This window comes from Alsobacter sp. (genome assembly GCF_059501845.1).
On sequence record NZ_JCACDK010000008.1, the window covers coordinates 54563 to 98135 of the forward strand.

Here is a 43573-nt window from a genome sequence, read left to right on the forward strand (position 1 = left end):
GTCTGTGCCGCCGCGCACGCCGCCATGCATCACGGGATGGGAGCGTGGCATTGACATTCATGTCCGCTGCCCGACGTGCTGGGCTGTGCTCCCCAACACCTGACCGGCCATGAACGCATCTCCCCCACTTGCCGCGACAGCCCCGCTCGACCACAGCGAGGTCAGGCTGATCATCGTCGGCGTCCTGGTGGCGATGTTCCTCGCCGCCCTCGATCAGACGATCGTGGCCACGGCGCTCGCCACTATCGGGCGCGATCTCGGCAATTTCGACCTGCTGCCCTGGGTCGTCACGGCCTATCTCGTCACCTCGACGGCAGTGACGCCGCTCTACGGCAAGTTCAGCGACATCCATGGCCGGCGCCCGACGCTGCTCGTCGGCATCTGCGTGTTCGTCATCGGTTCCGCGGCCTGTGCGCTGGCGCCCAACATGCTGGCGCTCATCCTCGGCCGCGCTCTGCAGGGGCTGGGCGGCGGCGGCCTCATCTCGCTGGCGCAGACGATCATCGCCGACGTGGTCTCGCCGCGAGAGCGCGGGCGCTACCAGGTCTACATCGCCAGCGTGTTCATCAGTTCGAGCCTGGCAGGCCCGGTGCTCGGCGGCTTCTTTGCCCAGCACCTGCACTGGTCCCTCATTTTCTGGATCAATCTGCCGCTTGGCGCGCTGGCCTTCGTGATGACCGACCGGCTCCTGCGCCGGCTTCCGCGGCACGAACGCAAGCACGCCATCGACGTCCTCGGCGCGGTCCTTCTCGTCGCCGCCACCTGCGTCCTCATGCTGGGGCTGAACTGGGGCGGAACGCGCTATCCGTGGGTCTCGGCGCCGATCGCGGGGCTGTTCGCGGGTTCGGCCGTGCTCTGGGCTCTGTTCGCGCTGCGGCTGGGCCGTGCCCCCGAGCCGCTGATCCCGCTCTCGCTCTTCCGCAACGGGGTCGTGCGCAACGGGACGCTGTCGGCCTGCTTCGGCATGGGCGTCTTCATCGGCATGAGCATCTACGTGCCCGTGTACCTCGAGACCGTGCGAGGCCTCTCGGCCGCCGATTCAGGCCTGGCGCTCGTTCCCCTGATGGTCGGCACCGTGGTCGGCGCGACATTGTCGGGCAGGCTGATGGCTCGCGTGACGCACTACCGGAGGCTGCCGACGGCCGGGCTCTGTCTCGCCATCGTCGCGACGCTGGCCCTGACCTTGGAGGCGAGGACGCTTCCCTTGCCGGCGCTCGAAGTGCTCTTCACGATGTTCAGCATCGGTCTGGGTTCGCTGTTGCCGGTCACGACGGTCGCGATTCAGAACGCTGTCTCGCCGAACCAGCTCGGCACGGCGACGGCCGGTATGAACTTCTTCCGCAGCCTCGGCGGAGCACTGGTGGTCGCGGTGTTCGGCGCAATCCTGCTCGGCGGCGGAGCCGGGGCGGCAATGCACGAAGTGATCCCGGTGCAGGGCAGCGCGGCCGACATTGCCGGCGCGTTCCACCTCGTTTTCGGCACCGCGACAGTGTTTCTCCTCTTCTCCCTCCTGTTCCTGTTTCGCATGGAGGAACTCCCGCTCCGTGGCGCCGCGCCAAAAGAGGGGCACGCGGCGGCCGCAGGCGGGCACTGAGGACGCCGGTCATCACGACGTGGTGACTGGAGGCTCCAGCGTCGCCTTTGCCACATCCGTGCTCCGCTTCGGCCGTATGCTGCTCGCCCAGTGCACGGAGAGTGCGATGTCCCCCAGCGCCGAACGCCTGCTCACCGCCTGCGTCTTCGCCGCATTCGCGATGGCTGAACCAGCCGCCGCCGCCCAACGCTGGGAGGTGGATCCGCATCGGACCCGCATCGCCTTCGGCATCGACTCCATTGGATGGCCAAGGACGGAGGGAGAGTTCAAGCAGTTCTCCGGCCGAATCTCGATTGACTTCGACAAGCCGCAGCGCAGCAAAGCGGAATTCACCGTCGATACCGCCTCCTTGCAGGCCGGATCGGATGCGCTGTCGTCGCTGATCAAGAGCAGTGCCTTTCTCGACGCCGAGCGTCATCCCCGCATCACCTTCGCATCGACGTCGGTGGAGAAGCTCAACGACCGGACTGCCCGGGTGGAGGGAATGCTGACGCTGCTCGGCGTCAGCAAGCCGGTTGCAATCGACGTGACCGTCGACCGCGGCACCGGCAAGCGCCTCGGCTTCAAGGCGGCCTGGAGCATCATGCGCTCGCAGTTCGGCATGAGCGCAGGCACGCCGATCGTCGCCGACAAGGTCGACCTTCTGGTCACGACCGAGGCCGCGGAAAAGGACGGACAGTGATCGAGCCGGGTGGCGCACGGGGCGCAGTCGAGGGCTGGAGCACGCCGGCCCGCGCGCTGCATTGGCTCGTGGCCCTAGCCGTCCTCGTGCTGCTCGCTCTCGGCCTCACGATGGTCAACGCGCCGCTCGGCGCCGGGCAGAAGTTTGACCTCTACCAGTGGCACAAGTCGCTCGGCGTGCTGGTGCTGCCGCTGCTGCTGCTGCGCAGCGCGCACCGGCTCGCAACGGGCCGCCCGCCGCCGATTCCCGCCACGCGCCTGGCCGGAGCAGCGGCGGTGCTGGTGCACGCGTTGCTCCACGTGGTTCCGCTGGCCATGGTGGCGACTGGCTACCTGCTGGCCAGCGCCTCGGTGATCCCCATTCCGATCACGCTGCCCCTGGGCATCACCGTCCCGCTGGCCGGTTCACCCGATCTGGCGCGCGAGGACCTGCTGAAGAGCGTGCACCATCTGCTGGGATACGGGCTGGCGATTGTCGTCGCCATCCATGTGGCCGCCGCGCTCTGGCATGCTTTCGTGCTGCGCGACGGGGTGCTGCAGCGAATGGCACCAGTGATCAGGCCGCGGCCGCCAGCAGCCGCCTGAGGCGGCCCGGACGCCCGGGCCTGATGTCGTTTGCATCGCGCACGTTGTCGATGAAGGCCTTCACGCTGGCTGCGTGTGAGTACTCCCTGGCCTTGCGCACGCATGCGCCGGGATCGAGCGCCAGGGCGGCCCGTGCGGCGACGGCAAGATCCTGGGACAGTGCGGCACATCCGGCAGCTTCAAGGTCTGGAAGCAGGCCCGGAACGGGATAGGCGGCCACAGGGAGGCCGGAGGCGATGGCTTCCAGCAGCACAAGCCCGAAGGTCTCCGTCCGGCTGGGAAACACGAAGACGTCGGCGGCCGAATAAGCCCTGGCGAGTTCTTCGCCCTCCAGCAAGCCCAGGAACGTCGCGTCGGGGTATCGCATCTCCAGCGCGCGGCGGGCCGGCCCATCGCCGACGACGACCTTGCGGCCGGGCAGATCGAGCGACAGGAACGCGTCGAGGTTCTTCTCTACCGCGAGGCGGGCAACACAAAGAAAGACCGGCCCGGCGTCCTGCGTCTTCAGTTCCGGGCGCGGCCGGAACAGGGCGGTGTCGACGCCCCGCGACCAGCGCATCAGCCGGCGGAAGCCGGCGCCGGACAACTCCTTCTCGAGCGCCTCGGTGGCCACCATCGTGCCGGCACCGGCGTTGTGGAAGCGCCTGAGCAAGGCGTAGGTCCAGTCCTCGGGCACCGGCAGTCGCGCGGACAGGTATTGCGGGTAGCGGGTGTGGTAGCAGGTGGTGAAGGGCAGGCCGCGCAACAGGCAGTGCCGGCGCATCATCACGCCGAGAGTGCCCTCCGTCGCCACGTGGATCGCGTCGGGCGCCACGTTTGCCACGCGCCGGGCGATCGCGTCCGGACTGGCCAGGGACAGGCGGATCTCCGGGTAGGACGGCAGCGGCACCGTACGGAAGCCTTCCGGCGTGAGGAATGACACCTCAGCGCCAAAGGCCGGCGCCTCCCGGGCCAGCGTGTCGAGGGTGCGCACGACGCCGTTGACCTGCGGATGCCACGCGTCGGTCGCAACCAAAATGCGCATCAGGCGGCCGCTTGCACGAGAGAGCCGCGGGCCGGGGTGGGAGCCTGCGCGGCGCCGGGGTCGGTCCAGTGCACCAGTTCCATCCGTCCGTCGTGGTGTTCGAGCACGGCCGTGCAGTTCTCGATCCAGTCGCCCGTGTTGACGTAGCGGATCCCCTCGATGTCGCGCATGGCGGGCGCATGGATGTGACCGCAAATGACGCCGTCCACGCCGTGCTTTACCGCCTCGTTGGCGACCGCCTGCTCGAACGCGCCGATGAAGGCGACCGCGCTCTTCACCTTCTGCTTGCTCCAGTTCGAGAACGACCAATAGGGCAGGCCGAGGCGCCGGCGGACCTTGCCGATGACGATGTTGATGCCGATGGCGAGGTCGTAGGCCCAGTCGCCGAGATGGGCGAGCCACTTCACGTTGCGAACGACGACGTCGAACTTGTCACCATGCAGGACCAGCCAGCGCTTCCCGTCGGCGCTGACGTGGACCAGTTCCTCGACGATCTCGACGCCACCGAAATGGTGCCCGGCGAAATCGCGCAGGAACTCGTCGTGGTTGCCGGGCACATAGACCAACCGCGTGCCCTTGCGGACCCGTCGCAACAGCTTCTGGATGACGTCATTGTGGGGCTGGGGCCAGTACCACCCCTGCTTCAGGCGCCATCCATCGATGATGTCGCCGACGAGAACGATAGTCTGGGCGTCGACCTGCCGAAGGAAGTCGAGAAGAAAGTCGGCCCTGCACCCCTTGGTGCCGAGATGAACATCCGACAGGAACAGTGTTCGTACGGAGCGGACGCCGGTGTCGAGGTGTCGCGGAGCCGGCAAGAGCGCCTCCCGGGTTCAATTTCATCGGGGAAGAACCGGATTCACGTCTCAGTTTGATGACGGAGGACGAAAAGCCGCCTTGTCTGCACGGATGCGAACGCCATACTTCAGGGGCATGGTGAACACCGACGTTTCTTCAGACCTCGCCAGTGAGGTCAACGGCCTCATCGACCTCGTCGCGCGTGCACGGCGCATCGTGGCCTTCACCGGGGCAGGCATCTCGACGGAGTCCGGCGTGCCGGACTTCCGGTCGCCGGGCAGCCCGTGGATGCGGACGAAGCCGATCCCGTTCGACGAGTTCGTCGCCAGCGACGCGGTTCGCAGGACAGCGTGGGCGCACAAGTTCGAAATGGACGACAGCTGGCGGGGTGCGAGGCCCGGCCGCGGGCACATGGCGCTTCGCCGCCTTGCTGATGAGGGCCGCCTTGTTTCCGTCGTGACGCAGAACATCGACAATCTGCACCAGGATTCAGGGCTAAAGCCCTCTCTCATCGTCGAACTGCACGGCAACGCGACCTATGCGGGATGCCTGGCCTGCGGGCTGCGGCACGAGCTCGGCCCCGTGAGGGCACGGTTCGAAGCCAGTGGCGAAGCGCCTGCCTGCGAGGCCTGCGGCGGGATGGTGAAGTCGGCCACCATCTCGTTCGGCCAATCGATGCCGGAAGACGCAATGCGGCGGGCGCACGAAGCGGTTGAAGAGTGCGACCTCCTGCTCGCCATAGGATCGTCGCTGGTCGTGCAGCCGGCAGCCCGTTTTCCCGCGATCGCGAAGAGAAACGGAGCCCGGCTGGCAATCGTGAACCGCGATCCCACGCCGCTCGACGGCATCGCCGACATCGTCGTGAGGGGAGACATTGGCACCGTGATGCAACAGGTCGTGGACAACGTTCGCTTCGCCTCCTGATTGACGAAAAGTCACTGTCGCCCGCCGGGGCCGATGCTATTCTTTCGACAGAATCAGTTGGGTGAGCCATTCCAAGGCTGCGCCTGCAAAGTCTTCCCGGTCCTGTTTTCGCTCGGTGTTTCAATATGTCGGACGAATTTTCTCCCAAGGCGCAGCGAGACACGTTGGCCGAAGGCTCCGACAGCGCGGACCGTGCCCGCCTGCGCGACCACGAGGACGGAGATCTCGAACTCGTCGAGATTTCCGGCGTGATCAAATGGTTCGACGTCGCCAAGGGCTACGGTTTCATCGTCCCCGACAACGGCCTGCCGGATGTCCTCCTGCACGCGGCTTGCTTGCGCCGCGACGGATATTCAACGGCTTACGAGGGTGCTCGCATCGTCTGCGAGGCCCAGAAGCGGCCACGTGGGTTCCAGGCGTTCCGGGTGTTGTCGATGGACACGAGCACGGCTCCGCATCCGTCGCAACTTCCACCGGCGCGCACCCACGTCTCCGTCGTGCCCTCGAGTGGGCTGGAGCAGGCCCAGGTCAAGTGGTTCAACCGGCTTCGCGGATTTGGCTTCCTCTCCCGCGGGGAAGGTACGCCGGACATCTTCGTTCATATGGAGACCCTGCGCCGGTATGGCATTACGGAGCTGAAGCCCGGCCAGATGGTGATGGTTCGCTTCGGAGATGGTCCGAAAGGCCTGATGGCGGCGGAGGTTCGACCGGTCGAAGGCGGGCATATTCCCTCCTCGCACTGAGGTGCGCTCGTCCGTCCGGATGAATTGACGCCCGGCAGACTGGAGTGCAGTCTGGAGCATCCATGCTCCCGACCTCATGCCATGCTTCAGGGGAGCGCCTGAAGGTCCTCCGTACAATGCACTTTCTGCGCTTTGTCCTTCCCGCATTCTTGCTCTTTGTTGCCGCGGCGATGCCCGCTGCGTCCGAGGAAGCCCTGGAAAAGCTGGTCATCGAAACGGCTGCCGGGGCGAAGACCTTTTCCGTCGAGGTGATGCGAAACGACGAGGACCGCGCCCGGGGCCTCATGTTCCGCCGCTACCTTCCCGCAGATCGGGGGATGCTCTTCGACTTCGAGAGCGAGCAGCCCGCAGCCATGTGGATGAAGAACACCCTGATTCCACTCGACATGGTCTTCATCCGCAAGAACGGCACCATCGCCAGGATCGCCGAGAACACCGAGCCGGAGTCGACGCGGACCATTTCGTCGGGCGAGCCGATCTTGGCCGTCCTCGAACTCAACGGTGGAACGTCGTCCAAACTCGGCATCAAGGCCGGCGACAGGGTTCGCCACTCGCTGTTCAAGACGCAGTAGCAACAGGGCGGACCCCGCCGGCAAAACCCCCAGATTCGCCATTGACGAGCGGGGACTGAGCCGGCATAGAATAAGTCATCTTGAATGACAAAAGCCGGCGGCCATCGTGCGACAGCCGGCCCGGGGGAAACATGGGCGATCGGCAGAGCCGGCTCGCCTCGGGGCATGGGACAAACTCCGTCCTCGTCGGCGACTTCAACGAACGGGTGTTCCTGACCGCACTTCGGCGGTTCGGACCCGCGTCGAAGGCCGATCTCGCACGCCGCACCGGCCTTACCAGCAACGCCGCCGGCGTCATCGTTCGAAAGCTCGAGGAGAATGGGCTGGTCCGAATGACGGGCAAGCGCTTCGGCGGCCGCGGCCAGCCTGCGACCTTGCTGGAGCTGAATCCGTCCGGCGCTTACTCCATCGGCATCCGCATCGACCGCGGGATGATTTCTTCGGTCCTCGTCGACCTGCAGGGAAGCGTTCTCGATCGCGGATTCGTCGCGGAACTTCCCCCACCCGATACCGCGATGGAACTGCTCGCCGATCACGTCGCGGGATTCCGCCGCACGCTCGGCACAGAGGCAAGCACGCGCATCGCCGGGATCGGCGTTGCACTTCCCTACAATTTCGGCAGCTGGATCATGGAGCTGGAGCTGTCCGGCGACAGCCTCGCGCCCTGGGACGGCTTCGACGTCCAGACGGGGCTCACCCGCGTCACCGGGCTTCCCATTGTCATCGAGAACGATGGCAGCGCGGCCGCGGTCGGCGAACTGCTCTACGGACACGGGCGGGCTTTCGAGGACTTCATCTATTTCTTCATCGGCTCGGCGATCGGCGGCGGCGTGGTCCTGAACGGGGATTACCTGCGCGGCGCACATGCCAATGCCGGCGATGTCGCGGTGATGCCCGTCGGCCCCTCCGGACTGTCGTCCTCGCCCGACCGGCAGCGAAATCTCGTGCCACTGATCGGGCGCGCATCGCTGAGCGTGCTCGCCCGGCACTTGAGGTGGCGGGGTGGCTCGGCGGGCTGTTGCCTCGATCTCCCCGAGGCGATCGCGCACATGCCGGATGCCTTCAGCGAATGGGCCCAGGACGCCGCGGAGGCGCTTGCAATCCCGATCCTGACCTCTTCGGCGCTGCTCGACGTCAACACGGTCATCGTCGCCGGAGACCTGCCTCCGGACGTGCTGGGGCAGCTGGCCCGACGCATCGCTGAAAGCGTTTCCGCCGGCGTCACGGAATCACGCACGCCACCGGCGATCGTGGTCGGCGGGGTAGGGCGGGACGCCGGCGCCGTGGGCGCGGCGAGCCTTCCGTTCCACGTCAGCTACAGCCCGATGCGCGATCTCCTGACGGGCAACGCGCCCGAGAATTTCCGGGAGGTGCTGGCATGAGCCGCCCTTCCATGCCGCGTCGCTCCATCACCGGCGCGGGACGCTTTCTCCAGGCTTCAGCCTGTCGATTGACAGGGGGCCTGTTTCTCTGTTCGCTTCGCCGTGAGAACGGCATGTGGCGATCAACCGCCGGACCGTCTCGCCCCGAAGACACCGGCAGAACCGTGCCTCGGGGACAAAAGTGGGAGGAATTCTTGAACAAGACTATCGTCACTTCGCTGCTGGGCGCCGTCGCTATGGCCGCTCTCTTCTGCGCTCCTGCCCAGGCCGCCGGCATCGCCGCCTGCCTGATCACCAAGACCGACACCAACCCCTTCTTCGTCAAGATGCGCGAAGGCGCCAAGCAGAAGGCGTCGGAACTCGGCGTCGACCTCAAGACCTATGCCGGCAAGGATGACGGCGACAACGAAGGCCAGGTTGCGGCCGTCGAGACCTGCATCGCCGACGGCGCCAAGGGCATCCTGATCACCCCGTCCGACACCAAGGCGATCGTTCCGACGATCAAGAAGGCCCGCGACGCCGGCATCCTCGTGATCGCCCTCGACACGCCGCTCGAGCCGATCGAGGCTGCAGACTCGACCTTCGCCACCGACAACTTCCAGGCCGGCTTCCTGATCGGCGCCTACGCCAAGGCGAAGCTCGGCGACAAGGCCAAGGACGCCCGCATCGGCTTCCTCGACATCAACTCGAAGCAGGTCACCGTCGACGTGCTCCGCGACCAGGGCTTCATGAAGGGCTTCGGCATCGACGTGAAGAACCCGGCCGTCATCGGTGACGAGGACGACAAGCGCATCGTCGGCCACGACTACACGAACGGCAACCCGGAGGGCGGCCGCAAGGCCATGGAGAACCTTCTCCAGAAGGACCCCTCCATCAACGTGATCCACACCATCAACGAGCCGGCCGCTGCTGGCGCCTATGAGGCGCTGAAGGCCGTCGGCAAGGAGAAGGACGTGCTGATCATGTCGGTCGACGGCGGCTGCCCGGGCGTGAAGAACGTCGAGGCCGGCGTCATCGGCGGCACCTCCCAGCAGTACCCGCTGCTGATGGCGTCGAAGGGCGTCGAGGCGATCAAGACCTGGGCCGACAAGAAGGAAAAGCCCAAGAACACCGAGGGCAAGAACTTCTTCGACACGGGCGTCTCGCTCATCACCGACAAGCCGGTGGACGGCGTACCGTCGATCTCCGTGAAGGACGGCCTCGCCAAGTGCTGGGGCTGATCCCCTCGCAGGCGATGTAATCCCCCATTGCTCGTGAGAGGGCGGCCCCCTCGGGCCGCCCTTTTCACAGCAGGTATCAGAGGCCGATGGCACCCGGAGGGGCGTGATGGCTGCGCAGGAATACGAGACAGTCCTCGACAAGGCCGACGCGTTAGTCGCGTCGTTCGAGGGCCACGAGCGCTCTGCGCTTCAAAAATTACAGCACCTGCTGCATCAGAATCAGGCTGCGGTGCCCCTGATCGTTCTGGTGCTCTCGGTCCTGATCTTCGCCGTGCTTGTCGGGCAGAAGTTCTTTTCGCCCTTCGCGCTCTCGCTGATCCTGCAGCAGGTCGCGATCACCGGCATCATCGGCGCGGCGCAGACGCTGGTCATCCTCACCGCCGGAATCGACCTCTCGGTGGGCGCCATCATGGTGTTGAGCTCGGTCGTGATGGGCCAGTTCACGTTCCGCTACGGCGTGCCTGTGCCGCTCTCCATTCTGTGCGGCTTCATCGTCGGCGGGCTTTGCGGCTTCATCAATGGCTGGCTGATTGCCCGGATCAAGCTGCCGCCGTTCATCGTGACCCTGGGCACCTGGCAGGTCTACGGCGCCATCAAGTATATCTACTCTGCCAATGAGACGATCCGCAGCCAGGATATCGAGGCGCAGGCTCCGCTGCTGCAAGTGTTCGGTTCGAAGGTGAACATAGGCGGCGCGATCCTCACCGCGGGCGTGGCCTCGATGGTCATCCTCGTCGCGCTGCTCTGGTATGTCCTGAACTACACGGCGTGGGGCCGAAGGGTCTATGCCGTGGGCGACGATCCCGATGCCGCCGAGCTGTCGGGTGTGCCCGTCACCAAGATGCTGATCACGGTCTACACGATATCGGGCCTCATCTGCGCCTTCGCGGGATGGGTGCTGATCGGGCGCATCGGCTCGGTCTCACCGACGGCCGGCGAATTCGCCAACATCGAATCCATCACGGCGGTGGTGATCGGCGGCATCTCGCTGTTCGGAGGCCGCGGCTCCGTGCTCGGCATGGTCTTCGGAGCGCTGATCGTCGGCGTCTACTCGTTGGGCCTGCGCCTCTACGGCACCGATCCGCAGTGGACCTTCCTCCTCATCGGCGTCCTCATCATCGGCGCTGTCGCCATCGACCAGTGGATCAGAAAGGTGTCGCAATGAGCGCCTCTCCCAACACGATCCTCCAGGCCCGCAACCTGACAAAGAAGTACGGGCGCGTCGTCGCGCTCGACGGCGCCGACTTCGAACTGCACCAGGGCGAGATCCTCGCCGTGATCGGCGACAACGGCGCCGGCAAGTCGACCCTCATCAAGGCGCTGGCGGGGGCCGTGATCCCCGACAGCGGCGAGATCGAGCTCGACGGCAAGACGGTTCATTTCAAGTCGCCCATCGATGCCCGCCAGGCCGGGATCGAGACCGTCTATCAGAACCTTGCGCTCTCGCCGGCGCTGTCGATCGTCGACAACCTCTTCATCGGTCGCGAGATGCGCAAGCCGGGCATCATGGGCAACGTGTTCCGCCTCCTCGACCACAAGGGCATGCAGACCGTCGCGCGCAAGAAGCTGTCCGAACTCGGCCTGCTCACCATCCAGAACATCAACCAGGCGGTGGAAACGCTATCTGGTGGCCAGCGCCAGGGCGTGGCGGTGGCGCGTGCGGCGGCCTTCGGCTCGAAGGTGATCATCATGGACGAGCCGACGGCGGCGCTCGGCGTGAAGGAATCACGCAAGGTGCTGGAGCTCATCCTGGACGTCAGGAAGCGTGGCTTGTCGATCGTGCTCATCAGCCACAACATGCCGCACGTCTTCGAGGTGGCCGACAGGATCCATATTCACAGGCTGGGCCGGCGTGTCGCCGTGGTGAAGCCTTCCGAATGCACGATGTCGGACGCGGTCGCGATCATGACCGGCGCCGCCCCCGGCCGCTTCGGAGAGCAATCGCAGGCTGCCGCAGCCGGCTGATACACGTTAGAGATGATCGGCGCGCGCGGCAGGGTCGCCGCGCGCGCCGCCTTTTTGAGGCCCGCCAGCCCCCGCAGGAGCAAGAACATGAAGCGCATGGACGAGAAACTCAGCCGTATCCGCGCCGGCCAGTACCGGCGCACGGATTTCATCATCGCCGACGCCAAGGACGGCGACATGGGGCCGAGCATCACGTCCTGCGGGCCGAAGCGCGACAAGGACGGCAGCTACACCCGCTACAAGACCCGCGCGGAGTTCCTCGATTCCGTGCAGCAGGTGGTCGAGCAGGGCATCGTCGACATCATGCTGACATCGGTGTCCAACCTGGAGCAGCTGCACAAGCGCAAGGTTTTCGACAACAGCCCGGTGAAGCCGGCCATCCGCGCCAACGACACCACCGACGTGTGGGTGGTGCGCGGCGCGACCTATGCCAAGCAGCCGTCGCGGCCCTTCCGTTCGGCGAACCTGTCGCAGGTCATGTACGGCAAGCCTGCCCCGACGCCGGGCGCGCCGCTGGTCGGCACGGATCTCGGCCTGTACTCGATCACCTTCAACAATAATCTCGACGCCGACTACGCGTCCCTGAACGCCTTCACCGACTTCCGCAGGGATGCGCAGGCGAATGGGTTCACCTACTTCCTCGAGGTGTTCAACCCCAACGTCGAATGCGGCATCGCGCCGGAACTCGTGCCTCACTACCTGAATGATTGCCTCATGCGCTGCATCGCCGGCCTGACGGAAGCCGAGCGCCCGCGGTTCCTGAAGATCCCCTTCAACGGGCCGAAGGCTCTGGAAGAGCTCGCGTCGTATGACCCCGGCGTCATCGTCGGCGTGCTCGGCGGCGGTGCCGGCACCACGCGCGACTGCTTCGAGCTGCTCTACCAGTCCGAGAAGTACGGCGCCCGCGTCGCTCTCTTTGGCCGCAAGATCAACCTCGCGGAATCACCCCTCGCCATCGTCCGCCTGATGCGCGCCGTCGCCGACGGGGACGCGAGGCCGGAAGAGGCCGTGAAGGCCTATCACGGCGAGCTCCAGAAGGAGGGCATCAAGCCGTTCCGGTCCTTCGCCGAGGACAACGAGATCACCGAGGCCGTGCTGAAGCACGGCTGAAGTCTCGCAGCGCCGCGCGGGCTTTCCCCCGCGCGGCGTGCCCCGGCAGCAGAGGACAGGAAGCATGACGAGCGCGGCCCGCAGGGGCATCGTCACCGGTGGAACCTGGTGCGTCGACAACAACAAGCTCATCCAGGTCTGGCCGACGGAAGAGAGCTCGAACGAGATCTTCGAGCTCGACCCCAAGGGGGGAGGATCGGGCCATAACTTCGCGGCCGACATGCGGCTCCTCGACCCCGAAATGCCGGTCGATACGATCGGTGCCGTCGGGGACGACGACAATGGCCGGTTTCTGCTGGCCGAGTGTGACCGGCGCGGGATCGGCCGCAGCCAATTGTACGTCCTGAACGGTGTGACGCAATTCTCCGACGCCATGTGCATCCGGGAGACCGGCAAGCGTACCCACTTCTACTACCAGGGCGTGGGCACCCAGCTGACGCCCGACCACTTCGACTTCGGCCGTACCACCGCACGGATCCTGCATCTCGGCCTTCCCGGCGTACACGACACGATGGACCGGCCGTGGCATGACGAGCCCAATGGCTGGGTCGCGGCGCTGCGGAAGTCGCGGCAGGCCGGGCTCACCAACAATCTCGAGCTCGTCACCATCGACCGCGCCAAGCTCGCCGGCCTTGCACGACCATGCCTGCCGTGGCTGGACCTCCTCGTGGTCAACGACTTCGAGATCGGCGCGCTGGCAGGCGACATGACCGTCCGCGACGGCCAGACCGACGTGCCCGCCGTGCTCGCGGCGGCGCGCATGGTGCTGGAGCAGGGGACCATGCAGGTGCTCGCCGTGCACTTCCCGCGGGGTGCCGTTGCGCTGACGCGGGACGGCAACACGGTCGTGAAAGGGTCCACCCGCATCCCGCAGGAGATCGTGGTGGGCGCCAACGGCGCCGGCGATGCGTTCGCAGCCGGGTTCGTCTACGGCTTTCACGAGGGCTGGCCCCTGGAGCAGGCGCTTGCCCTGGCGCATGCCTCCGCAGCGACATCCATGCGCGCCATCTCGACCATCGACGGAGTCGAGGACTGGCGTACGTGCCTGCGCCTCGCGGACGGCTGGGGCTGGCGGGACGCACCCGCCTGAGCCCGCCGGGAGGATACGCAATGACCATGCATGTCGGCATCGACTGGGGCGGCACGAAGATCGAGGGCGTCGGGCTGCGGCCGGACGGCACCGAACTGGTGCGGCTTCGCGAGGACACGCCGCGTGGCGACTACGAGGCTTGCCTGAAGGCGGTGGCAACCGTCATCGCCCGCATCGAAGGCGAAGCGGGCGAGAAGGGCACGATCGGGATCGGCATACCGGGATCGCTGGACCCGAAGTCCGGTCTCGCCAAGGGTGCCAATTCCACCTGGATCCTCGGCAAACCCGTCGGTGATGACCTCCGCCGCGTGATCGGCCGGGAGATCCGCGTCGACAACGACGCCAACTGCCTGGCCGTCTCCGAAGCCATCGACGGGGCAGGAGCCGGGCACAACGTCGTCTTCGCGGTGATCCTGGGGACGGGGGCGGGAGCCGGCGTCGCCATCGGCGGCAGGGCCCATACGGGCCCGAACAACGGGGCGGGGGAGTGGGGGCACAATCCGCTTCCCATACCCGACGTCACCGAGATCCCGGGGACGCCCTGTTATTGCGGCAAGCACGGGTGCCTGGAGACCTGGGTGTCCGGCACCGGCTTCGGCAACGACTATGCCCGCCACGCACAGGACGCTCCCAAGCCCGTCGAGATCGTGCGGCGCATGCGGGCGGGCGACCGTCTCGCGCGGCTGGTCTGGGAACGCTACCTCGACCGGCTGGCGCGCGGACTGTCCCTCGTCGTCAATGCGCTCGACCCCGACGTCTTCGTCATGGGCGGCGGAATGTCGAATGTCGACGAGCTCTACAGCGAGTTGCCGCCCCGGCTCGCTGGCTACACCTTCTCGCCCGTCTTCTACACGCCCATCGTCAAGGCCCGCCACGGCGACGCCAGCGGCGTGCGCGGCGCGGCCTGGCTCTGGAGAAACGCGTGACCGGCACAATCGAGATCGACCGTCGCTTCGCCTTTCTTCCCGGCCTCATCGAGGAGGCGGGCGCGCTCGCCAATGACTACTTCAACCGCCTGCATACCCTGACGATCCGCTCCAAGGGCGCGCAGGACATGGTCTCGGAGGCGGACGAGGACACCGAGAAGCTGATCCGCAAAAGGCTCGGCGAGGCTTTTCCCGGCGACGGTTTCCTCGGAGAAGAAACCGGCCTGCTGGAGCCCGAGCCGGGCAGGGGGATCTGGGTTGTTGACCCCATCGACGGGACCCAGCCCTTCGTCAGCGGGCTGCGCAGCTGGTGCGTGTCCATCGGCTACGTGCATGGCGGCGAGATCGTCTTCGGTGCGGTCTACGACCCTGCCAACCGCGAGCTCTTCCTCGGGCGGCGGGGCGGGCAGGCGACGCTCAACGGCAGCTCGATCACGCCGCATCAGGGCAAGGCGCTGACGCAGGGGATCGTCAGCGTCGGCCATTCGCCGCGGGTCGCACCGGAGCGGGTGCTCGCGGTGTTGTCCGGCCTCCTGCACCAGGGTGGCATGTACCATCGCAACGGGTCCGGGGCGCTTTGCCTCTGCTACGTCGCATGCGGCAGGGTGCTCGGGTATGTCGAGTGCCACATCCACCCGTGGGATTGCATCGGTGCCATTGCCGTCGTGCGCGCGGCGGGCGGGATCACCAACGACTTCCTGGCCGATGATGGCCTGAGGAAGGGCAACATCATCGTCGCAGGTCCGCCGGCGGTCTATGATGCCTTGCGTGCGTTGCTGCCTGCCTGAGGCAGCAGGCCGGACGATTGGACAAATCCTCCTTCGCGGGCGTTAGCCGAAGCCGTGGCATGCTGTACGTGTGATCCGGGCCGATTCTGATGGGCCCGGCCAGCGAGGGAGCGCTGCCGATGAGCACCTCTGCGAGTCCGACAAGAGCGGCGGCTGCCATCCTCATGGCGCTTTCTGCAGCAGGAGCGATCGCCGCGGAGGTGGAGCCGGACGCACAGACCCGTCAGACGATGCAGGCCTGGGAGTCCGCCGATCAGGCTTGCCGCACGACGCTTGCCCAGGCTGCGTGCCAGACCCGGGCCGACACCTGGAACTGGTTGTTCCAGCGCGGTTGGCGGCGGAATGCCAAGGGGGAGTTCTTTCAGCTCCAGGGCGTTCAGGAACCTTTGCCGGGTCTGTCGGGATCTCAGATCAAACGGTAGGTCGGGCCGGAAGTGGCGAAGCTCCCGGCGTATCAGGCGCCGCAGCGATGGCCAGTCACGCGACTTTCCGGCCTCTGCCGCGCGAGGTTCAGCGCCCACACTGCCCTTGACCGGATCGCAACCAATCCCTACGAAACACGGGCAATGTTCGACCGTTCGGGGTATAGCGCAGCCTGGTAGCGCGGAAGTTTTGGGTGTTTCCGGTCATCCGTCACACCTTCCTAATCTTGCTGGTCTTTTTGGTCGTCACCTCCCCATCTACGTGAGTTTCTACGGGACTCGCTGTCGCGGCGAACTCGTCGACCAGATCGCGCAGATCCTCGTCGAGGACGTGGGCGTAGCGGCTGGTCGTAACCACGTCGGAGTGCCGGAGCAGCTTTGAGGTCGCCTTCAGGTTCCCGGTCTTCCGCAGGAACCGCGTGGCGAACGTGTGCCGTGTGTCGTGGAACCGGAAGTCGGTGATCTGCGCCTTCTCGACGGCCCGGCCGAAGGCGGTGTCGAGCCCGCTGTAGGCCATCGGCCTCCAGGCCCGGTCCGGCGTCTCCTCGGTCGGCTCGGGTCGCCAGCTGAAGACCCGCGACGGGTGGCGGTTCTGGAGCCGCCAGAGGCGGTCCCTGACGTCGGGCGGGATCGGGACCGGCGCCAGCTTGTTGCCCTTGCCGAGCACCAGCATCGTCCGCGCGCCCCAATCGATGGCATTCCATTCCAAGTTGACGAGCTCAGAGGCTCGCAGGCCCATGCGCAGGGCCGTGAAGACGATGTCGTGGTAGCGCTCATTGAGCGCGACGAAGAGCCGGCGCTCCTCGTCAATCGACATCGACCGAATCCGCTCCTGCGTCTCCTTCAGGAGGTGGGTGCGCCACTTGATCTTGCGGACATCCTGGGCCCAGACATCCCGCGCCCGGTTGAGCACCTTGCGCAGCGGCTCGGTCACCGAGCGGTTCACCGTCGACGGCGAGACCCGCTTCGGCTCCTTCCGCGGCCGCCGTCTTCGCTTGTGCTTTGATACCGTCTCGGCGGCCTTGTTGACCACGAACTCGCCGCGTCGTCGGGCGACCAGCGTGGCAACCATTTCGTCGGTGATCTCGCTGACGAGCGTGTCCTTGCCGAGGTACTCGATGATGTAGGCGAGCGACCACTCGGTCTGGTCCGGCCGCGGGTGGTGCTGGCCCACCTCGAGCCAGTAGCGGTCGCAGGCGATGTCGAGTGTCATGGGAGCGGCGCGAAGAAGCGCCGCCCGATCTAGCTCTTCCTTGGCCTCGGCGCGGCGCCGGCGCTCGAAGGCGTCAGCCTCTCGTTTCGCCGAGCAGCCAGTCGAGCCGAAAAACCGACGACCTCGCAGTCGGAAGTCGTAGACGTAGAAACCTGTCGCCTTGTGTAGGTAGGTGGACATTCGATCTTCCTTTGGGCGGTACGGAAGGCCTCGAGGTCCGCAGCATCGAACATTCTCTTCGGCCTCTTCAAGCCGCGCCCGACTATGATGGAGGCGATCTTCCCGTCCTTGACCAGATCGCGCAGCTGCCGGACCGAGATGCCAAGGCTCTCGGCTGCCTTGTCGGAGTGGAGGAGCGGGGTCATGGCTCCACCTTCAGAAACTTGCCGGCGGGGCATCCCGCTTCGAGCCACGCTTCCATCAGCGCCTGTCCCGGCTCCTTGTCACTTGCCATCACCGGCCTCCATCCCAAATCGAATGAGGAGGATGGACAGCAACTTCTGATCTCGCGCCCATGCGGCGGCAATGATCTGCCTGAAGAGCGTCCATTGGCGGTCACTCATCCCCGCCTCCCTTGTCAGACAGGGCGAGGACTACATACCCCGGCTCGATGCCGAACTGACCGCCCGTCAGAATGTAGCTGATGCGTCGCTCCAGACAGCGGTTCCGTTTCCAGCCGTTTTCCGCGAGCCTCTCGGTCCGGTAGAGCTTGAGCGTATCGCCCTTCTGGAACCCACGGTCGTCACGGCGGACCTCGAAATTCTTGTCGCCGCATTCAATGGCGTCCCAATACGGCGCGAGCGTTTTCAGTTCATGCGTGGTCATCCCCGCCTCCCTTGTCGTGTGCGGTGAGGGCGGCGCGGGCGCTCCGAACACAAGCTTCGTATCCGCCAAGCCAGTCCAACTCGTCAGGGTCGGTATCCGTGATTTCGGCATGGACGCGCTGGCGCGCTATCTCCCGCAGCGCCGCCAGCGCCGCGTCACGCTCCCCTGCCACGCGCTGGATGAGGTCTGCGGCTTCCCGACAGATCTCTATGTGAGCGTAACCAATTTCTGGGTCCCACACGGGCGCGCGCAGCCGCTCCACCATCTCCTTCACGTCGTCACTCATCCCCCACCCTCCCTGCCGCCTCACGGATCATCGCCTCAAGGCGAGTGTTCTGCGCATCACAAGCCGCATCACAAGCTGCAGCCCGAGCTGCATCCCGAGCTTCAACCCGGGCCGCTTTATTAGCTGCAGCCCAAGCCGCAGCTCGAGCCGCATCCCAAGCTGCATCCCAAGCGGCATCCCAAGCCGCAGCCCGAGCCGCACTCCAAGCCGCAGCTCGAGCCGCATCCCGAGCCTTAGCTTGAGCCGCAACCCAGGCCCTATCTCGGGCCGCAACCCGGGCCGCTTTATCAGCCGCTTCATCAGCCGCTTCATCAGCCGCAGCCCAAGCCGCAGCGCACAGGCTCTCGTCGCCGGTCTCAAGGTACTGGCGCACGACCTCGGGCATATCCCACAGGTGAGCTACGTCCAGAGCGCACTTCCGGGAGAACGCTCGCAGAACAGGCTCGGCGTCCATCCGCCACAAAATCAGCCTCTCCCGCCCAACAATCTTGTCATCGTCGTGGTGCTGGATATCGCCCCGGACCAGCACCCGGCAGAGCGTATCGCCGGGCGCGTATTTCAGCGCATCCATGATGCGGACGCTGGCGTGCAACCCGCTTCGGCAGGGCACGACAGGGCCGTCATGGATCAGCCATTCACCGTCCGGCGGGATAGGGCGGCCGTCACGCAGGGTGGAGCCACAGAAGTGCCAGGCGTGGATCATGTTGCGGGCTCCTTACGCTTCGGGCGCTCGCGAACAGGGCGTTCGTAAACGCCAGCCTGCACCAGCGTTTCAACGACCAACGGCCGATAAAACTCGGCGCGGTTGCGCTGCTTTCTCCCGTCGTCTCCGTCCTTCTCCACCATGCGATCTGCGTCACCCTCGCAGGCGTCGTCCAACCGGGCGCGATAGACGCGCAACACGATGTCATCAATGTCGATTGTCATGTCGTGATCTCCCCGATGCGGGCGCCCCAACAGTCACCGGCGACCGTCCCGCAGGGTGGGGCCGCAGAAGTGCCAGGCGTGGATCTCTTCGGTCATGTCGACGATCCCGGCCTCTTCGAGAGCAGCGCGATCTCGCGGTCCAGATACCAGCGCGCCTTCCGGAGATCCTCGATCTCGGTCTGGATGCCGCCCTTCAGACCGGCCCGCCAGATGTATTTGATCGCGTTGCCGCGGTTGAACGGCATGTGCTCGACGACGTCGATACACTCCACACCTGACGGGTGGGCGTTGTAATGCGGAGGGTGGTCAACCGGATCAGGCATTGTCTTTCTTCCTCAGCACGAGCTCGTATCCGAGCGCCTCGGCCACGTAGACGACCAGCAGGAGCCCGGGCTGGCGGCCTTGGCGGATCCGGCTTGCCAGGGCGGTTCTCGACACGCCGGTGCGATCAGCCAGGCGGTGATACGACCAGCGCTGCTCGTGGGCGGCCCGGAACAACTGATCGATGACCGGATGGCATGCCCGGTAGGGCGGCTTGATGTCGCCCTCTCGCCAGGACTTGATACCGGCCTTTCGGATGATCTTGCGAACGGTCTCGGCGGAGACGCCGTAGGTCTCCCGAAGTGCCTGACGAGTCGCCCCGGCCAGATGGGCCCGGACGATCTCATCATGTGGATAGCGACGAGGCGGCGGCATCAGTAGCGGCTCGAGACTGTGCCGCCACGGATGGCTTCACCGGCTAGGCCGCTTCCGGTAGCGGGATCGATCCGGCATCGATCATGCGGCTGCCAGAACCACGTGCCGCTACACGTCGCGTCGTTGCTCCGCGATGGTGCGGGCGTAGTCGATGCGGCTTTGGGCGGCTGCGGCGTCGTGCCTGGCGAGGTCGGCGGCGTTGAGGGCTTTGAGGGCGGTTGCGAGGGCGTAGAGGGAGGCTGCGACGGCGGCGATGGCGGCGAGGGCTGATGCGTAGGCGAGCATGTCGGGGCACTCCGTGGTCCTGCGATGGCGGTGGTGGTGAGAAAGCAGCCGATCACGGCCGCCGCGAGGATGCGGTGGTTCACAGCAGGCGCTCCTTCTGTGCGAGGGCTTGGTAGTCCGAGCAGATGCTCTCCATGAGCGCGATCTCACGATCGGCCTTGGCCTTGGTCAGGATCCCGCGCTCGATCCAGCGCTGGTAGACGCGCTTGCGGTAGCGGAGCTCGCGGTCGGCACAGTCGGCCTTCTCCTGTGCGGTGAAGATGATGACGTCGCCCATGGCTCAGGCCTTCACGCCGGCGATGACGGCCGCTGCGGCCTCGGCAGCGCGCTTGGTGACCTCCTGCCGCGCCAGCTTGGCGTGAGGCTCGAGCTCCTTCGCGAGGCCCTGGATGACGTGTTTCTCGATGAGCCACTCGATGCGGGTCTTCTTGGTGCCGTAGGTGTGGCCCGTGGCGGGCTTGCCGTCGTTGTCGACCAGCTGGTGCAGGAAGACGCCAGCGCCGTGCTCGACGATCTGCTCGACGCTCGTTGGCTCTCCAACCGCATTCCCGAACACGTCGAACTTCTGGATCGGCTTCGACAGGATCCCGGCGATCGTGGCATCGAGCGCTTCGTTGAGCTTGGCCGAGATGACCCGGTCAACCTCGGAGAGGACCGCCGCCTGGATCCCGTCGGCAGAGTAGGCGCCGCGCGCCAGGATCGTGCCGGCGAGACTGCGCACCACGTCGCCGTAGAGGCCGGAGGTGTCGAGGGATTCGACCTCGAGCCGCAGTTTCATCGGAGGGCCAGAGTCGCGAGGCTCGTCTTCGTATTCGCCGTAGCTCATGAGGGCTTGCTCCTCTTCGGGAAGGGTCTCTTCGGCCACCGGGTCTTGGGCCGGTCGGCGTGGTCGGCGGGCATGTAGGCGGGCACCGCCGTGCGCTCCGGAGCGGTCAGCAGGCGGGCGCGGAACTCCTGCTCGCGCTTCGCCAGCCGGCGCGTCTTCGCGATCTTGTGGACGTCGCCGCCGGCCGCCGTGGTGGCGGGCCCTGCGGTCTTCACCTTGTGGCAGGACCGATGGACTGCCTGGAGGTTCTCGACTGCATCGACGCCGCCCAGCGCGAGCGGTGTCGAATGGTCGAAGTCGAGACCCTCGAGATCGCCCAGCCGTTCGTTGCAGAGCGGGCACCTTGCCTGCGCCACGACGACCTTCAGCTTGTCGAGGGTGGTCAGCTTGCGGCGCTCGATCATGTGATCCCCGCCAACGCCAGGAGGCACCACCACAGCAGGGCGCCGAGCGGAATGCCGATGAGGATGCCTCGATAGAACTTCACGGACGCCTCCTCTCAGCGGACTGCGCCTCGGCTTCCTTCCGCAGGAGGCCGACGTCCATGCCCGGGCAGACCTCCTCGGTGATGAAGGTGAGCACCTGGTCGATGAAGAGCTTGAGCTCCTCGCGATCCATGTCGGCCGTTGAGCGCACCTCGACGGTGACCTCGCCGGTCTCGGTGTTGACGAAGGTGTCGTCCGTGAACCAGCCGAACCGGCGCTTGATCGTGTGCAAGATCTTCTCGCGCGACGTCGGTTCCGGCGCGTTCTCGACGGCCTCGGCGACTACGACGTTGAGGAACCGCAGCTGCTTCTCTGTTGAGCCCCGATAGGGCTTCAGGAGGAAGAGGCACGGCTCCATCCGCCGGAGAGCTTGCAGGTCAATGGGAGCGCCGTAGGTCAGGCGCTCGCCGTCCCACCGTGCAACGATCTGCTGGTTGCGTCCTCTCGCCATGGCGTCACCCCAGCGCCAGGCCGGCCAGGAAGGCCGCGAGGACGGAGAGAAGCGACGCCATCAGGCAGATGCGCAGCACACGATTGGTGAGCGTCGGCTCGATGGAGGTCTTCGCGCCCGCCATGGCCAGCACCGAGCCGATGCCCAGTAGAATGGCGATGACGATGAGGAAGGCGCCGGCGAGCGCGAGGATCGCGTTCATTGGCGCGGCTCGGCGGGTTCGACCGGGCCCGTGTAGGGCTCCAGGTAGCGGCTGCTCTGGTGGAACAGCGTGAAGGAGCCGTGGTCGCCATAGCAGCCAACGATCACGTCCAGCGAAAGCCCAAATTGGCAGCTGCCGCTCTCCTGGCGCTCGTCGACAATGGGCTTGGAGAGCACCTCCATGACCACCGAGACCTGGCCTTTCAGCGGCCGCGAGTAGATCGTGTATGGGCGGGCTACAACGAGGTCGCCCGGCTTGAACGGAGCGCGCTCTGCGTTCCACTCCGCATAGGTGTCGAGCACCTTGCGAGCCTCGATGGCTGGGTCGACTCGCGGCAGAGAGTTCTGCGCCGTCTGGGTGAGGAGATCCACGAAGTCCATGATCACTCTCCGGTCTTGGGCGGGTTCTCGGCAGCCTCGGCAGCCGCGTAGAGCGCGTTGTCGTGCGGGCGAAGGAGATCCCGGTCTTCGGCGGCGAGGCCGTTGAAGTGCCGGCGGAGCGCGACCTTGCCCTCCATCGCAGCCGTGCGAGCGTCTGCCAGGAGCTCCTCGAGCTTCGGATCGGCGGGTGGTGCCGGCGGCTCGGGTGCTGCCTCCGACTGCTGCCCGGACCTCATCGCCTCCAGCACCCGGTAGCGGGTCTCATCGATCTCCTCGACGAGCCCGTCGGTGCCCGGATGAGACCCATCGGTCGTCATCATCAGGGCTTCCGATTCCGGGTGGTGGAAGTAGCGAGGCGTCGGGATCGACCCGTTCTCCGCCGGGCCTCCCTCGGCCCCGGACGACGACGCCCGCCCGGCATCGTCATCGCTTGCGGCAGGAGACCTTGATGCCTCCTCCTGCTGCCTCTGGATCTCTTCCCTGATCGTCTCCTGACGCTGCTTGACCAGCGCGATCGCCTTGCGGCGGACGTCATCGGGCGCCTGCTTCACGTCGACCGAGAAGTTGCTCACCGTCGTGTCGACGTGCCCCAACGACTCGCACCGTGAGAGCTCAGCCTTCAGGTCGACCAGGAGCTTCTCCCAGCGGGCCGACGGATCCTGCTGCTCGCCGTCCTCGGTCCACTCCTGCTGCTGCGCCGGGTTGCCGCCCATGTCGGTGTAGGGCTGGCTGGTGCGGCCGCTGGTGACTGTGGCGGTGGCTGGCTTCAGTCCTTGCTGCTGGACCTGCGGCGGCGTGGGTGGCTCGACGACCTCGCCCTCAAGCAAGACGCCGGTGGACGGCAGCGCGTGCCCCTCCATCTCCTCTGCGGCGTACTCGGATCCGATCTCCTCCGGGAAGGCGCGGCGCAGTGCTGCGGCCTCGGCGCACTTCTCAAGCTGCCCGACCGGGCGCTTGGACCACATTTCGTTCGGTATGTCGGACTTGCCTTGCCGGGCGTAGGCTTCGAGCCAATAGACCTTCGGCCCAACGAACGGGACACGGACGCCGTCAACCAGCCGCCACACGGTGATCTGTCCCCACTCGGGGAACCTGACCGACAACTTCACGTGCCGGTTGTCCTTACCGACCATTCCCTCGAACGTCTTCTCGACGAAGTCGCCGGTGACCATCGCGTCGGCGCCGGCGTACTGCTTGGTCCGGAAAGCGGTGGTCCGGATCTCCGAGATGCCAGGCCAGATCGTCTCAACGTAGGTCCGCTTCTCGCTGGACCACATAGGTACAATGTGAACCGGCTTCTTCATCACATCGAGGTTGCGGGCCTTGCAGTAGGCCAGCGCCATCGCGATTGACTCGGCGCTCTTCGCGAGCGGGAAGATGGCCTCGGCGAGCACCTTCCACTGGTTGGCGTCCACGCCATAGGCGGCGACGGCTGAGGCGTTGTAGGGCAGCCGGACGGCCGGCAGGTTCTGGGCGGCGCTCATGCTGCGCGCTCCTCCTCGATGATCTCGGTGCCCGGGAAGGGCTCGGGCGCGCTGGCGCCGCTCTTCTCGACGAAGGCTCGGGCGGCGAGCTTGCAGGCGTGGGTGGTGGCGAACCACGCGAGGAGCTTCTCCTCGTCCACGATCCGGCAGACCTTGACCTTGCGGAGCCGGACACCACGGCCTTCGCCGGCCTTGACCGGCTTCGCCTCCAGCGCGCCCTTCGATGCGGCGGCGAGCTCGTCACGCCGCTTCTTCTCGGCCTGCAAGAACGGCAGCACCGTGTTGGCGGCCTGACGCGACAGCTGCTCGCACAGCCCCGTGATGGGCATCCACTTCCGGTCGACCTCTTGGCCGGCCCTAAGATACGGCTCCTTCTCGTCCTTGCGGGTCTTCTCCGCGAGGGCCTTGAGCTCGGCGAACCGAACCTTGTAGTTGCCGGCGAGGGTGGCCTGCTCCTCAGTTGTTATGACGCCGATGGAGTCGTGCCACTCGACGAACGCCTTCTGCGCGGCCTGGATCTGATCCTCGATGAGCTCCAGCGCGCTCGGGCCGTCGTTGGCCTCACTGTTGTCGCCGATGCCGCGCTCCACAGGCGCTTGCAGTTCGGCTGGCAGGTCGCCCGGCCACGCGCCGCCATGGTTGTAGGCGTGGTCGTAGTGCTCCTTGGAGACCGGCCGCTTGCAGCACTTGACGAAGGTCTCGGCAGCGATCGACGTGTCGACATCGACGGAGGCATCGCCATTGACGCCGACGCGTGTGAACCACTGCTCGCCGTTGGCCCAGATGGCCACGGGCTTGTCGAAGATGGATCCGTCGCGCTTCTTGAAGCGCCAGCGGTAGAAGCCCTGCTGGGGCTCGCCCTCCACGACCGGCGGTAGTGTCCCAGACAGCGCCTGCTGCCACCATGCCCAAGCGTTCGTCATGGCTCAGAACTCCATCGCAGAGTCGGGATCGGAGGCGGGCGGGTCTTCCGAGATGGGCGGCTTCGGGTCGTAGACGCCGGGCACCGGCTGCGGCTCGGGTGCGAGCTCCGCATCTGCTGGCGCCTGGACGAGCTCCGCCGTCTTGGCGCTCGCCACCACCGGCACGGATGCGCCCTCGACCTTGACCATCAGGTAGTCGCCATGGACCGCGAGAACCTCACCGTGCTGGGTGATGCCGGCGGCGAAAACCCGGACGACATCGCCCTTGTCGAAGGTGCGACCGACGATCTCGACGATGTGCTTGCGGTCCATGCTGACCAGCGTGCCGTCGTCGAGGGTCAGGAAGATCCAACCGCCACCCGAGACGGCGGGATCATGAGTAACCTTGGCGTGCAGAGAGACGACGTCTCCCTTCCGCACGTGGACGTTCGCGTCCAGCGGCATGGTAGTCTCCAGCGATGTGAGGGCGGTGAGGGAGAGAGCCACCGGGAGGAAGGTCGGCGGGCTCTCTCCCTGATCCGAAGCGCGAAGGGCTTGGGGGCCTGCCGCGCGCTCCGGGACTACGCTGCGGCTGCGGCCGCGAACGGATCGTCAGTTGCCGGCGGAGCAGGCGGCTCCGGCGGGGCGACCTCGGCGACAGTCTCGTCCGGCTCAGCCGTAGACGTCTCGCCCTTGTTCACCCGGCGCTTGACGTCGCCGGCGGCGCGGCGAGCCTGTCCGATCCGGTAGGCCACCTTCTCGATGAGAGCGGCGAGATCCTTGTTGCGGTAGGCCAGCGCGTTCTCGATGTCGTTCGCGGTGGCGTTGCCAATTGCCTGGCAGGCAAAGCTGATGTCGTGTTCGCGCTCATAGGCGCGGCAGTCGGCCTCGTTCTCGAAGACCTTCCCATCGAAAGCCAGATACTTCATTTCGGCTCCATCCCAGCAAAACGACGGAGCGCCGGAACGCCTCCGTCCAAACGATAGTCGAGCTCGGCCAACGCCGCGCCCAGGACAAGCAATCCGCCAACGAACAGGCACACGGCGGCCAGTAGAAGGGAGTAGATCTCGAAGCGCTCGATCATGCCGCGTACCGGCTGATGCGCTGACGCGCGTCGTTCTCGATCTCCTGGAGACGCGTCGAGATGTGAGCCGCGACCTGGTCGATCTGATCCTCGGTGAGCATGAGGTCGAACGGCTCTCGCGCGCTGTCGCTCATGTGCCGCCACGCCACCGTCTTCTGGCGGCGCTTGGTCAGTTCGTCCTGGACGTGGTTGAGGGCAACCGCCCGGTATCCCGGGTCAGTGACGTGGTTAACGCGTGCATCGATCTCGTCGATCGACGCCGAAACGTCGGCCTCGGTTGCCCACCGCATCTAGAGCCACTCCGTTGATGTCGCGACTATAGGCGCATTCATCCGTCACGCAAGCGTCAAATGCGGCGTATCATAAAAAAGAATATGTGGCGCATTAGGCGAGGGTATGCGTAGAACGGAAAGGGCCCCCGACGTGAGTCGAGGGCCCTAAAGCGGGATGGAGGGTCTTACAGACCGTGGCGTCCCCGCCTGCACTTGGAAGCAGGTACTGCCTACCACGGGGCGTGCCCTAGGCAAAGCCAGTCCGAACGAGAGAAGGCTGGGCACCGCGGCGGATGTTGCCGACGAGATAGTAGCTCTCAAGCTGACGGGGTCATCCTCCCGCGTCAGTGCCTCGTGGGCGCCGCGGCTCCAGCCGTCAGAGCACTCCAGGCTCGGGACACCTGTGATTTCGCTTCGGCGAAGTCGCAGGGCTGTCTCGTCCTAGGCCCCGGAACACCGCTCACCATCCGTCAGATAGAGGTGCTCCGTGGCAAAGAAGACGAAGAAGTCCAAGATGATGAGGTCCGCACGCAAGGCGCCTGAGTGGGTGCGCCACGTGGCGGCGACCAAGGCCAAGCCATTCAAACGCAGCGTCGGCAAGCTCGGCGCCGCCTCGTCCGTCCGGGTGATCATGAAGGATGGCGTGCTTCTCGATCCCGGGGCTACTGAGACCGGCTGAGCTCCGGGAACGGCCGGTAGAGGTACTGGTTGCAGCCGCTCGACCAGATGGCCTTCTGGACGTTGACGACCTGGCGGTTGGCGCCGATCTGGATCACCGACTCGGTGAGACCCGTGTAGCCGCCGAAGCCGTTGCGGGCGTTGAGCCGGACACACACGAGCGTCGACCCGAACGGTCCTGGCATCACAGACCCGATCTGCGCATCGCGAACCGAATCGGGATCCTTGAAGATCATCGACCTCTGCTGGACGATGATTTGCCGGGCCTGGGTGGGACCGACCTGGGCAATGCCGGGCGCCGACACGCAGGCCGGCAGGGTGGCGAGCAAAGCGATAGCGGCGATTCGTTTCATGGTCTCCTCGTCTTCAGGGCTCTGGAGAGAACCGGCTCATAGACCGCCGCCGCCACGACGATGCCGGTTACCGTTGTCTCCATGTGTGGATCATCAGCAGGCAACGGATCCTGCCATTGAGGGTTTGACGAGCGCGGGAACAGCAAGGCTCGAGGGCGCTTCGGGTTGTCGGTGATGATTCGGTACTCTTTGATCGTCACCTCGTATTCGCCATGGTCATTGCGACGCGTGACGATCACCCGGTCTCCGTATTGTGGTCGAAGGCCGGTGGCGATCGTCGAGACGGCGATGACGATCGTGCCCTCGGGGTAGACGAGGTCCATGCTGTCGCCGCGAACCTCGAAGGCCTGAGCCTTGAATTTGGCGACGTCCCGGCTGCACGGGAAGACGAACCTCTCCTGCTCGTCCACCGGCCACTCGACCGCTTCGATCCACTCGCCGGCCTGCACTGCACCGACCAGCCGCGTCGTAAGCCAGTAGCCGACCGCCGGCTCCTGCGGTGGCTCCATCACTATGAACTCGCTTCTCGGGATGCCCAGGAACTCCGCCAGGGCAGGGAAAAAGCGATGATGAGGTTCTTGGGTGCCGCGTTCCCATTTGGAGACGGTGGACTGATTCGCGCCAACGATTCGGGCGACATCGGCTTGCTCGATGCCCAGCTGCTGACGCTTGGCCTTCAGCAGCCGTCCTAGTTCTCTCATCGTCATCATACGAAGCGTTATGCACTGATCTGACAGATAATTCAAAGGCGCATTCGGTTTTTGGTTGACGCAAATGAGGTAGGCGCCTATATGCGTTTACCATGAGCACCATCAAGCACATCAGGCTGACCATCTTCCAGATGGATCAGAAAGAGTTCGCCAAGGCAGTGGGCGTCAACCAGTCCACCGTCTCCAAATGGGAACGCGGAGCGACCCTCACGCTGAAAAACGTGGTGGGACTTCGCCGCGCTGCGATCGATCTCGGTCTACCGTGGTCGGACGAGCTTCTCTTCTCCGAGCCGGATACCACCAGGATCCGGCGCCAGGAGCTCGAGCTTGAAGCCCGCAAGAAGCGGGACGAGCTCGAGGCGAAGATGAAGACGATTCGGCCGCTGCAAGACAGCCTGCGGGCCGTCGAGGCCGAACTCGAGGCGCTCGGGTGACAGGCATTCGGCGGGTTGGGATCCGGCTGCCGAACCACGTCGGCATCTTGCTCGACCGCATGTGCGCGGACGCGGGCAGGAAGCCCGAGGAGATCTGCTCCGCAATCGTCTGCGACGTGATCCTGGACGACGCGAAGCACCACCCGCCGGGTGACCTGCGCCGCAAGGTCGACAAGCCCGCCAGGCCGGTCACCAAGCCCGTGGACCCTGTCCCGATGCCGAAGGAGCCCGAGCCGGCTCCCAACACCGTCGGCGTGCCAGGAGCGCCCGTGCGGGGCCCGCGAGTCTGGTCTCCCTACGAGCTCCGCTGGCTCCAGACGATGCGCAGGATTGGGAACAACCCGCACGAGATCGCGGAGGCCATGGGCCTCCCGGTCCATGAGGTCAAGGCGGAGATCGCCAACCAGAGGAGGAAGCCTTGAACGACCGCGCGCCCTACCAAGTTGCGCCGGATCTCGCGCCGGCCGACTACGAAGCCCTGAAGGCCGACATCAAGGACCACGGCGTCCAGGTCGCCGTCGAGTACGATCAGGACGGCAACATCATCGACGGTCACCACCGCGTCAGGGCGTGTGAGGAGCTCGGCTTAAAGGACTGGCCGAGGGTCGTTCGTCCATACTCCGACGACGTCGCCCGCCGCTCGCAGGCCCGCCGGCTCAACATGAACCGCCGGCATCTCAAGACCGCCGACAAGCGGAAGATGATTGAGGACGAGCTTCGGGAGAACCCAGGGCAGGCGAACCGGGTAGTCGCAGAGAAGCTCGGAGTCAGCCACAACACCGTCATCGCTGCCCGGGATGGGCTCGCCTCAACTGGTCAAATTGACCAGTTGACCAAGACCACCGGCAAGGACGGCAAGGCTCGCCCGACGAAGCCTCGCAAGCCGAAGGCGCCCAAGCCCGCCGCCGCGCCGGAGCAGCCCGCCTCCAACGTCACGGTGCTGCCGACGGCAGCGAAGCCGGCCGAGGCACCGACGACAGAGCCGCCGAGCAATGTCGTCAAGCTCGGCGTCGAGCGCATCCCGACTCCGACTGAGATCGAGCAGCAGGTCGCCGCCGCGGATGCGGGGATGACGGCAGACGAGCTCGGCACCTTCGAGCACTCGAAGATCGAAGATCGCGCGCTCGCGATTACGCACGCCCTCAACACATTCGACCATGTCCAGATAACGGGCAAAGAGTTCTGGAAGGTGTACGGCAAGGATCCTTCCAAGACGCGGCTCATAGAGTGGGCCAAAAAGGCAAGAGTTGCCATCCACGACATTATCGAGGAGTACGAGAACAATGCTCTGGGAAAAGCCAACACCAAAAAGGGTCATCTCTAAGAAGGAGTTTCGCGAGGCTCTTGCTGAAGAGTTCAAGACGGTCAGCAACTTCAGGAAGCGGAAGAAGGGGCGGCCTCCGACGAACATTCTTGGGCTGACTCATGGGATCCAGCTGTGCGCGACCAAGGCGGTGGAAGTCCTCAATCTCAAGATCGAGGAGTTCGAGCAGGATGGCTGCATCATCGACCCGGAGCTCATGGAAGAATTCGGACCGAAGGCACGCCGGCAGTACGTGATCCGCCTTCTATATCAGATGTCAAAGATGCGGGCCCGCCGCGATCTCGAAGCGCCCATCGAAGCGTTGTTCAAGAGCCTCGGCCCACTGATCCGTACGGACAAGCTCGCCACGCCGGGGGCGCCGCCTCTGGCTGACGGTGAGGAGCGCTTCGTCTACGTGCTTTCAGAGACCGCGGAAGACACCGAACTGACGATCGCCTTCAACACGTTCCGCGACCTGGAGCAGGCAAAGTCCAACCGCGCTGCCGAGAAGATCAACATCTTCGGTGACGGTCTTGCCGCGCTGGCAAAGTACGGACCTGGCGTGTCGCTGATGGAAGCCTATGCGGCTGAAACCGCCGAGCGGAAGGCTCGCAGGTAAGCGTGGCCTACGGCCGGATCCAGCACGCCCATGAGGAACGGGGAGACGACGCCTACTTCACGCCGCGTGAAGCCGTCGTCTCCCTGATCCGGCTGGAGGCCGATCACCTCCCGAAGGTGATCCTCGAGCCGGCATGCGGGGACGGAGCCATCGTGCTCCCGCTCCGCGAGGCAGGGTTCCGTGTGGTGGCGTCCGACCTCAACGAGTGGGGCTGTCCAGACAGCTACTCCGGGGTCGACTTCCTCCGGACCCATGGACTGACGGCGGTGCCAGGGGTGGTGACGAACCCGCCCTACAAGCTCGCCAGGTGCTTCGTGGTCCGCGCGCTCCAGGTCGCGCCCTACGTCGCGATGTTGCTGCGGCTGCCCTTCCTCGAAGGGACCGGCCGCTTCGAGTGGTTCCAGCGTCAGCCGCCGGCACGCGTGTGGGTGTCCTCCCGGAGGCTCCCGATGATGCACAGACAAGGATGGGAAGGCCCGCGTTCGACCTCGAAGGTCGCCCACGCGTGGTTCGTCTGGGATGCGGCTTGGATCGGCGAGACGGTCGTCCGCTGGTTCGATTGGAAGGAGGGGGCAAATGTATCGCAGGGGGCTGAAGTCGGTCGAGAGGATGTCGCACCATCACCCGAGGCGGACGCCTGAGTGGCGGGCTCAGCACGCGCGCAAGGCGCTGCTGCTCTGGGGCAACAAGCACGACACATACGACATCGGAAAGATCCTCGGGATCCACGAGAGCGAGGCTTGCGCGCTGCTCCTGCTGGCCAGGGCCTCGTGATGGAGCGCAAGGCCACGATTCTCGAACTCGACATGGTCGACCACCTCACCATGAACCAGACACTGCACGGCATGCAGGCCATCCAGGACGCCTATCCCTGGCTCGCCAAGGCCTTCGCGGTGGCATCAATGAAGGCTTACGCGACCTACCTCCGCGTGTCCTTCGGACCAGAGGAAGCCGCCCGCCTCCTCTACCAACTCGCCGACGAGGCCGCGGACCGGGTGCCGCCGTCGTCGATCCGCACCCGGATCACGAAAGGGACATGAGATGGCAAAGACATTGAAGGCGGGCGAGGCGGAAAAGGGCGCGGTCGAGCTTAGCCCGGACAGCTTCCGGCGCTGGATCACCGACATCGTTCGGCTGAAGGCCGATGCCAAAGAGCGCAACGGCATGGCCGGGCAGGCGACCAACCAGGCGGTCGAGGCCACGGGTTTAGACAAGCGGGCCGTGACGCTGACGGCCACCTTGCAGCGAATGGAGCCGGCGAAGCGCACCACCATCGTCGAGGACATCCTCTCCGCGTTCGATGCGATGGGATGGACCGAGGAGGAGACGCTTTTCGGCACGCCGAAGGAGCAGGCAGCCGCGAAGAAGACGGCAGCCACCAACGACGAGGTCGATCCCTTCGACGCTGCGGCACCCGAGCCTCCTGCGCCTCCGGCTGACAAGCCGAAGAAGGGCAAGGGCATCTCCGGCACCGACCTCCAGAAGGCGGTCGAATCCGCCGGCGTTCACTGACCGGAGGGCTCCGCTGATGGCCGAATGGAACAAGGGCCCGATCCTCACGCTCGACCTCGCCTCCTCGACTGGCTGGGCAATCGCACGACCGGGCGAGAAGCTGCGGTTCGGCAGCGTGAAACTCGGCCTCAGCGGGGCCACTCCCGGGGAGAAGTTCCGCGGACTTCGTGCGTGGTTCATGGACATGACCGCGCTCGATACGCCCTATGCCGTGTGCTTCGAGGCGCCGCTCAATATCGGGGTGATGAGCAGGATCGGCGCCAACGCTGACACCGTCTACCTTGCCTTCGGGCTCTGCGCGATCATCGAGGAAGCGTCTCTTGAACGCGGCGTCACCCTGATCCGGCAGGTCAACGTCCAGGACGTCCGCAAGCACTTCGTCGGGCAGCGCACCTTCAAGGGTGGCCGTTCGGAATCGAAGCGGGCCGTCATGTCACGCTGCAAGCAGCTGGGGCATGACGTGAAGGGCGATGACGCCGCCGACGCGGTGGCGATCTGGGATTACGCCTGTTCGATCTGGGCTCCCAAGATCGCAGCGCAGCGCACGGTCGATGCGATGGTGGGAGGTGTCGCATGACCACCACCGAGCGCGTCCTGGGCTACCACGCCCGAGGGTTCACACCCGCCGAGATCTGGAAGCTGATGGAGGGTGAGGCCTCCGCCGGCACGATCCGCCTGATCATCGAGAAGCACTACGGGTCGCAGAACATGTCGAAGGTGGGCTCCACCTTCGACTTCCACGTTACGGGTATCGGTCTGATGCTCTTCTCCAACGCCGCCTCGGCGCGCGGCATGACCGCAACCGAGCTCGCCAGCGAATTGCTGCGCACCATCGCACTCGAGAACCTGGTCGCCGTCGTGCTCGATGGCGCCGATGAGGGGGCTTCCAATGTTGAATCGCGCTGAGATCATCGGCCATCTGGGCGCGGACCCAGAGCATCGCCGGACCAATAGCGGAGATCCGATCGCCAGCTTCAGGGTGGCCACCACCGAGAAGTGGACGACGAAGGATGGCGAGAAGAAGGAGCACACGGACTGGCATAGCGTCGTCTGCTTCAACGAGGGGCTCTGCTCTGTGATCGAGCGCTTCTTGCGCAAGGGATCGAAGGTGTTCGTCTCCGGAAAGCTCCAGACGCGGAAGTGGCAGGCCCAGGACGGGTCCGACCGCTACACCACCGAGATCGTGCTTCAGAAGTTCCGGGGCGAGCTCGTGCTGCTGGACAAGCTGGAGGGCAACCGGCCTCCGCCGGCGGACGACCCTGACAGCTACGGAACGACGAAGGACCGCGACAGCGGCGGCGGATCGCGTAAGAGCGACCTCGACGACGACATCCCGTTCTGAATCAAGCACTTAGTGATGAGTGTAATTAGCACGCCTCGCGAGCGGGCGGAAGTGCTCGTGGCAAGCGTCTGCCGTGAGATCGGGATCGACCCGGTCCACGTCTATCGCGGATCCAGGACACGGCAGGCCATCAGGGCCCGCCATGCCGCAGTCCGGGCCGTCTACCTCGCCTTCCGTTGGACCTCCACCAAGCTCGGCAGCTTCTTCGGGCTGAGCCACGTGGCGGTGAACAAGATCATCTGCTTGGAGCGCAAGCGGCCATGAATGACGACAGGGAGTACCGCACCGTCCCGGCGAACGTGGAGACCGAGCAAGAGCTCCTCGGCCTCCTGATGATGCGCAACGACCTCGTTGGGCGCGTCTCCGGGATCCTCAAGGCGGAGGACTTCCACGAGGAGATCCATCGGCGGCTGTTCGAAATGATCAGGCAGACCGTCGGCAAGGGCATGAGCGCCACGCCGGTCACGCTCCACCATCACTTGCCCGATGGCGAGCTCGCGCAAGGCGTGACCTACAAGGGCTACCTGGCGCGTCTCCTGTCCCATGCCGGCGTGCCGCACAACCTCGACACATACGCCCGGGTGGTGCGCGATCTCTCCATGCGGCGCCGGCTGATCTCGATCTCGCAGGACATGCAGGAGGAGTCGTTCGCGGCGTCGATCGAGACCGAGCCGGAGGGCATCGCCAGGAAGGCGCTGGAGGCCATTCACGAGGCAACTCGTGGTCAGGAGCATCAGGGCGCGCGTGGCATCGACGAGATCGCCGGTGACGTCTTCGCCGAGAGCGCAGCCAAGTACCAGAAGGAGGCCGCCGACTGCCCGTCCACGGGCCTGCCAGACGTCGACAAGGCGATCGGCGGCGGCTTCGTGCCCAAGAGGCTCATCGTGATCGCCGCCCGTCCTGGCATGGGCAAGAGCCTGTTCATGACCTCCACGGCCCTGTCGGCGGCGATGAAGGGCGCCGGTGTCCTCGTCTACTCGCTCGAGCTTGATGACCGCGAGTGCGGCGCTCGCATCATCTCCGACCACCTGTTCCGCGACGGCAAGCGCGTGCCCTACGTCAACGTCTTGAACGGGTGGGTGAATGAGCAGGAGATCGAGTGGGTCTTCGAGGCCCGCGACGAGGTTCGCAATCTCCCGCTGCGCATCGACGACGCCAACGGATTGAACATGGCGGACATCGAGATCCGGACCCGGATGGAGATGGACCGCATGGCGCGCAAGGGCATCAAGCTCGGCGTCGTCTTCATCGACTACCTCCAGATCGTGAAGGCCGCGCGTGGCTCGCGAGAGAGCCGAGTCGAGGCGTTGGGCGAGGTCGCCCGCGCCGGCAAGGAGATGGCCAAGCGCCTGGGCATCTGTGTCGTCATGTTCTCCCAGCTGAATCGTGGTGTGGAGAGCCGGGACGACAAGAGGCCGAACGCGGGCGACATCCGTGGGTCAGGTGAAATCGAAGAGAGTGCTGACGTCATTGGCATGCTCTATCGGGAAGCATTCTATATCGAGGAGACTCCTGAGTACCGCCGTGGCGAAGAGGGGGCAGCGTCCCTTTATCTTTCGAAGCAGCATGATCTCGAACTCGGATTCGTGAAGAACAGGCTTGGGGCCAAGCGCGCGGTGCAACTGCATTGCGATGTCAAGTTCGCCCACGCCTCATCGAAGGCGATGATCTGATGCACATCACCAACGAGACGATGCCGTCACAAGCGCGGCTGCGGCAGCTGTTCGATTACGATCCTGGGACCGGAGTCCTCACTCGGCGCGCATTTCGATCCCCAAATGCGTCGGTCGGCAAAGCCGTAGGATCGAATCTCCGCAACGGCTACCTGAACGTTCAAATCGATGGCCGCAAGTATCGTGTCCATCGGGTGATCTGGGTCTGGGTCTACGGTGTGGTTCCCGATGGCGACATCGACCATGTGAACTGCCGCAGAGATGACAATCGCCTCACGAACCTTCGTCTGGCGACGAGAAGCCAGAACAACGCGAACACCGCGCCTAGGAAGAAGCGGCTCGCGAACTCCGGGTTCAAGGGCGTCTACTTCGACAAGTCGCGAGGCAAGTGGGAAGCCCGGATCAACGGCATCCATCTCGGCCGGTACGCGACCAAGGATGAGGCCATAGCGATCCGCGTCGCGGCCGCCCGCGACCTCCACAAGGAGTTTGTGAGGTTCGACCCATGAAGTACGACCCTTCGTTGCTCAGCATCGCTCGGGGTCTGAATACCGAGCGTGTCGTCGTCATCGCCGTCGCGGCCATGATGGACGAGCACAAGGAGCCCATCGAGATCGCGTCTCTGCTGGAGATCGACGTGGACCTGGCGGGCATGGTCGTCGACGAGATCAGGGCGACCGTGGCGCCGAAGAAGAAGGGCAAGGCGGAGCGTGACGCGCGCGCCACGCGGTTGCCGGCCGACTGGAAGCTGTCCCGGAAGGACGGGATGTATGGCATCGACCTCGGCCTGACCGAGGGTCAAGTGCGCAAGATCGCCAAGGACTTCGAGATCTATTGGCGCTCCACCGGCAAGCGGATGGTGGACTGGTCCCTCACGTGGCAGGGATGGGCGCGGCGCGAGGCGTCGAAACTCGGCAAGCGCTTGCCAGATGATCCAACGTTGTTCGAGACGAAGGCGGTAGACAGCGCGAGCGAAGATATGTGGAAAGCGGCGATGCGGTCATGGCGCGCTAACCGGACGTGGGTCTACTCCCTCGGGCCGGAGCCAGGACAACCCGGATGTCGCGTGCCTGCGGACGTCCTCAAGGAGTTCGGAGCATGACGAAGGCAGACCGGATCAGGCGGGCCAAGCGCGGTGGTCGAGTTTCCGGAGAGGTCGCGGAGATCGTCGGGCGCGAGAGCCTTCGGGACCGTCGCCGGCGGGAGGAAGAGCAGAGGCACGCTGCCTACCTGAAGGCTCTGGAGGATCAGCGCCTGGAGGCTATTGGGAAGACGGGCAAGGATGCCAAGCGTTTCCAGCGCGTGGTCTACAGGGCCCTCGGGCTCGATCCCAAGGCAGGCTACGAAGGCTCGCCTCCTGCCTTCTTCCCGGACAAGACGTTGAACGAGTCGTCCGCGGCCGCGGAGGGCCAGGGCTTCCGCAACGCCGTGAAAGATCCTGTCCAGCGCATGCTCCGGCGCGGCGAGATCGACGATGTGCAGTACGACGCGGCCAACGAGTTCATTGCCCTCTGGGAGGCTCACAGCCGCATCGGCGGACGCGCTATCGAGTACGGGGAGAGGGTGGACGGGGGCAGGATGCCGGACATATCCGTCTCGGCCATGTCGGTCGTCGCCCGGGTGGACAGCTACCGCAAGCAGGTGGAGCCCAATGCCGTCCTCATCATGGAGGCCGTCTGCATCAATGGCAGGTCGATCCGTCAATGCTGCGAGGCGGAGCAATGGGGTCGCAACCCGCGCACCGTCATGAAGAAGTTTCGGGCGGCCCTCGACGAGACCGCCCGCTTCTTCTTCGGCTAGATCACCAGAGCGGCATGCCGCAGATCGCGAACTTGAACGCGATCTTGTCCATGAACGTCAGCTTGCCGCCTCGCTCCTGAAGACGCGCCTCATACTCCATGCGCAGGTAGCTCGTGTCGAAGGTCGAGCATTCGCTGAGTGGCGTCTGCTGTATCGCCTTGGACACGCGGTCGCCCACCACCTTTCCGTAGCGCTTGGAGATGACGGGGATCTCCAGAGCCAGCACCTTCTCTCGGGCGACGAAGAATGGCTCGCCCTCGTCGACGCCGGCCTCGATCCTGCTCCACAAGCGCTCGTACTCCAGAGCGGCGCACTGAGCGATGGACGGGTCTTCGATGTAGCGGTTGCCGAACTTCGCCATGGGTCAATCCTCCGGCTGGCCGGCGACGGGATTGCCGGGCTTGATCTTGTAGACGGCCATGTAGTTCAGGCACCACTTCTCCCGGGCCTCGCGGCGGTCCTCGGCGCCGATCTGAGCGAGCCAGTCGGTGTACTTGCCGGGGATGATCTCGACGCACTGCGGAGGCCCGATGTCGTTCTCCGTTACCGACTCACGCCAGCGGGCGATCAGCATGCGATACATCGAGTTGAAGGGCAGGCGCTTGCACAGCGCCGGCTCGTAGTCGCGATAGGCGCCATCGTTCGGGTAGACGACGAAGACCGGCGGAACGGGCTGGGCGATGGCCTCGTCCAGAAGCTCATCGAACTCGCGACAGAGCCTTACCAGCACGTCGCGGTGGTTCTGGTACAGCGTCCATTTGCGGCCTCTCTCCAGCTGCTCGAAGATGTCGGCGCGGCCATTCAGCTTCAGCAGCTGGGCAAGCTCATGCCGGTCGAGACCGATCCTGATGCGCATGGCGCGCAGATCGTTCGGGGTGACGTCGCTCGGGCGCTCGTCCATGTCGATCTCCTGAGTGTGCCCCGTGGCCCGGGGCGTCGCGATGTTCATGTCATCTCCTTTCGTTACTGTCGATCTCGGCCAGGATGCGGCGAACGCCGTCCCAGAGCGGTTCGTTGTTGAGAGGCTCCCAGCCGACGTCTTCGTTGCAGGCGTCCCACGCGGCCAGGAGGCCGCGCAGGGCTTGTTCCATGTCCGCCGACACGCGGATCACTCTCGCGCGTCGGTGGAAGGCGGCGGCCTGGGCCGGTCTCATGCGGCCCATCAGCGGCCCTCCGCTTTGACGGGCGCAGGCACGACGACGGTACTGTCGTCCTTTTCGGCAGAACGCCGGACGATCCGGTTGAACACCCAATCTTGGGCTCTCTCGAAGTGCTTGCGGTCCAGACCGTCGAAGTCGCCGCCCTCGAACCCCTCGCCCGCAAGAGCGGCGTTGAGGGCGGCGAGCATGGCTTCGAGGAGAGGCTTGGTGAGGCGGGGCATCACACGCCCTCCACTTCAGTAGCCTTGGCGACGGCGGCTCGGGCACGTTCTCGTGCAGCGCCATCGGTCGGGCGCGCAAGCAGGTCGTGCAGCGCCTCCAGCAGGTCCGGCGCGGCGGCTATCAGGTTGGCGTTCGCCGTAGCCTGCTCCGCGTCCCGGAAGTCGATGATGGCGACCTTCGCGACGCCGAACCGAACGGCGTCTTCGCCCGCGAGGATCAGCACGCTCTGGATGCCATGCGGCTCTTGCTGGGTCGGCCCGACGCGCCACGGGCCCTGGGTGTGCTCAGCCATTGGTGTTGATCTCCTTCTTCGGCGCGTAGGTGTCCAACGTGGCGTTGATGTCGGCGGTCTCGGATGCCTTGAAGTCGAGCCAGCCGCCGTCCTTGAAAGTCTCGACGATGATGATGCCGCTGTATCTGCCGTCAGGGGCGTGGACCGAATAGCAGGTGATCCATGCGACGCTGGTGTTCTTCGGCCCGCGCAACTCCCAGAGGCAGAGCACGGTCGCGCCGCGCTCGCGGAGGCGGGTTTCGAGGGCGCGGTCGGGGTAGGTCTTCTTCGGCATGGCATCAGCCCTCCCCGCCGGTGCAGCGCTTGAAGAACATCGTCTTCCGTATGGCCTCGGTTTCGCCCTTCAGCCGGGCGATCTCAGGCGCAATGTTGTCGCCACTCATGGACGAGACGGGGATGCCGATCAGGAGGATGCCCACGGCGTCGTTCGTCCTCGCCTGCTCCTGCCGGGTCGAGGCGTTGGCGAGGGCGGCGGAAAGCCTCTGGCTCTCCTCGCCAAGCTGCTGGCAGGTCCAGGTCCGGTATCCGACCTCGGATACGTAGGCCGGAGAGATGGACTCCGGCGACTTGGCGCACGCGGCGAGGGTAGCGGCGGCGCACAGCACAACGAGTTTCTTCATGATGGGTCTCCAGTCGTTTGGCCCCGTCAGACGGGGCGGATGGTGAGGGGATCAGTCGCGAGCAACTGTCACGCAGAAGGTGGCGAACAGCGTCACGGCGATGACCTGAAGCCACTGAACAGCGGCATAGGTTGACGTGCCGACGCCGATGGACTCGGCATTGTGCGCGTTCGCCCAATAGAGCGAGGAGTAGAGGAACAGGACCATGGCGATGATGAGCGCCACTGATCCGCAGATGCCAAAAAACGTCTTCATGGTCGGTCTCCTATGGTGGGCCCCAGGGATCGGGGCGGGGGTGAAGTCAGCGGGTGCGGCCCTCGATCTCCTGCACGAGATGGAGTGCGAGGTCGGCAGTCTTGAGCCGTGCCTTCCTGTCGGCGCGGGTTGCCTCTGTCTCGCCGCACGCATTGCGAAGCGCCGCAGAGAGGTCGCGGATCGTCTCAACGAGTTGCGGGATGATGATCTCCTCCGGGTGACCGGAGTCGGGCACGTCGATCTCGGCCCCCCTATACGCCTCGTCGCTCTCCCACATGCCGGTGATGACGGTGGCGCGGGTGTTGTCGTAGTCGGCTTCTTGGTTGTTCCAGCCGATGTCGTCGGCATCCAGCTTCCGCTTCGCCTCGGCGATGGCGGCGGCCTTGTCCGGTGCCTCGAATGTCTCGTGGACGTAGTGAGGCACGAGGAAGGTGTATTCGACGGTGTACTCAGCCATTGGTTGTCCTCCAGGGTTGGCCCGGTCACGCCGGGCGGGGTGTGGTCAGCCGATCCGGGTGACGGTCACCTTGAAGAGAGAATTATCGTCCAGCCCGATGGTCAGGTTCGACGGGTCGCTTGCGTCGATGAAGGCGATGCTGCGCTCGCAGTGCAGGAACCGGGCATCCTCGTCACTCCAGTCGAAGCATTCGAACTCGACGTCGGTGTGCAGCATGTCGCGGATCAGGATCGCGAGGTCGCGGGTGTCGGCGGTGCGCTTCTTGGCCATCGCTCAGCCCTCCTTTGCTGTGTGTTTGGCGACCGCCTCGTCAGCAGCCTTGATGGCGCCCGCGACCGTCTCGGCTGTCGCGTCTTCGATCAGCGGCTCACCGTCGACGTCGTCATCCCGGTAGATGCCGATGAGCCAGTCGTCGGACTCGTCCAGATTGAGGTTGGCGCCGTCGACGTCGTCAGTCAGCAGGACATAGACCTTGCCCGGGTAGTCCTTGCGCCACGCAAGGCAACCGCCTCCCGTGTGATAGACCGTGAAGCCCGCCGCCATTAGCACCTTGCCGGGCTTGCTCTTTTTGGCCTTGCGGCACACGTCGTCCAACCATGTGAAAAACTTGGTCATGCTCAGCCCTCCACCTTCTTCACCGCGCCCAGCGCGATGGCTTGCAGGTCGATGCGGTGGCCGAGAGGAAGGCGCCGCTTCACGAACGGCCGGACGTGCAGCCAGAGGCGGATGCCGCCCGCGTCGTTGACCTCGAAGTCGTAGCGCTTGCCGTCCACCTTCATGGTGCCGGTGACGTGCCGCGAGCCTTTGGAGCGGTCGTCCACGATCAGTTCGGTGACGTTTGGTTGTGCCATGGTGTGTCTCCTTCTCAGCCCGGTCACGCCGGGCAATGGGTTGTCACTTATCGTCGATCTCAGCGATGATAGTGCGGGCCTGTTCCAGTCCGTTGAGGAGGCTGTCGCCATCGTTGGCGTCGCTCGCGGCCAGCATGTTCCGCAGCGTCTCCCGCTGCGACCATGATTTCGGCGATGGCGTCGAGCGTGTCGGGGGACCATTCCACGCCGTCCATGAGTTGCTGGATGGCCAACAGGGCGTCAGGGGCTTCCATTCGTCAGCCCTCCCCGTCGATCTTGGCCAGCACGGCGGCAATGGTCTTGCCCGGCTCGGTCAGGTACGGGTTGCCGGGCGAGTGCTTGCCCACAAAGTCGAAGGCGAGGCGGAGGGCGGCGGCGGCGGCCATTGTGTCGCCGGTCACGCTGGCGACAATCTCGCGCATGTCGGCCAGCCCTTGCAGGTCTTGCGTGCCAATGAGGCGCCGCAGCAGGTCCAGTTCTTTGAGTGTGGTCACGGTCGTATCTCCTCTTTCAGCCCGGACAGACCGGGCGGGAAACGTCGAAAAACGGGAGCAGGGGAGGGCGGCGCGCGGGAAACTTGGTTAGCAGCCCGACGTTGGCGCCGCCCTCCAACGCGTTGCTACACGCGCATCGGCATCAGCACGGCGAACACGGCGCCGTCGCTTTCGATCACGGCCGGGGAGCCCGGATCGGTCTGGAAGATGGTGACGCGCTCACCCATGACCTTCAGGATGTCGCCCACATAACGAGCGTTGAACCCGGTCACGTGTGACCATTCGTTGGTGTAGACCGGCACCGTCCCGGACAGTTCGCCGTTGTCCGGATCGCGGAAGGTCAGGCGAAGCATGTCGGCTTCGACCTCCAGCCGGACGGCGCAACCGCGCCCGCGCAACAGGACGGGCGTCACGGCCGCCACCGTCTCCGCGAGGGCTTCCGTGCTCACCCGGAGCATGCGGGTGCGATCGGTCGGAATGACGCGCTGATAGTCCGGATATCTGCCGTCGATGAGCTTCGACCGAATGGTCACGTTCCCGGCCGTGAAGTCGGCGCGCGTCTCCGAGATGGCGACGGACACGGGCACGGGCGGCTTGCGCTTGCCTATCAGCGCGATCACGTCGTGGACCGTTGCGGCAGGGAGGATGACGCCGGGCATGTCTGCGGCGGCCTCCGGGAGGTCTCCGCGCCAGAGCGCGAGGCGGTGCCCGTCCGTCGCCACGACGTGCAGCCGCCCGTAGTAGGCATGCAGATAGACGCCGTTGAGGTAGTAGCGGGTTTCCTCGGTCGAGATGGCAAACGCCACGCTCTGCAACGCGTCGTGGAGCACGTCCGACTGGATGGAGAAGCGGACCGGCTCGCCGTCGAAGGGCAGGGCCGGGAAGTCCGTTGGCGCGATGGCCTTCACCGTCGCCACGGTCCCGGCGAAGTCGAGCCGCACGGAGTCCGGATCGGTCGCATCCATGGCGAGCATGGACGCCTTCGACTTCTTAACCATGTCCGCGAGGAGATGTGCCGGAAGCGTCGTGTCGAATCCTGGATCGACGGCGGCCGGAACCCGGACGGTCACCTCGCGGTCAAGGTCGGTTGTGACAACGGCGAGGGCGTCGCCGTCCGCCCTCAATCGGGCATGGGTCAGGATCGGAAACGTGTGCTTCCGCTCCACCGCGCGCTTCGCGAAGGCAAGGGCGCCGTTGAAGTCGGCGCGCGAGATGACAGCACTGTGCATGTGGTTCGGTCTCCTGTTTTGAGCCCGGACAGGCCGGGCGGCGAGGTGTTTAGAGTAGCAGAATCGCGTGGTTTTGCAAGCGTTTGGCTGCTACCGCTTTGGAGTTGTGGCAGTGGTTTGCTGTGCGATGACTTCCTTCTGACGGGCCGCCTCCGCGTCAATGAGGGCGCGCGCGAGCTTCGCGGGTGTGGGCAGGGTCGGAACGTCGTCGCTCCATTCGATATGCCAGAGGATGGCGGGCACGACTTCCCAATCGAAGGAGAGACACCCCACAATCACCTCCTCTGTATCGAGGCGGTTGAGGGCAACCCACACGGACTCGAGCCACGCGCCGCGACCGGCCGCCCAACTGCGGACGACAGAGGTTCCCTCCCGTTCCCACCACTCCCGGAAACCCGGCGGCGGGGCGTCCTCGCGGATGCGGTCAACCGACAGCATCGCTTCCCAAAGCATCAACGCGTTTTCAGTGTAGGCGCTCGCCATGTGACGACTCCTTGAGGTGTTTAGAGGCGGCCGCCCACCGGCCGCACGATGGCGCCGGGCGGCAGGTAGACGGCAGGGCCGCCCGTGCTCCGCCGGGTGGCAATGGCGAGATGGCACGGGAGCCACCCGGTTGACTTTCCGACATAGAACCGTTCCCGGGTTCCGTCAGGGTGGATTGCTTCGACGCGTTGGCCTTCCAGTCCCGCAAGGCGGGAGTCCAAGTCCGCCGGGCACCGTTTGCCGGTCCGCCGGGCATGCTCCGCGCCGCGCGTCATAGCGTCATTGAAGGCGGCGAAATGCTCTGCCGTGCCCGGTTCCCACGGGACGACTATCTCGCCAATCCATTCGAGCACGGCGCGCCGCTTGCGCTCCGCCACGGCGAACCCGTAGCAGGAAAACCCGTTGCCGGAGCGGAGCACGTAAAGCCCTTGTTCCGCGTTGATGCTGTGAAGCTCCATCGTCGACTCCTTTTTTGTGCCCGGGCATGCCGGGCAAGGGATTGCTAGGCGAGTGCGGCGGACTTGGCGGACACGACGAAACGGCGCGCGTCTCGCCTTTCCCGTCCGCGCCGCGACTTGGCGAACGGCTCCGGATGACGGCGCCACGTCCGCCCGTCCAATAGGCTCCGGAGGGCTTCACTAAGCGCCGCGTTGCGAACCTTGCGCCGTCGCATGGTCGGACTCCATCGATCCGCCCGGGCATGCCGGGCAATGGTTTGCAGTCTCCGCCCGTAGGACGGTCCGGCGGCCGGTTCATGCCCGGCGGCCGGAGCGGCCCGCGCACGGTCCGGGAGGGCGCCGGAGCGGCCCTCCCGTCCGGCCCTCACGCGTCCGGGTCCAAATCCATGACCTCGCCGAACGGAACCGGCCGCCGCTTGCCTATTTCCGTGTTGGCCCAAAGCACGGGACAATGCGGCTCCGGCCCAAAGTCGGAGCAATCCATGT

Annotated in this window: 72 protein-coding genes and 1 pseudogene; 32 read left to right on the forward strand and 41 right to left on the reverse strand. The window is 65.4% G+C overall.

The window, feature by feature from the left end:
• Positions 1-109 precede the first annotated feature (109 nt).
• The 3 genes from AC5JCN_RS06630 (at position 110) to AC5JCN_RS06640 (ending at position 2860) form a co-directional block, all read left to right on the forward strand.
• Positions 110-1594 (forward strand): MDR family MFS transporter, encoded by a 1485-nt coding sequence (locus AC5JCN_RS06630; protein ID WP_495754241.1) that lies wholly within the window; start codon positions 110-112, stop codon positions 1592-1594.
• A gap of 106 nt (positions 1595-1700) precedes the next feature.
• Positions 1701-2276 (forward strand): YceI family protein, encoded by a 576-nt coding sequence (locus AC5JCN_RS06635; protein ID WP_495754242.1) that lies wholly within the window; start codon positions 1701-1703, stop codon positions 2274-2276.
• Positions 2273-2860, forward strand: coding sequence for a cytochrome b (locus AC5JCN_RS06640; RefSeq protein WP_495754243.1), 588 nt, complete (start codon positions 2273-2275; stop codon positions 2858-2860). Before AC5JCN_RS06635 ends, AC5JCN_RS06640 begins: the two co-directional genes overlap by 4 nt.
• Here AC5JCN_RS06640 and AC5JCN_RS06645 read toward each other — a convergent pair.
• Both AC5JCN_RS06645 and AC5JCN_RS06650 read right to left on the reverse strand, forming a co-directional pair.
• The gene (locus tag AC5JCN_RS06645; protein WP_495754244.1) at positions 2832-3884 is read right to left on the reverse strand and encodes a glycosyltransferase family 4 protein; all 1053 of its coding nucleotides are present in this window, start codon (positions 3882-3884) and stop codon (positions 2832-2834) included. The two genes, AC5JCN_RS06640 and AC5JCN_RS06645, sit on opposite strands and share 29 nt — an antisense overlap.
• On the reverse strand, positions 3884-4702 hold the full coding sequence (locus AC5JCN_RS06650; RefSeq protein WP_495754245.1) for a UDP-2,3-diacylglucosamine diphosphatase: 819 nt from the start codon (positions 4700-4702) through the stop codon (positions 3884-3886). The genes AC5JCN_RS06645 and AC5JCN_RS06650 overlap by 1 nt, the downstream gene beginning before the upstream one ends.
• A gap of 79 nt (positions 4703-4781) precedes the next feature.
• Between AC5JCN_RS06650 and AC5JCN_RS06655 the strand changes: the two genes are divergently transcribed.
• The 12 genes from AC5JCN_RS06655 (at position 4782) to AC5JCN_RS06710 (ending at position 15824) form a co-directional block, all read left to right on the forward strand.
• Positions 4782-5606: an SIR2 family NAD-dependent protein deacylase gene (locus tag AC5JCN_RS06655; protein ID WP_495754246.1), complete on the forward strand. Its 825-nt coding sequence runs from the start codon at positions 4782-4784 to the stop codon at positions 5604-5606.
• Positions 5607-5731: 125 nt separating this feature from the next.
• A complete protein-coding gene (locus AC5JCN_RS06660; RefSeq protein WP_495754247.1) occupies positions 5732-6349 on the forward strand; it encodes a cold-shock protein in 618 nt (205 codons plus the stop codon).
• A 116-nt stretch (positions 6350-6465) separates the two neighbouring features.
• Positions 6466-6921: a DUF192 domain-containing protein gene (locus AC5JCN_RS06665; protein ID WP_495754315.1), complete on the forward strand. Its 456-nt coding sequence runs from the start codon at positions 6466-6468 to the stop codon at positions 6919-6921.
• 131 nt (positions 6922-7052) lie between these two features.
• Positions 7053-8303 (forward strand): ROK family protein, encoded by a 1251-nt coding sequence (locus AC5JCN_RS06670; RefSeq protein ID WP_495754248.1) that lies wholly within the window; start codon positions 7053-7055, stop codon positions 8301-8303.
• 236 nt (positions 8304-8539) lie between these two features.
• Complete coding sequence (locus AC5JCN_RS06675; RefSeq protein ID WP_495754316.1) at positions 8540-9523, forward strand: sugar ABC transporter substrate-binding protein; 984 nt, start codon at positions 8540-8542, stop codon at positions 9521-9523.
• A gap of 106 nt (positions 9524-9629) precedes the next feature.
• Positions 9630-10688 (forward strand): ABC transporter permease, encoded by a 1059-nt coding sequence (locus AC5JCN_RS06680; RefSeq protein WP_495754249.1) that lies wholly within the window; start codon positions 9630-9632, stop codon positions 10686-10688.
• Complete coding sequence (locus tag AC5JCN_RS06685) at positions 10685-11488, forward strand: ATP-binding cassette domain-containing protein (protein WP_495754250.1); 804 nt, start codon at positions 10685-10687, stop codon at positions 11486-11488. The genes AC5JCN_RS06680 and AC5JCN_RS06685 overlap by 4 nt, the downstream gene beginning before the upstream one ends.
• Before the next feature lie 87 nt (positions 11489-11575).
• Entirely contained in the window at positions 11576-12598 is a 1023-nt protein-coding gene (locus tag AC5JCN_RS06690; protein WP_495754251.1) for a hypothetical protein, read from the forward strand.
• Positions 12599-12662: 64 nt separating this feature from the next.
• Entirely contained in the window at positions 12663-13688 is a 1026-nt protein-coding gene (locus tag AC5JCN_RS06695; RefSeq protein ID WP_495754252.1) for a carbohydrate kinase family protein, read from the forward strand.
• Between the two features lie 20 nt (positions 13689-13708).
• Complete coding sequence (locus AC5JCN_RS06700; RefSeq protein WP_495754253.1) at positions 13709-14614, forward strand: ROK family protein; 906 nt, start codon at positions 13709-13711, stop codon at positions 14612-14614.
• On the forward strand, positions 14611-15402 hold the full coding sequence (locus AC5JCN_RS06705; RefSeq protein WP_495754254.1) for an inositol monophosphatase family protein: 792 nt from the start codon (positions 14611-14613) through the stop codon (positions 15400-15402). Before AC5JCN_RS06700 ends, AC5JCN_RS06705 begins: the two co-directional genes overlap by 4 nt.
• Before the next feature lie 119 nt (positions 15403-15521).
• Positions 15522-15824 (forward strand): hypothetical protein, encoded by a 303-nt coding sequence (locus tag AC5JCN_RS06710; RefSeq protein WP_495754255.1) that lies wholly within the window; start codon positions 15522-15524, stop codon positions 15822-15824.
• A 211-nt stretch (positions 15825-16035) separates the two neighbouring features.
• Here AC5JCN_RS06710 and AC5JCN_RS06715 read toward each other — a convergent pair whose 3' ends face one another.
• The 21 genes and pseudogenes from AC5JCN_RS06715 to AC5JCN_RS06815 form a co-directional block, all read right to left on the reverse strand.
• A complete protein-coding gene (locus AC5JCN_RS06715) occupies positions 16036-17217 on the reverse strand; it encodes a tyrosine-type recombinase/integrase (RefSeq protein ID WP_495754256.1) in 1182 nt (393 codons plus the stop codon).
• A 23-nt stretch (positions 17218-17240) separates the two neighbouring features.
• Positions 17241-17435, reverse strand: a pseudogene (locus AC5JCN_RS06720) (helix-turn-helix domain-containing protein); the annotation flags it as partial.
• Positions 17436-17592: 157 nt separating this feature from the next.
• The gene (locus AC5JCN_RS06725; RefSeq protein ID WP_495754257.1) at positions 17593-17862 is read right to left on the reverse strand and encodes a DUF3850 domain-containing protein; all 270 of its coding nucleotides are present in this window, start codon (positions 17860-17862) and stop codon (positions 17593-17595) included.
• The gene (locus AC5JCN_RS06730) at positions 17849-18148 is read right to left on the reverse strand and encodes a hypothetical protein (protein ID WP_495754258.1); all 300 of its coding nucleotides are present in this window, start codon (positions 18146-18148) and stop codon (positions 17849-17851) included. Before AC5JCN_RS06730 ends, AC5JCN_RS06725 begins: the two co-directional genes overlap by 14 nt.
• Entirely contained in the window at positions 18141-18851 is a 711-nt protein-coding gene (locus AC5JCN_RS06735) for a DUF7666 domain-containing protein (RefSeq protein WP_495754259.1), read from the reverse strand. The genes AC5JCN_RS06730 and AC5JCN_RS06735 overlap by 8 nt, the downstream gene beginning before the upstream one ends.
• Complete coding sequence (locus tag AC5JCN_RS06740) at positions 18848-19075, reverse strand: hypothetical protein (protein ID WP_495754260.1); 228 nt, start codon at positions 19073-19075, stop codon at positions 18848-18850. The genes AC5JCN_RS06735 and AC5JCN_RS06740 overlap by 4 nt, the downstream gene beginning before the upstream one ends.
• A gap of 92 nt (positions 19076-19167) precedes the next feature.
• On the reverse strand, positions 19168-19398 hold the full coding sequence (locus AC5JCN_RS06745; protein ID WP_495754261.1) for a DUF3310 domain-containing protein: 231 nt from the start codon (positions 19396-19398) through the stop codon (positions 19168-19170).
• A complete protein-coding gene (locus tag AC5JCN_RS06750) occupies positions 19391-19771 on the reverse strand; it encodes a helix-turn-helix domain-containing protein (protein ID WP_495754262.1) in 381 nt (126 codons plus the stop codon). Before AC5JCN_RS06750 ends, AC5JCN_RS06745 begins: the two co-directional genes overlap by 8 nt.
• Before the next feature lie 108 nt (positions 19772-19879).
• A complete protein-coding gene (locus AC5JCN_RS06755) occupies positions 19880-20056 on the reverse strand; it encodes a hypothetical protein (RefSeq protein WP_495754263.1) in 177 nt (58 codons plus the stop codon).
• Between the two features lie 79 nt (positions 20057-20135).
• Positions 20136-20333, reverse strand: coding sequence for a hypothetical protein (locus tag AC5JCN_RS06760; protein WP_495754264.1), 198 nt, complete (start codon positions 20331-20333; stop codon positions 20136-20138).
• Between the two features lie 3 nt (positions 20334-20336).
• On the reverse strand, positions 20337-20882 hold the full coding sequence (locus AC5JCN_RS06765) for a hypothetical protein (protein ID WP_495754265.1): 546 nt from the start codon (positions 20880-20882) through the stop codon (positions 20337-20339).
• Positions 20879-21286, reverse strand: coding sequence for an HNH endonuclease signature motif containing protein (locus AC5JCN_RS06770; protein WP_495754266.1), 408 nt, complete (start codon positions 21284-21286; stop codon positions 20879-20881). Before AC5JCN_RS06770 ends, AC5JCN_RS06765 begins: the two co-directional genes overlap by 4 nt.
• Positions 21287-21365: 79 nt before the next feature.
• On the reverse strand, positions 21366-21818 hold the full coding sequence (locus AC5JCN_RS06775; RefSeq protein ID WP_495754267.1) for a hypothetical protein: 453 nt from the start codon (positions 21816-21818) through the stop codon (positions 21366-21368).
• Positions 21819-21822: 4 nt separating this feature from the next.
• Positions 21823-22020, reverse strand: coding sequence for a hypothetical protein (locus AC5JCN_RS06780; protein WP_495754268.1), 198 nt, complete (start codon positions 22018-22020; stop codon positions 21823-21825).
• Entirely contained in the window at positions 22017-22400 is a 384-nt protein-coding gene (locus AC5JCN_RS06785) for a hypothetical protein (RefSeq protein ID WP_495754269.1), read from the reverse strand. The genes AC5JCN_RS06780 and AC5JCN_RS06785 overlap by 4 nt, the downstream gene beginning before the upstream one ends.
• Before the next feature lie 2 nt (positions 22401-22402).
• The gene (gene bet / locus AC5JCN_RS06790; RefSeq protein ID WP_495754270.1) at positions 22403-23884 is read right to left on the reverse strand and encodes a phage recombination protein Bet; all 1482 of its coding nucleotides are present in this window, start codon (positions 23882-23884) and stop codon (positions 22403-22405) included.
• Positions 23881-24807, reverse strand: a complete 927-nt coding sequence (locus AC5JCN_RS06795) for a hypothetical protein (protein ID WP_495754271.1) — start codon at positions 24805-24807, stop codon at positions 23881-23883. Before AC5JCN_RS06795 ends, bet begins: the two co-directional genes overlap by 4 nt.
• A gap of 3 nt (positions 24808-24810) precedes the next feature.
• Positions 24811-25251, reverse strand: a complete 441-nt coding sequence (locus tag AC5JCN_RS06800) for a hypothetical protein (protein ID WP_495754272.1) — start codon at positions 25249-25251, stop codon at positions 24811-24813.
• A 116-nt stretch (positions 25252-25367) separates the two neighbouring features.
• Positions 25368-25715 carry a hypothetical protein gene (locus AC5JCN_RS06805; protein ID WP_495754273.1) on the reverse strand — a complete coding sequence of 116 codons (348 nt, stop codon included), beginning with the start codon at positions 25713-25715 and terminating at the stop codon, positions 25368-25370.
• The gene (locus AC5JCN_RS06810; protein WP_495754274.1) at positions 25712-25870 is read right to left on the reverse strand and encodes a hypothetical protein; all 159 of its coding nucleotides are present in this window, start codon (positions 25868-25870) and stop codon (positions 25712-25714) included. Before AC5JCN_RS06810 ends, AC5JCN_RS06805 begins: the two co-directional genes overlap by 4 nt.
• A complete protein-coding gene (locus AC5JCN_RS06815; protein WP_495754275.1) occupies positions 25867-26160 on the reverse strand; it encodes a hypothetical protein in 294 nt (97 codons plus the stop codon). The genes AC5JCN_RS06810 and AC5JCN_RS06815 overlap by 4 nt, the downstream gene beginning before the upstream one ends.
• Before the next feature lie 469 nt (positions 26161-26629).
• Between AC5JCN_RS06815 and AC5JCN_RS06820 the strand changes: the two genes are divergently transcribed.
• A complete protein-coding gene (locus AC5JCN_RS06820; protein ID WP_495754276.1) occupies positions 26630-26821 on the forward strand; it encodes a hypothetical protein in 192 nt (63 codons plus the stop codon).
• Here the strand turns inward: AC5JCN_RS06820 and AC5JCN_RS06825 are convergent.
• Entirely contained in the window at positions 26805-27173 is a 369-nt protein-coding gene (locus AC5JCN_RS06825; protein ID WP_495754277.1) for a hypothetical protein, read from the reverse strand. The two genes, AC5JCN_RS06820 and AC5JCN_RS06825, sit on opposite strands and share 17 nt — an antisense overlap.
• Positions 27170-27883: a LexA family protein gene (locus tag AC5JCN_RS06830; RefSeq protein WP_495754278.1), complete on the reverse strand. Its 714-nt coding sequence runs from the start codon at positions 27881-27883 to the stop codon at positions 27170-27172. The genes AC5JCN_RS06825 and AC5JCN_RS06830 overlap by 4 nt, the downstream gene beginning before the upstream one ends.
• A 92-nt stretch (positions 27884-27975) precedes the next feature.
• Between AC5JCN_RS06830 and AC5JCN_RS06835 the strand changes: the two genes are divergently transcribed.
• From AC5JCN_RS06835 to AC5JCN_RS06910, 16 genes are read left to right on the forward strand one after another with little or no spacing between them, the layout of a single operon-like run.
• Positions 27976-28317, forward strand: a complete 342-nt coding sequence (locus tag AC5JCN_RS06835) for a helix-turn-helix domain-containing protein (RefSeq protein ID WP_495754279.1) — start codon at positions 27976-27978, stop codon at positions 28315-28317.
• The gene (locus AC5JCN_RS06840) at positions 28314-28739 is read left to right on the forward strand and encodes a hypothetical protein (protein ID WP_495754280.1); all 426 of its coding nucleotides are present in this window, start codon (positions 28314-28316) and stop codon (positions 28737-28739) included. The genes AC5JCN_RS06835 and AC5JCN_RS06840 overlap by 4 nt, the downstream gene beginning before the upstream one ends.
• On the forward strand, positions 28736-29641 hold the full coding sequence (locus AC5JCN_RS06845; protein WP_495754281.1) for a ParB N-terminal domain-containing protein: 906 nt from the start codon (positions 28736-28738) through the stop codon (positions 29639-29641). Before AC5JCN_RS06840 ends, AC5JCN_RS06845 begins: the two co-directional genes overlap by 4 nt.
• Positions 29601-30239 (forward strand): hypothetical protein, encoded by a 639-nt coding sequence (locus AC5JCN_RS06850; RefSeq protein ID WP_495754282.1) that lies wholly within the window; start codon positions 29601-29603, stop codon positions 30237-30239. Before AC5JCN_RS06845 ends, AC5JCN_RS06850 begins: the two co-directional genes overlap by 41 nt.
• 2 nt (positions 30240-30241) lie before the next feature.
• Positions 30242-30880, forward strand: a complete 639-nt coding sequence (locus tag AC5JCN_RS06855) for a hypothetical protein (RefSeq protein WP_495754283.1) — start codon at positions 30242-30244, stop codon at positions 30878-30880.
• The gene (locus AC5JCN_RS06860; RefSeq protein ID WP_495754284.1) at positions 30849-31013 is read left to right on the forward strand and encodes a hypothetical protein; all 165 of its coding nucleotides are present in this window, start codon (positions 30849-30851) and stop codon (positions 31011-31013) included. The genes AC5JCN_RS06855 and AC5JCN_RS06860 overlap by 32 nt, the downstream gene beginning before the upstream one ends.
• Positions 30980-31279 (forward strand): hypothetical protein, encoded by a 300-nt coding sequence (locus tag AC5JCN_RS06865; RefSeq protein WP_495754285.1) that lies wholly within the window; start codon positions 30980-30982, stop codon positions 31277-31279. The genes AC5JCN_RS06860 and AC5JCN_RS06865 overlap by 34 nt, the downstream gene beginning before the upstream one ends.
• Position 31280: 1 nt before the next feature.
• Positions 31281-31751 (forward strand): hypothetical protein, encoded by a 471-nt coding sequence (locus tag AC5JCN_RS06870; RefSeq protein WP_495754286.1) that lies wholly within the window; start codon positions 31281-31283, stop codon positions 31749-31751.
• 16 nt (positions 31752-31767) lie between these two features.
• Positions 31768-32328, forward strand: coding sequence for a hypothetical protein (locus AC5JCN_RS06875; protein ID WP_495754287.1), 561 nt, complete (start codon positions 31768-31770; stop codon positions 32326-32328).
• The gene (locus tag AC5JCN_RS06880; RefSeq protein ID WP_495754288.1) at positions 32325-32657 is read left to right on the forward strand and encodes a hypothetical protein; all 333 of its coding nucleotides are present in this window, start codon (positions 32325-32327) and stop codon (positions 32655-32657) included. Before AC5JCN_RS06875 ends, AC5JCN_RS06880 begins: the two co-directional genes overlap by 4 nt.
• The gene (gene ssb / locus AC5JCN_RS06885) at positions 32641-33093 is read left to right on the forward strand and encodes a single-stranded DNA-binding protein (protein ID WP_495754289.1); all 453 of its coding nucleotides are present in this window, start codon (positions 32641-32643) and stop codon (positions 33091-33093) included. The genes AC5JCN_RS06880 and ssb overlap by 17 nt, the downstream gene beginning before the upstream one ends.
• Positions 33094-33150: 57 nt before the next feature.
• Positions 33151-33357 (forward strand): hypothetical protein, encoded by a 207-nt coding sequence (locus AC5JCN_RS06890; RefSeq protein ID WP_495754290.1) that lies wholly within the window; start codon positions 33151-33153, stop codon positions 33355-33357.
• The gene (locus AC5JCN_RS06895) at positions 33354-34766 is read left to right on the forward strand and encodes a replicative DNA helicase (protein ID WP_495754291.1); all 1413 of its coding nucleotides are present in this window, start codon (positions 33354-33356) and stop codon (positions 34764-34766) included. Before AC5JCN_RS06890 ends, AC5JCN_RS06895 begins: the two co-directional genes overlap by 4 nt.
• Entirely contained in the window at positions 34766-35275 is a 510-nt protein-coding gene (locus tag AC5JCN_RS06900) for an HNH endonuclease (protein WP_495754292.1), read from the forward strand. The genes AC5JCN_RS06895 and AC5JCN_RS06900 overlap by 1 nt, the downstream gene beginning before the upstream one ends.
• Entirely contained in the window at positions 35272-35868 is a 597-nt protein-coding gene (locus tag AC5JCN_RS06905) for a hypothetical protein (RefSeq protein ID WP_495754293.1), read from the forward strand. The genes AC5JCN_RS06900 and AC5JCN_RS06905 overlap by 4 nt, the downstream gene beginning before the upstream one ends.
• Positions 35865-36566, forward strand: a complete 702-nt coding sequence (locus AC5JCN_RS06910) for a hypothetical protein (RefSeq protein ID WP_495754294.1) — start codon at positions 35865-35867, stop codon at positions 36564-36566. Before AC5JCN_RS06905 ends, AC5JCN_RS06910 begins: the two co-directional genes overlap by 4 nt.
• Before the next feature lies 1 nt (position 36567).
• Here AC5JCN_RS06910 and AC5JCN_RS06915 read toward each other — a convergent pair whose 3' ends face one another.
• From AC5JCN_RS06915 to AC5JCN_RS06990, 16 genes are all read right to left on the reverse strand, one after another.
• A complete protein-coding gene (locus AC5JCN_RS06915; protein WP_495754295.1) occupies positions 36568-36927 on the reverse strand; it encodes a hypothetical protein in 360 nt (119 codons plus the stop codon).
• A 3-nt stretch (positions 36928-36930) separates the two neighbouring features.
• Positions 36931-37515 (reverse strand): hypothetical protein, encoded by a 585-nt coding sequence (locus AC5JCN_RS06920; protein WP_495754296.1) that lies wholly within the window; start codon positions 37513-37515, stop codon positions 36931-36933.
• 1 nt (position 37516) lies between these two features.
• Positions 37517-37729: a hypothetical protein gene (locus tag AC5JCN_RS06925; protein WP_495754297.1), complete on the reverse strand. Its 213-nt coding sequence runs from the start codon at positions 37727-37729 to the stop codon at positions 37517-37519.
• The gene (locus AC5JCN_RS06930; protein ID WP_495754298.1) at positions 37729-37947 is read right to left on the reverse strand and encodes a hypothetical protein; all 219 of its coding nucleotides are present in this window, start codon (positions 37945-37947) and stop codon (positions 37729-37731) included. The genes AC5JCN_RS06925 and AC5JCN_RS06930 overlap by 1 nt, the downstream gene beginning before the upstream one ends.
• A complete protein-coding gene (locus tag AC5JCN_RS06935; protein ID WP_495754299.1) occupies positions 37947-38240 on the reverse strand; it encodes an XkdD/Y8K6 family phage-associated protein in 294 nt (97 codons plus the stop codon). Before AC5JCN_RS06935 ends, AC5JCN_RS06930 begins: the two co-directional genes overlap by 1 nt.
• The gene (locus AC5JCN_RS06940) at positions 38233-38514 is read right to left on the reverse strand and encodes a hypothetical protein (RefSeq protein ID WP_495754300.1); all 282 of its coding nucleotides are present in this window, start codon (positions 38512-38514) and stop codon (positions 38233-38235) included. The genes AC5JCN_RS06935 and AC5JCN_RS06940 overlap by 8 nt, the downstream gene beginning before the upstream one ends.
• Before the next feature lie 4 nt (positions 38515-38518).
• A complete protein-coding gene (locus AC5JCN_RS06945; RefSeq protein WP_495754301.1) occupies positions 38519-38860 on the reverse strand; it encodes a hypothetical protein in 342 nt (113 codons plus the stop codon).
• A 51-nt stretch (positions 38861-38911) separates the two neighbouring features.
• A complete protein-coding gene (locus tag AC5JCN_RS06950) occupies positions 38912-39115 on the reverse strand; it encodes a hypothetical protein (protein ID WP_495754302.1) in 204 nt (67 codons plus the stop codon).
• 46 nt (positions 39116-39161) lie between these two features.
• The gene (locus AC5JCN_RS06955) at positions 39162-39572 is read right to left on the reverse strand and encodes a hypothetical protein (RefSeq protein ID WP_495754303.1); all 411 of its coding nucleotides are present in this window, start codon (positions 39570-39572) and stop codon (positions 39162-39164) included.
• 45 nt (positions 39573-39617) lie between these two features.
• The gene (locus tag AC5JCN_RS06960) at positions 39618-39842 is read right to left on the reverse strand and encodes a hypothetical protein (RefSeq protein ID WP_495754304.1); all 225 of its coding nucleotides are present in this window, start codon (positions 39840-39842) and stop codon (positions 39618-39620) included.
• 3 nt (positions 39843-39845) lie between these two features.
• A complete protein-coding gene (locus tag AC5JCN_RS06965) occupies positions 39846-40187 on the reverse strand; it encodes a hypothetical protein (RefSeq protein WP_495754305.1) in 342 nt (113 codons plus the stop codon).
• Positions 40188-40189: 2 nt separating this feature from the next.
• A complete protein-coding gene (locus AC5JCN_RS06970) occupies positions 40190-40423 on the reverse strand; it encodes a hypothetical protein (RefSeq protein ID WP_495754306.1) in 234 nt (77 codons plus the stop codon).
• Between the two features lie 257 nt (positions 40424-40680).
• Positions 40681-40917, reverse strand: coding sequence for a hypothetical protein (locus tag AC5JCN_RS06975; RefSeq protein ID WP_495754307.1), 237 nt, complete (start codon positions 40915-40917; stop codon positions 40681-40683).
• Between the two features lie 125 nt (positions 40918-41042).
• Complete coding sequence (gene dnaN / locus AC5JCN_RS06980) at positions 41043-42146, reverse strand: DNA polymerase III subunit beta (protein ID WP_495754308.1); 1104 nt, start codon at positions 42144-42146, stop codon at positions 41043-41045.
• 90 nt (positions 42147-42236) lie between these two features.
• Positions 42237-42629: a hypothetical protein gene (locus AC5JCN_RS06985; RefSeq protein WP_495754309.1), complete on the reverse strand. Its 393-nt coding sequence runs from the start codon at positions 42627-42629 to the stop codon at positions 42237-42239.
• Between the two features lie 20 nt (positions 42630-42649).
• Entirely contained in the window at positions 42650-43087 is a 438-nt protein-coding gene (locus AC5JCN_RS06990; RefSeq protein WP_495754310.1) for a hypothetical protein, read from the reverse strand.
• Positions 43088-43573: the final 486 nt, after the last annotated feature.

Excerpts from the sequence above, each read along its gene's own strand:
- AC5JCN_RS06870 (WP_495754286.1), top strand. The coding sequence starts at position 31,281 with ATGGCAAAGACATTGAAGGCGGGCGAGGCGGAAAAGGGCGCGGTCGAG.
- AC5JCN_RS06775 (WP_495754267.1), bottom strand. The coding sequence starts at position 21,818 with ATGGCGAGAGGACGCAACCAGCAGATCGTTGCACGGTGGGACGGCGAG.
- AC5JCN_RS06750 (WP_495754262.1), bottom strand. The coding sequence starts at position 19,771 with ATGCCGCCGCCTCGTCGCTATCCACATGATGAGATCGTCCGGGCCCAT.
- AC5JCN_RS06925 (WP_495754297.1), bottom strand. The coding sequence starts at position 37,729 with ATGGGCCGCATGAGACCGGCCCAGGCCGCCGCCTTCCACCGACGCGCG.
- AC5JCN_RS06805 (WP_495754273.1), bottom strand. The coding sequence starts at position 25,715 with ATGAAGTATCTGGCTTTCGATGGGAAGGTCTTCGAGAACGAGGCCGAC.
- AC5JCN_RS06835 (WP_495754279.1), top strand. The coding sequence starts at position 27,976 with ATGAGCACCATCAAGCACATCAGGCTGACCATCTTCCAGATGGATCAG.
- AC5JCN_RS06945 (WP_495754301.1), bottom strand. The coding sequence starts at position 38,860 with ATGAAGAAACTCGTTGTGCTGTGCGCCGCCGCTACCCTCGCCGCGTGC.
- AC5JCN_RS06910 (WP_495754294.1), top strand. The coding sequence starts at position 35,865 with ATGACGAAGGCAGACCGGATCAGGCGGGCCAAGCGCGGTGGTCGAGTT.
- AC5JCN_RS06830 (WP_495754278.1), bottom strand. The coding sequence starts at position 27,883 with ATGATGACGATGAGAGAACTAGGACGGCTGCTGAAGGCCAAGCGTCAG.
- AC5JCN_RS06860 (WP_495754284.1), top strand. The coding sequence starts at position 30,849 with ATGTCGCACCATCACCCGAGGCGGACGCCTGAGTGGCGGGCTCAGCAC.
- AC5JCN_RS06740 (WP_495754260.1), bottom strand. The coding sequence starts at position 19,075 with ATGACAATCGACATTGATGACATCGTGTTGCGCGTCTATCGCGCCCGG.
- AC5JCN_RS06915 (WP_495754295.1), bottom strand. The coding sequence starts at position 36,927 with ATGGCGAAGTTCGGCAACCGCTACATCGAAGACCCGTCCATCGCTCAG.
- AC5JCN_RS06990 (WP_495754310.1), bottom strand. The coding sequence starts at position 43,087 with ATGGAGCTTCACAGCATCAACGCGGAACAAGGGCTTTACGTGCTCCGC.
- AC5JCN_RS06670 (WP_495754248.1), top strand. The coding sequence starts at position 7,053 with ATGGGCGATCGGCAGAGCCGGCTCGCCTCGGGGCATGGGACAAACTCC.
- AC5JCN_RS06730 (WP_495754258.1), bottom strand. The coding sequence starts at position 18,148 with ATGAGTGACGACGTGAAGGAGATGGTGGAGCGGCTGCGCGCGCCCGTG.
- AC5JCN_RS06895 (WP_495754291.1), top strand. The coding sequence starts at position 33,354 with ATGAATGACGACAGGGAGTACCGCACCGTCCCGGCGAACGTGGAGACC.
- AC5JCN_RS06700 (WP_495754253.1), top strand. The coding sequence starts at position 13,709 with ATGACCATGCATGTCGGCATCGACTGGGGCGGCACGAAGATCGAGGGC.
- AC5JCN_RS06960 (WP_495754304.1), bottom strand. The coding sequence starts at position 39,842 with ATGGCCAAGAAGCGCACCGCCGACACCCGCGACCTCGCGATCCTGATC.
- AC5JCN_RS06850 (WP_495754282.1), top strand. The coding sequence starts at position 29,601 with ATGCTCTGGGAAAAGCCAACACCAAAAAGGGTCATCTCTAAGAAGGAG.
- AC5JCN_RS06825 (WP_495754277.1), bottom strand. The coding sequence starts at position 27,173 with ATGAAACGAATCGCCGCTATCGCTTTGCTCGCCACCCTGCCGGCCTGC.
- AC5JCN_RS06680 (WP_495754249.1), top strand. The coding sequence starts at position 9,630 with ATGGCTGCGCAGGAATACGAGACAGTCCTCGACAAGGCCGACGCGTTA.
- AC5JCN_RS06630 (WP_495754241.1), top strand. The coding sequence starts at position 110 with ATGAACGCATCTCCCCCACTTGCCGCGACAGCCCCGCTCGACCACAGC.
- AC5JCN_RS06780 (WP_495754268.1), bottom strand. The coding sequence starts at position 22,020 with ATGAACGCGATCCTCGCGCTCGCCGGCGCCTTCCTCATCGTCATCGCC.
- bet (WP_495754270.1), bottom strand. The coding sequence starts at position 23,884 with ATGAGCGCCGCCCAGAACCTGCCGGCCGTCCGGCTGCCCTACAACGCC.
- AC5JCN_RS06940 (WP_495754300.1), bottom strand. The coding sequence starts at position 38,514 with ATGCCGAAGAAGACCTACCCCGACCGCGCCCTCGAAACCCGCCTCCGC.
- AC5JCN_RS06660 (WP_495754247.1), top strand. The coding sequence starts at position 5,732 with ATGTCGGACGAATTTTCTCCCAAGGCGCAGCGAGACACGTTGGCCGAA.
- dnaN (WP_495754308.1), bottom strand. The coding sequence starts at position 42,146 with ATGCACAGTGCTGTCATCTCGCGCGCCGACTTCAACGGCGCCCTTGCC.
- AC5JCN_RS06965 (WP_495754305.1), bottom strand. The coding sequence starts at position 40,187 with ATGACCAAGTTTTTCACATGGTTGGACGACGTGTGCCGCAAGGCCAAA.
- AC5JCN_RS06955 (WP_495754303.1), bottom strand. The coding sequence starts at position 39,572 with ATGGCTGAGTACACCGTCGAATACACCTTCCTCGTGCCTCACTACGTC.
- AC5JCN_RS06970 (WP_495754306.1), bottom strand. The coding sequence starts at position 40,423 with ATGGCACAACCAAACGTCACCGAACTGATCGTGGACGACCGCTCCAAA.
- AC5JCN_RS06695 (WP_495754252.1), top strand. The coding sequence starts at position 12,663 with ATGACGAGCGCGGCCCGCAGGGGCATCGTCACCGGTGGAACCTGGTGC.
- AC5JCN_RS06690 (WP_495754251.1), top strand. The coding sequence starts at position 11,576 with ATGAAGCGCATGGACGAGAAACTCAGCCGTATCCGCGCCGGCCAGTAC.
- AC5JCN_RS06880 (WP_495754288.1), top strand. The coding sequence starts at position 32,325 with ATGACCACCACCGAGCGCGTCCTGGGCTACCACGCCCGAGGGTTCACA.
- AC5JCN_RS06875 (WP_495754287.1), top strand. The coding sequence starts at position 31,768 with ATGGCCGAATGGAACAAGGGCCCGATCCTCACGCTCGACCTCGCCTCC.
- AC5JCN_RS06760 (WP_495754264.1), bottom strand. The coding sequence starts at position 20,333 with ATGGGCGACGTCATCATCTTCACCGCACAGGAGAAGGCCGACTGTGCC.
- AC5JCN_RS06675 (WP_495754316.1), top strand. The coding sequence starts at position 8,540 with ATGGCCGCTCTCTTCTGCGCTCCTGCCCAGGCCGCCGGCATCGCCGCC.
- AC5JCN_RS06645 (WP_495754244.1), bottom strand. The coding sequence starts at position 3,884 with ATGCGCATTTTGGTTGCGACCGACGCGTGGCATCCGCAGGTCAACGGC.
- AC5JCN_RS06665 (WP_495754315.1), top strand. The coding sequence starts at position 6,466 with ATGCACTTTCTGCGCTTTGTCCTTCCCGCATTCTTGCTCTTTGTTGCC.
- AC5JCN_RS06815 (WP_495754275.1), bottom strand. The coding sequence starts at position 26,160 with ATGCGGTGGGCAACCGAGGCCGACGTTTCGGCGTCGATCGACGAGATC.
- AC5JCN_RS06635 (WP_495754242.1), top strand. The coding sequence starts at position 1,701 with ATGTCCCCCAGCGCCGAACGCCTGCTCACCGCCTGCGTCTTCGCCGCA.
- AC5JCN_RS06785 (WP_495754269.1), bottom strand. The coding sequence starts at position 22,400 with ATGGACTTCGTGGATCTCCTCACCCAGACGGCGCAGAACTCTCTGCCG.
- AC5JCN_RS06905 (WP_495754293.1), top strand. The coding sequence starts at position 35,272 with ATGAAGTACGACCCTTCGTTGCTCAGCATCGCTCGGGGTCTGAATACC.
- AC5JCN_RS06755 (WP_495754263.1), bottom strand. The coding sequence starts at position 20,056 with ATGCTCGCCTACGCATCAGCCCTCGCCGCCATCGCCGCCGTCGCAGCC.
- AC5JCN_RS06900 (WP_495754292.1), top strand. The coding sequence starts at position 34,766 with ATGCACATCACCAACGAGACGATGCCGTCACAAGCGCGGCTGCGGCAG.
- AC5JCN_RS06735 (WP_495754259.1), bottom strand. The coding sequence starts at position 18,851 with ATGATCCACGCCTGGCACTTCTGTGGCTCCACCCTGCGTGACGGCCGC.
- AC5JCN_RS06710 (WP_495754255.1), top strand. The coding sequence starts at position 15,522 with ATGAGCACCTCTGCGAGTCCGACAAGAGCGGCGGCTGCCATCCTCATG.
- AC5JCN_RS06725 (WP_495754257.1), bottom strand. The coding sequence starts at position 17,862 with ATGACCACGCATGAACTGAAAACGCTCGCGCCGTATTGGGACGCCATT.
- AC5JCN_RS06810 (WP_495754274.1), bottom strand. The coding sequence starts at position 25,870 with ATGATCGAGCGCTTCGAGATCTACTCCCTTCTACTGGCCGCCGTGTGC.
- AC5JCN_RS06765 (WP_495754265.1), bottom strand. The coding sequence starts at position 20,882 with ATGAGCTACGGCGAATACGAAGACGAGCCTCGCGACTCTGGCCCTCCG.
- AC5JCN_RS06950 (WP_495754302.1), bottom strand. The coding sequence starts at position 39,115 with ATGAAGACGTTTTTTGGCATCTGCGGATCAGTGGCGCTCATCATCGCC.
- AC5JCN_RS06715 (WP_495754256.1), bottom strand. The coding sequence starts at position 17,217 with ATGTCCACCTACCTACACAAGGCGACAGGTTTCTACGTCTACGACTTC.
- AC5JCN_RS06935 (WP_495754299.1), bottom strand. The coding sequence starts at position 38,240 with ATGGCTGAGCACACCCAGGGCCCGTGGCGCGTCGGGCCGACCCAGCAA.
- AC5JCN_RS06920 (WP_495754296.1), bottom strand. The coding sequence starts at position 37,515 with ATGAACATCGCGACGCCCCGGGCCACGGGGCACACTCAGGAGATCGAC.
- AC5JCN_RS06930 (WP_495754298.1), bottom strand. The coding sequence starts at position 37,947 with ATGCCCCGCCTCACCAAGCCTCTCCTCGAAGCCATGCTCGCCGCCCTC.
- AC5JCN_RS06795 (WP_495754271.1), bottom strand. The coding sequence starts at position 24,807 with ATGACGAACGCTTGGGCATGGTGGCAGCAGGCGCTGTCTGGGACACTA.
- AC5JCN_RS06745 (WP_495754261.1), bottom strand. The coding sequence starts at position 19,398 with ATGCCTGATCCGGTTGACCACCCTCCGCATTACAACGCCCACCCGTCA.
- AC5JCN_RS06770 (WP_495754266.1), bottom strand. The coding sequence starts at position 21,286 with ATGATCGAGCGCCGCAAGCTGACCACCCTCGACAAGCTGAAGGTCGTC.
- ssb (WP_495754289.1), top strand. The coding sequence starts at position 32,641 with ATGTTGAATCGCGCTGAGATCATCGGCCATCTGGGCGCGGACCCAGAG.
- AC5JCN_RS06985 (WP_495754309.1), bottom strand. The coding sequence starts at position 42,629 with ATGGCGAGCGCCTACACTGAAAACGCGTTGATGCTTTGGGAAGCGATG.
- AC5JCN_RS06685 (WP_495754250.1), top strand. The coding sequence starts at position 10,685 with ATGAGCGCCTCTCCCAACACGATCCTCCAGGCCCGCAACCTGACAAAG.
- AC5JCN_RS06800 (WP_495754272.1), bottom strand. The coding sequence starts at position 25,251 with ATGCCGCTGGACGCGAACGTCCACGTGCGGAAGGGAGACGTCGTCTCT.